Source organism: Desulfuromonadaceae bacterium, assembly GCA_019429445.1.
GTDB lineage: Bacteria > Desulfobacterota > Desulfuromonadia > Desulfuromonadales > JAHYIW01 > JAHYIW01.
This window is the reverse complement of sequence record JAHYIW010000019.1, coordinates 1-57671: the sequence shown is the minus strand read 5'-3', so window position 1 is coordinate 57671 and position 57671 is coordinate 1. Positions and strand designations below refer to the sequence as shown.

Sequence of the window (57671 nt, the reverse complement as noted above, 5' to 3'; positions counted from 1 at the left end):
TCGCCACCGCCACCGAACCGACTCCGCCAGTCGCCCCGGTAACCAGAATTTCGCCGTCCTCCGGCTTGACCAGATGGGTCAACCGCAGCACCGAGAGCCCGGCGGTAAACCCCGCCGTACCGATCATCATGCACTCACGGGCAGTCAATCCTTCAGGCACTTTCAGCGCCCAGGTCGAAGGGACACGCACATATTGGCCGTAACCGCCGGGCGTATTCATGCCGAGGTCAAAGCCGGTCAACACCACTTCGTCACCTGGGACAAAACTGTCATCGCTGCACTCAACCACATCACCGGCAGCGTCAATCCCTGGAGTATGCGGATAATTGCGCGTAACCCCTTTGTTGCCGATCGCCGAAAGTGCATCTTTATAATTCAACGACGAGTAGCGCACCCGCACCAGCAGCTTGCCCGGAGGCAGATCATCGGTCGTGCGCTCGACAATCGAACGGGTATAAACTTTTGGTGCGGATTCTTCGACCAGCATGGCCTTGAACGGAATCGCCATAGTATCCTCCTGCCTAAAGATGAATGTGCTTGACGCGTTAAACAGATTTACACCTAAACGCAACAACGGTATTGACTTGTGCCTCACCCTAGGAACATTATATCTATTAGTCAAGTACCTACTTTTTAGTTTGGTAGTATCTTTAAAGATACTATTGGAGACCAACGTGAAGCAAATTCTCTGTCAGCCGGTAGAACTGAACGACGGTCAAGCTGCCGGCGATTATCGCTGCACCGTCGCCGTTACCCTCGATGTTATCGGTGGCAAATGGAAAGCGGTGATCCTCTGGCAGCTGACTTTCAAGACCCTCCGCTTCAGTCAACTACGCCGCCGCCTCCCCGGCATCACCCAGAAAATGCTCACCCAGCAGCTGCGCGAGCTGGAACGCAATGGCGTCGTTCACCGCGAAGTCTTCGCCGAGGTTCCGCCGCGCGTCGAATATTCGCTGACCGACAGCGGCCGCAGTTTGCAGCCGATTCTGCACATGATGTGCGAATGGGGAAAGGGCTTCTCTACCCCCCAAGCAGACGCATAGCGGCTGGCGCAGTAGATCACCCTGTGGCATAATGGGCCGGGCTATTCGGGGGGCCATGAAATTTATGCTTTTCCTCTGCCAGCGAGGAAAGAAACGTTTAAAATCGTGGGTGCCCCAACATTTTATGGGCGAAGGCCATACAGAAATATTGGTCGAGACAGGTAAACTCCTTGACCTTGAAATTGCCATTGTAACGATTGACACATTGATGAAAAACGTGGAGCGGAAGATGCTCCATTACCTGGGAGAAAACGAGTTTGCCGGTGTACATAGCGGGCGCTGGAGAAGTGGTCCGCTATCGACTTTATAGATGACCATGACGGCTGCCTGTTTACGACAATCATCCATCGGCGCCCCGTGGAAGAACTGGACCTGATTGAAGGTTCAGTAAAAACGCCGGTAAAAACGTCCGACCTGATCATGGCAGTCCTCCGGGAAACGCCGAGTTCCACCCTGGCCGAGGTGGCGGCCACCATTGGTAAATCGGTTAGCGCCGTTGAACGATCCAGCGCCAAACTGGTTGATGCCGGAAAGCTGCGCTATGTCGGCCCCAAAAAAGGTGGTCACTGGGAGGTACTGGAATGAGAATCCAGACCGTTGAAATCACCAACCCCATCCTCTCGATTAGCATCAATCATTCCTTGGCTAACGAGATTTCCCATCTGGTCTTTGATACAGAATGCGATGATTTTCTTGTGAATATCCAGTCCGATGTAGTAAATAGATTGCATGGGAGCCTCCTGTTCTTTGGCAAAGATTCTGGGCGAGACCATCTCGGTCCAGCAGCTATATGATAGCTATCTTGCCACCAGGAGGCTTCCTCTTTCTGATACTTATGCATTCAAACAGTTTATTGAATTGAAATGCGAGGGTTGCGTATACTGTCCCCAGAACGCATTGTCAGGTCTGCACATTGACTGACGACCAAGCGGAATTTTTAACGAATGCAGGCGCTGTAAAAACCAGCGAGTTGGAATTTGGGGATGGATGAAATCCAGCAAGACGAATGCAGAACGCCAAACCCGAAAATCAACATTGAGAATAGAACCAACCGCTGCTTTCCTCCTAGCGAGGACCAGCGGTTTCGTATTTCCAACTCTAATGTGCCAATATCTGTTCGCAGCGAAGCTTACGGACTTGCTTCCTGAAACTTACTGACCCTCTTGTTTTTCAACCGGAAGCGCTTTACAATAACGTAAAGGGCTTTATGGGGAGGTGCGTTATGCCACTGGTAAAACTGAGCAGCAAAAACCAGATCGTCATCCCGAGCAGTGTACGCGAACAACTCGGTCTCCATGCCGGGGACGAACTGGAAGTGAGTGTGGTTGACGGCAAGGCGATCATTGACAAGGCTGTAAAATCGTATGCCAGCCAATTGCTTGAGCAGCCAGCGCATATCTTCAGCGGCTACGCTGACGAGCTGCGGCAGGAGCGTGATCAATGGGATCGGTGACCATCGGGCTGGACACCTGTGTCCTCGTCTACTATCTTGAGAGGCATCCGAACTACTTCAAGAGGGTCGCGGATCTGTTTGAGAAGATCGAGGCCGGTGAGTACCAGGCTGTCGTTTCCATGCTGGCACTCACTGAACTGCTCGTACCGCTGTACCGGGCGGGCCGGGGGCAGGACGCGATTAAATTGATTCGCACCCTGCAAAATTTCCCGAATCTTCATCTGGTCCCGATCGCTGAGTCCACCGCCGCCGGAGCTGCCCGCTATCGAGCCGACTACGGACTGAAGACCCCGGACGCATTACATCTGGCCAGCGCAACTCATGCCAACGCGACGATCTTCTACACCAACGACCATGGGTTCAAGAAGGTGGATGAGTCCCTGATTGAGATCCGTCTGTTTCTCGGACAAGACTAAGTGTCGGCAGGAAAACAAGCCGGTTATGAAAGTCCCTGAGGACTAAGAGCGGAACCGTTTGCACTGCTCCGTCTACAGGAAAGCCGCACAACAAGGATTGAAACCAATGAGGAATGGTATCTGATGGGCTATCGCAATCTGCAGGAAACTGTCGCCGACCTTGAGCGGCATGGCCAATTAATTCGCATCGACACCCCCGTTGATCCTCTTCTGGAGGCGGGGGCGATTCAGCGCCGCGTCTATCAGGCGCAGGGCCCGGCGCTTCTCTTCACCAATGTCATCGGCAGCGATTTCCCGCTCCTTGGCAACCTCTTTGGTACGCTGGAGCGCGCCCGTTTCCTGTTTCGCGACACCCTCGCCACCATTCGCACCCTGGTTGACCTGAAACTCAACCCCATGCACCTGCTCAAGCATCCCGAGGATCTGTTCAGGGCACCGCGCGGGGCCTGGCATCTGCTGCCGCACAAGGTCTCTGGCGGGCCGATTCTGGGTCACCAGACGACTATCGACCAACTGCCGCACGTCGTCTCGTGGCCCGACGACGGCGGTGCCTTTATCACCCTGCCACAGGTCTATTCGGAAGATCCGCGCCGTCCCGGTTTGCGTGCGTCCAACCTCGGCATGTACCGGGTGCAGCTTTCCGGCAACGACTACCGACCGAATCATGAAATCGGGCTCCACTATCAGATCCATCGCGGTATCGGCGTCCATCACGCCGCCGCGATTGAGCGCAACGAGCCACTCAAGGTCAATATCTTCGTCGGCGGCCCACCGGCCCTCTCCGTTGCTGCGGTGATGCCGCTCCCGGAGGGGATGCCCGAGCTGGCGTTTGCCGGACTCCTCGGCGGGCGGCGGCTGAGCACCATCAGCGGGGCGAACGGTCTGGCGATTCCGGCGGAAGCCGATTTCTGCATCTGCGGCACGATCGACCCGCTACGCACCAAACCGGAAGGCCCGTTCGGCGACCATCTCGGTTATTACAGTCTGACCCACGACTTTCCGGTGCTGACCGTCGACCACGTCTATCATCGTCCCGGCGCGATCTGGCCCTTCACCACCGTCGGGCGTCCGCCGCAGGAAGACACCACCTTCGGCGCCTTCATCCATGAGCTGACCGGCCCGCTGATCCCCGACGTGCTGCCGGGGGTCAAGGCGGTTCACGCTGTTGACGCCGCCGGGGTTCACCCGCTGCTCCTCGCTATCGGCAGCGAGCGCTACGCCCCCTACGAGGCAGAGCGCCGCCCCCGTGAGCTGCTGACCCAGGCCAACGCGATCCTCGGCCAGGGGCAACTCTCCCTCGCCAAATATTTGTTGATCGCCGCCGAACAGGACGCTCCCGCCCTCGATATCCATGACATCGGCGCTTTTTTGCGCCACATTCTGCAACGCGTCGACTGGCGCCGTGACCTGCATTTTCAGACCGAAACCACGATCGACACCCTCGATTATTCCGGCACCGCCCTCAACGCCGGGTCCAAAGTTGTGATTGCCGCCACCGGCCCGGCGCGACGTGAACTGCCGATCGAACTGCCGAGCGACCTCGGTCTGCCGGAAGGGTTCAGCGCCCCGCGCGTCGCCTTCCCCGGCATCCTCGCCATCGAAGGCCCCCCCTGCACCACCCGCCGCGGTCACGCCGATGCGCTCCTCGACATCTTTACCCGCTGTTACATCGCCGCCGATAGCATCAACCGGATGCCGCTGATTGTCATCGTCGACGACAGCGCATTCGTTGCCCGCACGCTGGGGAACCTGCTCTGGACCGTCTTCACCCGTTCCAACCCGGCGGTTGATCTCTACGGTATCGACGCTTTCACCCGCTGTAAACATTGGGGCTGCAAAGGGTCACTGGTGATCGATGCCCGCCTCAAGCCGCATCATGCACCGCCGTTGATCGATGACCCGGCGATTGAGAAAAAGGTCGATGCGTTGGGAGGATCGGGCGGGGTGTTGCACGGGGTGATTTGATTTCCAGTTGTCCGCTGCGGTACAGCTTCAGTATTTTCAGTTTGCGTTATTTTACAAACCTTTGTTAGACTGATTCGGTTATCTTTTGACCGGCCTTCGCCGAGTGAGGAAAGATCCATGGCGCGCAAAATCTTCATCGCCGCTACCGGCCAGAACAGCGGTAAAACCACCACTTCACTGTCGTTGATGCACATGGCGCGAAAAAAATACCGGCGCGTCGGGTTCATCAAACCGATCGGACCAAAACCGGCGGTGTTTGACGGCATCAGTGCCGATAAAGATGCCATTGTCATGGCCCGCGTTTTCGGTCTGGAAGCGGACCTGCCGCTGATGTCCCCGTTTGTCCTTCACCCAGGCGATACCCGGCGGTTTTTTGATGGTGCCCTGAACATGGAGATCATCCGCGCCGATATCCTCGCGGCCATTGCCGCCCTTGACGCCAAATGTGACTTTCTCATTATCGAGGGGGCGGGCCACTCAGGAGTCGGGTCGGTGCTTGGCTTCGGCAATGCCCGCATTGCCAGGGCCGCTGGTGCCAAGGTGTTGATGGTGGCCGGGGGGGGGCTGGGAAATGTCGTCGACGCGGTGCACATGAATCTGGCGCTCTTTGAAAAAGAACAGGTGCCGGTCGCCGCGGTGTTGATCAACAAGATCATCGCCGAAAAACGTGAACGCACCCTTGACTACCTCAACCGGGCGTTTGCTGACGAGTCGTTCAAAGTAATCGGCGGCTTCAACTTCCAGCCGACCCTCGCCGACCCGACGCTGCAACGCATCGCCAATGTCCTGGAGATCGAGCTGCGGGCTACGGCGGAGGAGGCCCAGCGGATTGTCCACAATGTCCAGATCGGCGCGGCCGCGACCCAGCGCGTCGCGGAATTGCTCAAGGATTCAACGCTGATTATTGTCAACAGCAGCCGCGATGAGCTGCTGGTAACGCTGGCCAACCTGTATCAGCTAGATGAATATCGCAAAAAAATCGTCGGCATCATTATTCCCGGTCGTGGCGATCCCAGCGATATTACCAACAAGATCGTGCTCCGCAGCGGCATCCCTTTCATGCGCGCCGGACGAACCTCGACCTCGGTCTTTGAAATTATCAAGGAAGATGTTTCCAAGCTGACCGTTGAGGATACCCACAAAATTTCACTGGTCAAGGAGTTGGCTGAAAAGCGTTTTGATTTTGATGCCATTGATGCCTTGCTCGATTGAGCGCTGCACAGACAATGATGTCGAATCTGCTTGAATTGGCTTGCAATCTGCATTAAGTTTCCATCGATAATATTTGGGCTGCTTCAACCTATGGGTTAATCAACAGCGAAGCATCCGCCTGAAGCAGCGATCCTGACAACCCTTGACATCCTTGAAACAATGGGAGTTTTCCTTGGCAAATCAAAAAGAAACCACATTTGCAAAAAAAGTTGCCGATTTTTTCTGTTCACTCAAGCTCACCATCTTCTGCCTTATTTCACTGGCAGTGACTTCGATCATCGGCACGGTGATTCAACAGAACAAACCTCGCGGGGAGTATATTCGGGTTTATGGTGAAAATCTGACAAATGTTTTTGAGAAGTTACAGATTATTGACATGTATCACGCCTGGTGGTTCCTTGGCCTGTTGTTCCTCTTCTGCATGAACCTGATCTCCTGTTCGATCAAACGTCTCCCGCAGATCATCACGTCAGTCAACAATCCGCCGCTTACCCCCGACGAAAGTTATTTTAAAAGCCTCACCGGGGCGGCAACGTTTGACAGCAAACTGAGTCCTGATCAGGCACGTGAACGGTTGAGCAACCTGCTGGGCGAGCGCTTTGCCAAGGCGAAAACAACCGAAGCGGACGGAACGATTCACCTGTTTGCGCAGAAGATGCCCTGGGCGCGGTTCAGTGTCTATGTCACCCACTTTTCGATCCTGCTGATCTTTATCGGGGCGATTATCGGTAATATCTGGGGATTCAAGGCTTACGTCAATATCGTCGAGGGCACTTCCGTTGACCAGGTCTGGAAACAAGGCGAAAAAAATCCGCTCAAACTCGGCTTCGAGGTACGCTGCGATGATTTCTCGGTGACTTTTTACGAGGGAGGACAACGCCCCAAGGAGTTTGCCAGCGTACTGGACGTTATCGACAACGGCCAGGAGGTGATCAGTAACCGCAAGATCGTCGTCAACGACCCGTTATCCTACAAAGGCATCACCTTCTATCAATCGAGTTACGGTTCGGCCGGAGCGGCAACGTTTAAAATGCGCGTTACTCCCAAGGGGGGCAGCGGACAGATTGTCACCGGACAGGAAGGTGATCATATCCCCTTGCCCAACGGAGGATCGTTCGCGGTCAATGGTTACGCTGCCGAGTATCAGGGGTTCGGCCCGGCGGTGCAGATGCATGTCAACACCCCGGACGGCAAGCATGGTAACCCCTTCGTTGTCTTCCAACGTCACCCGGAATTCGATGCCCGCCGCGGCGGCGACTACGCTTTCGCCCTGCTGGAGTATAACGAGTTACAATACACCGGTCTGCAAGTTAAAAAAGATCCGGGCGTCTGGGTTGTCTGGACAGGCTGCTTCCTGATGATTTTCGGCTCGATGGCCGCTTTCATGCTTGCCCACCGCCGCATCTGGATAGCCATTGTCGCGCGGGGTAACGGCTGCACCGTGCGCTTCGGTGGAACGACCCACCGCAACCGCGCCGCCTTTGACCTTTATCTGGACGAACTGACCACCGCAATCAATTCCACCTTGAACGCCCCTGTGGGCGAGAAATAGAAGGAGATTTTACCGATGACCAGTGTGCAACTCTTTAACCTCACCACAATCGGCTACTTCGTGGCGATGATCCTTTTTATCGCTTATCTGGTTACCCGCAGCCGCGTCATTGCGCTGACCGCGACAATCGTTGCGTGGGCCGGCTTTGCTGCCAATACTGCAGCGATTACCCTGCGCTGGTTCGAAGGGCGCGCCATGGGTTACAGCCAGGCTCCCCTGTCGAACCTGTATGAATCGATCGTGTTCTTCTCCTGGTCAATTCTGTTCATCTATCTGCTGATGGACCTGAAATATCGTCAGCGGGCCATCGGTGCTTTCGTTATGCCTTTTGCGTTTCTCGGCATGACCTGGGCGCAGCTGGGACTTAACGATGCGATTGAACCACTGGTTCCGGCACTGCAGAGCAACTGGCTGACCTATCACGTCATTACCTGCTTCCTCGGCTACGCAGCTTTCGCCGTGGCCTGCGGCGCGTCGATCATGTATTTGCTTATCGTCAACAAAAACCAGGAGAGTGGATTTTTCAGTATTTTCCCCTCCAGCAAGGTGCTTGACGACATCAACTACAAGTCGATCATGATCGGTTTCCCGCTGCTGACCCTCGGCATCGTTACCGGGGCAGCGTGGGCGAACTATGCCTGGGGAACCTACTGGAGCTGGGACCCCAAGGAAACCTGGAGTCTGATCGTCTGGTTTATTTACGCGGCATTCCTGCATGCGCGTTTTACCCGCGGCTGGGCGGGAAAACGGGCTGCGTGGTTATCGATCTTCGGTTTTGCGGCAACGATCTTCTGCTACCTCGGCGTTAACCTGGTGCTTTCCGGACTGCATTCTTACGGGAGCTGACTTTTACTGTTGTGCTTCACGTCGAACACCCCCGATGCATTGTCGGGGGTGTTCGACGTTGCGACGAGCACACCTCTGCACAACACCCCTTGCCGCTATTTTTTACTGGCCACCAGCCTCTCCTTCCGCCATCATTGCCTGATCATGCAAACCTGGAAACCAGCACAACAATCGATCCCGATCAGCACTTTGCTCAGAGTCTTTCTCCCCTTTGCGCTGGGCTATTTCGTCTCCTACCTGTTTCGCACCATCAATGCGGTCATTGCCCCTGAGCTAACGCATGAACTCGGCATCGCCCCGGCCGATCTCGGCTTGCTGACCGCGACCTATCTCCTCACTTTTGCTGCGTTTCAGCTGCCCCTCGGTGTCCTGCTTGATCGCTTCGGACCGCGCCGGGTTGAAGCAGCGCTGTTGCTCTTTGCCGCGCTCGGAGCATTTGTTTTCGCGCGAGCCGAAAGTCTGGGTGGTTTGGTGATCGGGCGCGCCTTGATCGGTCTGGGGGTTTCGGCTTGCCTGATGGCGGCATTTAAAGCGTTTACCCTTTGGTTTCCACCGCAACGCCTGCCATTCGTCAACGGCGTACAGATGATTTCCGGCGGGGCGGGGGCACTGGTCGCCACCGTCCCGGTCGCGAGTGCGCTGGCGTATACCGATTGGCGCGGCGTCTTCCTGACGATCAGTGTTTTAACCCTGATCGTCGCATTCATCGTTTGGCTGGTTGTGCCGGAAAAAAATTTTCCCGGTAGCGGGGAAACCTTGCGTGAACAGCTAACCGGGATCGGCGAGGTCTTTACTGATCGGACCTTCTGGCGTATTGCCCCCTGGGCAGTGACCGGACAAGCCGCCTACCTGTCGATCTACGGTCTCTGGTCGGGTCCATGGCTGCGGGATGTGGCCAGCTACGATGCGATGACAATCGCCAACACGTTGATGGGCGTGGCGCTGGCCATGATCTGCGGCTACTTTGTTTTCGGAACCCTGGCGACCAGACTGGGCCGCCAGGGCATTGCGTCAATGAATGTTGCTGCGGCAGGGATGGGCTTGTTCGCCATTATCCAGTTTTTTCTTGTTCTGCGCATCACGTCTTTGACGTCGCTCCTCTGGTGGGGGTTCGGATTCTTCGGGGCCTCCTGCATCCTCCCTTATGCAGCTCTTTCCCAGACCTTTCCGAGGCACCTCAGCGGACGGGCCAATACCGGGCTTAACCTGCTTGTTTTCAGTGCTGCATTTGTGGCGCAATGGGTGACCGGCATCATTATCAACCAGTGGCCAGTGATCGCCGGGAACTACTCTCCACACGGCTACAGTGCCGGGTTCGGGGTCATTCTGGGACTGCAACTCCTTGCCGCGTTGTGGTATTTTTTGGCTGGCCGACGCAGCAAACCATAACTATTCAGCCCTGCAAAAGAGCAACAATCAACTTGCATTTTGCCGTCGGGGTTCTTATGATTGGCGGGTAGAATTCATTCTTTTTACGTGTATCAGTAAAGGAGAAGTATCATGGCAAACGACAAAGTCGTGCAATTAACTGACGATTCTTTTGAAGCGGATGTGCTTAAGTCTACCGTGCCGGTATTGGTTGATTTCTGGGCCACGTGGTGCGCCCCCTGCAAAGCTATCGGCCCGATGATCGACGGTCTTGCGGAAGACTATGAAGGCAAGGTCAAGATTGGCAAATTGAATGTTGATGAAAATCCTGCCACTCCGGGGCAGTTCGGGGTGCGCGGCATTCCAACCCTGATTCTGTTCAAGGACGGCAAGGTGATTGATCAGGTTGTCGGAGCCGTTCCGAAGAGCCAGCTTGAAACTCTGTTGCAGAAGGTGCTGTAGGGATTTACTTACGAAAATTGATTCAGAAAAAGAGCCCGAACGAGTGATCGTCCGGGCTCTTTTAATCTTGTTGCACTCGCAAAAAAGAATTAAGTGGCTAAGCCATCAATCTTGCTGCCGGGCGACGTCAGGCGAAGGGATTGCTCAGCTGAACAGTCTGGTCACGACGCGGTCCGACTGAAGCCAGAACAACCGGACAGTCGGTCACTTCTTCAATTTTTTTCAGATAATCTTTCGTCTTCTGCGGCAGGTCAGCTTCGGTTGTTGCCGAGGAAATGTCACACTGCCAGCCTTCAACTTCCTCATAGACCGGTTTACACTCCTTAAGCACCTCAAAGTCCCGCGGGAAATCCTCCAGCAACTGTCCATTGTACGAATATGCGGTGCAGACCTTGATTGTCGCCAGTTCGTTCAGGACATCCAGCTTGGTGATCGCCAATCCGGTCAACCCGCTGGTACGCACCGCCTCGCGCAGGGCAACGGCGTCGAACCAGCCGCAACGGCGGGGTCTGCCTGTCGTTGAACCAAATTCCTGCCCGATATTCCGCAACTGATCCCCCATCTCATCTTCCAGCTCGGTGGGGAACGGACCGCCTCCGACCCGGGTCACGTAAGCCTTGGAAATACCGATAATCTGTTCAAGCTGACGGGGACCGATTCCTGCCCCGATGCAGGCGCCGCCGGCAATCGTCGAGGAGGAGGTGACAAAGGGGTAGGTGCCATGATCGATATCGAGCAGCGCGCCTTGCGCACCTTCAAAAAGGAGAGTCCGCCCCGCTTTGACACTCTTGTCAAGCAAGGTCGAAACACAGCCGAGATAACGCTCCAGCGTCCGCGCGTATTCAGTGTATTCCTCGATAATCGCCGCTTCGTCCAGCGGTGACTTGCCGAGAAACTTCTCCAGATAAAAGTTTTTCTCCGGTAATACTTCTTTGAGTTTTCGCGCAAACGTCTCCGGTCGCACCAGGTCGTAGAGGCGAATTCCCCGACGAGCAACCTTGTCCTCATAGGCGGGACCGATACCACGCCCCGTCGTGCCGATTTTTTTGTCGCCCTTTTTTTCCTCACGAGCGAGATCGGTAGCAATATGATAAGGCATGATGATATGGACATTGCCGTCAATCACCAACTGACTGTCATCCTTGAGATAACCGCGTTTTTTCAGGTTCTCAATTTCCTTGATGAAGACGCGCGGATCGACAACAACACCGTTGCCGATCAGACACCGCTTGTCGGGGTGCAGAATGCCGGACGGTATCAAATGCAGGATGGTCTTCTCATCGCCGACCACCAAGGTGTGTCCAGCGTTGTTCCCGCCCTGAAAGCGCACGACATCATCGGCATGCTCGGTGTAAATATCGACAACTTTCCCTTTGCCTTCATCGCCCCATTGGGCACCAACAATAACTACATTTGCCATTCGTTTGTTCTCCCGATCGGAGTTATAGCTCGACGGTCCCGTCGAGCAATGCCTCGCGTGTCAGCTGTCGTTCCGAATTGTCGGACAATGACAGCAATTGCATGTGAGGCGCAGTAGCATGCATAACCAGTACATAGCGATAATTCAATTTACGTGCATAGTCAAGAGATGTTGCATAATCACGGTCAAGAAGTTCACGGGCAACCGAGTACCCGCGTTTGCGCAGTTCATGCGCCAACGCCCGCGAGCTGTTTTTTGGCACCCCGCGCGACACGATCAACACATCGGTTTTTACCGTAGCCGGGCCATCCAGTTTCCGGTCCAGGGCAAAGAGCAGATTCAGCAGATTGAAGGTAAAGCCGGTTGCCGGTGTCGGGTGCCCATAACGTGCAGTCAGTCCATCGTAGCGCCCTCCCGAACAGACCGCCCGCCCCATCTTGCCGAGAAAACCCTGGAAGGTAATTCCAGTGTGATAGTCGAATCCGCGCAGTTCGCCCAGATCAAGGGTGATGTGGTCGTCAATGCCGTAACTGTCAAGGGCATCGAGAACCTGCGCCAGATTGTCAAGCGCTCGTCGAGAACGGTCATTCGTCACCGTCCGCTCCGCCCGTTCAAGCACTTCCCGCCCCCCGAAAAGACGCGGCAAGGCAGCAATCTCCTCACGTGCCTGATCGTTGAGCGTCGACTCCTCCAGCAACCTATGCAAACCGGACGTATCCTTTCGCGCAATCGCATCCTGAAGGGCAACGCTCTGTCCGGCATCCAGCTCAAGGTCAGCAACAACCCCCCGATAGAATTCGACCTGACCGATATCGATGGTGAAGTTGCGCCCCCCCACGGACTGAAGGGCACTGACGGCGATGGCAATCATCTCGGCATCGGCTTCGGGGCTGTCAAGACCAATCAGTTCGACCCCGGATTGAAAAATCTCCCGGTCTTTCCCCGACTGTTGCTCGGCGTGACGCAGAACCCTTCCGGAATAACGCAGCCGCAGCGGCAGCGGCAAATCACGCATGCGCGTCGCGACGATGCGCGCGACCTGCGGAGTCATATCGGGGGAGAAAGCGACCAGTTTACCACTCTGCCGATCATCAAAGCGGAAGGTCTTTTCACGCAGACCGATACCGAGACCACGCTCCAGCGCATGCAGATATTCCAGCGCGGCCGGCATCAGTGGCCGGAACCCCCATTGGTCAAAAACGCGGCGCAGAGATTGATCAAGATATTCAATCTTCGCCGCCTTGACAGGCAAAAAATCTTTCACTCCCCGAGGGAGCATTGTTTCCAGTGGGTCAATCAGCATAGAGATTTATTTTTCAGCAAATTATCTGGGTCGCGCTCCGAATATATTCATGGGCACGCAACTGTTCAAGCACCGTTTCAGGGATCGGACTGTCAACGTTGATCAACGAGACCGCCTTGCCCTGAATCTTGCGTCGGGAAAGGTTCATCATGGCAATATTGACCTGAGCTTCACTCAATAGACGGCTGACATAGGCAACCACCCCTGGACGATCATCGTTGCGCAACATCAAAATGTGCCCATCCGGTGCGGCTTCGACCGGATAACCGTCGACCTGGACGATCCGGTAATCGTTTTCACGAAAGAGTGCTCCCCACACCGCGGAACTTCCCTCCGTCCCGTAAACCGTCAAGCGGATCAGGCTGGCATAACCTTCGGACATATCGCTGCGTGTTTCAGCCACCCGAATGCCACGTTCCCGCGCCAGATGGTGGGCATTGACAAAGTTGACCGCCGAGCCGAGCATCGGCGTCAGCAGCCCTTTCAGTAACGCCATCGTCAGCGGTTCAAGGGGATGCTCTGTCACCTGTCCGGCAAACTCAATTTCAACCCGTTGTATCCCTTTGCCACAAGCCTGCGCCTCAAATGTGCCGAGACGTTCGCACAACTCGACGTAGGGACGCAGTTTTTCCAGCAGATCGGTCGGCACGGAAGGTACGTTTAACGCGTTAACAATCACCCCCCGGGTCAAAAACTCAACAACCTGTTCGGCCGCCTGTACGGTCACGTTAATCTGGGCATCGACAGTCGATGCCCGCAGATGCGGCGTGCAAATCACGTTCTCCAGCGCCAGTAGCGAATTGTCCGTTGCCGGAGGCTCCTGGGCAAAAACGTCAAGCGCCGCCCCGGCAATGTGTCCGCAACGAATTGCCGCGGCCAGGGCTTGCTCGTCGATCAACCCGCCGATCGCGCAATTGATGATCCGGCAGCCGGGTTTGACCTTGTTCAGGGTTTCGGCATCAAGCAGATTGGCCGTCTCGGCGTTAAGCGGAATATGCAGGCTGAGAAAATCGCTGCGCGCAAGGAGTTCATCGAACTCGACCTGCTCGGCCCCCATCTGTCGAACGACCTTTTCAAACAGGTGCGGATCATAGACCAGGACTTTCATCTTGAGGGCCAGCGCACGTTCCACGACCAGTCGCCCGATCTTTCCGGCACCGACGATCCCCAGGGTTTTCCCTGCCACCTCGACCCCGATGAAACGATTTTTTTCCCACCGGCCACTCTTGGTGGCGTTGCTCGCCGCAGGAATCTGCCGGGCCAGCGCCAGGAGCATGGCCAGGGTATGTTCCGCCGTCGTCGTCGTGCTGCCGAACGGAGTATTCATGACAACCGCCCCCCGCCGGTTGGCCGCGGCCATATCCACGTTATCAACGCCGATCCCCGCGCGGGCAATGACTTTCAGCTGTGATGCCGCCTCAATGACAGCAGCGTCAACCTGAGTTCCACCCCGGACGACCAGAGCCTCAGCGTCGGCAACAGCAACGCACAGCTCCTGCGCGGTAAGCTCCGGGCGATAATCGAGATCAATGCCCTCGGCCGCCTCGAAGACCCGCAGACCTTCCGGCGAAAACATGTCGGCAACAAGTACTTTTTTCGATTTCACAGCAGTCACAACGGTCCCCGTTGATTATCCGATTCAGCAATTCGACAAGTTAACAACCGGGAGGGGACCCTGTCAAGAACAAAGCCTGGAGGGAGCGACAAAGGCTGTGCCCGACGGGAAACGATCGAAGTTAATTTTCTTGCCGCTGGCGATACGCTGCATTGCCGCCAATCGGCAGCGTTACAGTAAAAATCGTCCCGGCACCGGGCTTCGATACAACATTAATGACCCCGTCATGCGCATCAACAACCCAGCGGACAATAGCCAGCCCCAGACCGGTGCCACCGTCTTCCCGATTACGGGCGGCGTCCACCCGGTAAAAACGATCATAAATGTGTGGCAGGTGGTTTTTGTCGATGCCGATCCCGTTATCCTTGATGCTGACAACAGCGTTGCTGTCGTCCAGCCCCAGACCAATATCGACCCGCCCTCCCTCGGGGGTATATTTGATTCCGTTAATAATAAGGTTCAAAAACATTTGCCGTAAACGCAATTCATCACCGATGATCCGCACTTCACCGTCAACAGCCAGATGCAGCAGCACTTTGATTCGCCGCGACTCCCCGAGCAAATTCGCCTGGAGGTAGAGTTCCTGCAACAGGTCGCTGAGACTGAGTTCGGCGTTCTGTAACGGCAATTCCCCGGCCTCACTCTTTGCCAGCAACAGGAGATCTTCGAGAATCCGCTCCATGCGGTTAATTTCCTCAATATTCGATTCAAGCACATTGCGATATTCGTCAGGGCTCTTCGCCCAGCGCAAGGCGACCTCGGTTTCCCCTTTTAAAATGGTCAGCGGCGTCCGCAACTCGTGCGAAGCATCGCCGGAAAATTGCTTGATTTTTTGAAAAGACTCTTCAAGACGTCCCAACATCAAATTGAAAGACCTCACCATCTGCCCCAACTCGTCGTTCGATTCCCCTTCAGGGAGACGTCTGGTTAGATTTTCGGCGTCGATATGTCCTGCCTCGCGGGCGATCCGCAGGATCGGCGACAAGGCGCGTCCGGCCAAAAACCACCCGCCGAAGCTCAACCCAAGCAACACCAGCGGGCTGAAGGTCAAGAGCACCAGCCGCAGGTGGTGAACGGCCCGGTTCACTTCTGAAAGGCTGATCGCGACCTGGATCAGGCTGACAATCTGTCCTTTCTCCAGCACCGGGTAGGTCAGCAAGCGCAACGGAATTTCGGATTCAGAGCTGGCCATTTCAAAATAAGGTTGCCCGTTTTTTGCCGCAAGCAGAGCCTGCTTGCTCAGCGGCAAGCGATATTTTCGCAAATTAATCGACGCACAGGTAACCGACCCGTCACGATTGAGGATCTGCACCAATTCCCCCCAATTATGCAGACGAACGTATTCTTCAAGACGGCTACAACGTTCGGGATCGGCATTATCGAGGGGCAATCGTGCGCCACGACCGTCTTCAAAGTAAAGATTTGCGATATCCTCGGCAACCAGATGAAGGCGGGTGTCATGATGCTCGCGCAATTCACGAGAGAAATAGATGTCCCAGAAAAGACCACTGGCCGCCAGAACGACGGCCAGGGTGAAGGCATACCAGAGGGTCAGCCGGAAACGGATAGAGCGACGAAACAAGCTATCCCTCCTTGAGGATATAACCCATGCCGCGAGCAGTATGGATCAGCTTGAGGCTGAAATCACGGTCAACTTTTTTCCGCAGATAGTTGACATAGACATCAATGATATTGGTAAAGGAGTCAAACGTATAATCCCAGACGTGCTCTGCGATCATCGTCCGCGTCAGAATCTGGTTGGGGTTGCGCATGAAATATTCCAGCAGACCGTACTCCTTGGCGGTCAGATCAATCTCCTTGTCTCCCCGCCAGACGCGGTGGGTCACCGGATCGAGGCGCAGATCAGCAAAGACGATTTCGGCCCCACGGTCCTGACTGCCACGACGCAACAACGCCCGCACCCGGGCCAGCAACTCGGCAAAAGCAAACGGCTTGGTGAGATAATCGTCGCTGCCCGAATCAAGCCCGGCAACAATATCGTCAACGGTGTCTTTAGCGGTCAAACACAAAACCGGAACATTGATCTCTTTTTTGCGTAACTGACGAATGACGTCGAGACCGCCCATTTTCGGCAACATCAGGTCCATGATGATCAGGTTGTAGGGATTCGCTTCAGCAAGGTCGAGACCCTCCTCGCCATCATAGGCCAGGTCAACGCTGAATTCCTCTTCTTCCATCCCCCGTTTGATAAAACTGGCGACCTTTTTTTCATCTTCGACAACAAGTATACGCATGGTGTTCTCCTTTTCGCAAAATTCAGCGATTCTTTAGTTTATCCCCGTATATCCGGCAAACATTGATAGCGTGGTCATCCATTTCTTATTATGTGCGTACCGCCTATTTGATGCTCTCGCAAAAACTCATGGGATGGCTGTAAAAATTTCGTCCTACAAGAGCGGTCCTGAAAAATCAACGTAACGCAGCAGGGCAGGCTTTGTGCGACGCCATCCTATTTAAGTTTAAGCTTTTCCAGCACTTCATTGGCAGTCTCCTCGACCGCCTTGCCCGTGACGTTAATTATCACCCATTTCTGACGCCGGAACAGCGCCCGCGCCTGACGCAATTCCTGTTCAATTTCCTCATAATCAGCGTAAGCCGAACGCGGATCCTGCCCAAGATTCCGCAGTCGTGCCGCGCGTAATTCAACCAGACGCTGCGCGTCGATCGTCAATGCCGCCACGCGCTGCGGATCGACCTCAAGTAATTCGGGCGGCGGGGCGATCCCCGTAACCAGCGGAACATTGGCAACGCGCCATCCCCGGTGTGCGAGATAGACCGATATCGGGGTTTTGCTGGTTCGGGAGATGCCGGTCAGGACGATGTCCGCCTTGTGTATGCCGCGGGTCTCCTGACCGTCGTCATGTTTGACGGTAAACTCAACAGCTTCTATGCGCCGGAAATAAGCCTCACCGACGCCGTGCAACAATCCCGGCGTTTCGCGCGGTGAATAACCAAAAAACTCTGTCAGCCTGATCAGTAAAGGGGTGAGCAGATCAAGGCTTGACAGGCTGAGAGCATCACATTCGTCATGCACCAACTTCGCGAGTTCGCGATTGACAATCGTGTATATGACCAGTCCGCGTTCCTGAAGCGCCTCATCAAGCGCCTCATAAACCTGGTTTTTGTCGCGCACATTGCTGATTCTGCGCAACCGAACCGCTTCGGCTGAAAACTGGGTCAGCGCAGCCATGGCGATCTTTTCAGCCGTTTCTCCGGTTGCATCTGATAATAAAAAAACCTGCCGCGCGCTCGCCATTAACAATCCTCATTAAAATTAGGCCCAGACTATACTAAATCCTAATGAGAAGGCAACTTTTTTTTTGCATTGCCGGTGTTGCTGCCCGATTCAGCGAACGATATGTTGCATTTAATCGCTCCAAAGCATCCTCCGACCGGAGAGAGCGGCATTCCCTGTGATTTTTTCACAACACGGTTTTTATTGCATTTACCTGGCTGGCTCTGCTAAATCTCTTCCATGAATAATGACTGGCTCGAAATCCATCTCCCTGTCCCCAATGACGCCATCGACCCGCTCTGTGCCGTGCTCAATGAGCTTGGCAGTACCGGTGTTACTGTTGAAGAACGCGAACTCGATACCTTCGTGCCACCGGACCCCGATGAACAGGTCACGACGACGCAACAGCTGAAGGCCTATTTCTCAGCGACAACCGACGTTGATGCGCTGCTTGACAGCATTAACCGGGCGTTACGTACTTTGTCCGGAGAATTTCCGGAACTGGCGATGACACCTCCCCGGGTCGAACGTCTTCAGCCGCTCGACTGGGCCGAAAACTGGAAACAGAATTTCTTCACTTTTCACATCGGTGACCGCCTGGTGGTCAAACCCTCCTGGGAAGATCACCACGCCACACGCGACGAAACGGTCATCAATATCGACCCCGGCATGGCTTTCGGCACCGGCACCCACGCCACCACCCGACTCTGCCTCGAAGCACTGGTCACGTTTATTGACACTCACCCCAGGCCCCGTGTCCTTGATGTTGGCACCGGCTCCGGAATCCTCGCCATCGCGGCTGCGGCGCTCGGTGCGCAACACGTTGTGGCCTGCGACATTGATCCCGGTGCGTGCCACGTCGCCAGTGAAAATGCTTGCCTTAACCAGGTTGCGGAGCGCATCGAAATTACCGCGACGCCGCTGGAAAATCTTCCCGGCGGATTCGATCTGATTCTGGCCAACATTCTCGCCGAGGAAAATATCCGCCTGCTCCCGGAATTTCTCGACCGCCTGAACCCGCAAGGGGTGCTGGTCCTCTCGGGGATTCTCATTGAGAAAGAACCACAGGTCTGTGCGGCGTTTCATGATCACGGATTGAGCGCCCCGATCATCCGTCATGAAGATGAATGGTCCTGCATTCAGTTCCGCCGGGAACGATGACGTGCGCCGCTTTTTCGTCCCCGCCGACCAGCTGACCCGCGACCGGGTTCACCTCCCTGCAGACATCGCTCATCACATCAGCCGCGTCCTGCGCCTCAAGGCGGGGACCGAAATTGCCCTGCTCGACGGTCGGGGCACACTGTGTCGTTGCCTGCTCGAAACCACCGCTGGGCAGCATGTCACTGCGACAATCCAGGAACGTCACACCAGCAGCGAAACGGCGCTGCCGATCGATCTCTATCAGGGGCTACCGAAAGCCGATAAAATGGAGCTGATCCTGCAAAAAGGTACCGAGCTGGGCATCCGGCAGTTTGTCCCGTTGATCAGTGAGCGGGTGATTGATCGCAAGGCCGCTGAGCGCGGTGAAAAACGGCTGGAGCGTTGGCGCTTGATTGTTCGCGAAGCGGCGCGTCAATCACACCGCCTGTTTCTCCCCGAAGTTGTCGCGCCGTTGCCCCTCTCCCGGGTCCTCGCCGACTGCACTGCCGAGCTGAAACTCTTGCTGTGGGAAGATGCCTCGCAACCACTCGCTACCGCACTCCCCTCCCCCCCCCCGCGCAGCGTCGCGCTTTTGATCGGGCCCGAAGGCGGTTTCAGTGCGGCAGAGGCCGGCGCTGCCCGGCAGGCGGGGTTTATCCCGGTCGGTTGCGGGCCACGCATCCTGCGCACCGAAACCGCCGGATTCACCGTCGCCACGATCCTCCAGTATCTCTACGGTGATTTGCAGCAACTCCCTAAAGTGGAAGGGGATTTATCGTCCTGAAAGAAGCTAAACGATGAACTGCCCGCAGTGCGGATTGCACCGTTGCGAGCCTCTGCTCTGCACCCACCCCTGAAACGCCTGAATCGCACCCCTCATGAGTGCTACCTCCAGCCCGTGAAAAAATCACCAATTTTCCATTGACAAACAACTTAAATATCACTAATATGCCGAAGATTTTTAGCTTTCACATAACGAGGCAGCCGCATGAGAGAAGAAAAAAACCTGATCGAAGTTATCATGGTCGATGGCACCAAGTGTCGCATGGCACCGAAAGCCCTGAATTTATTTCTGTCCGTCAATCGCATTCTTAAATTCAAACGCGCCGATGGCTGGGCGACTGTCGGCATCGACACCCTGCGTGAAAAGCTTCCGCAAGCAGAACCCCGCAAACCGGAACGCCGGGCCAGTTTCGCATCCTTTTTTACCGAAACCGCAATGCTCCCCTGCTGATCGTTCACCTTCAGCAGTCGCGATCCGCGCAACGTCGCTCCACCTCACGGTCAATCAGATAACGGGCGATACTCCGTTTCGGTGGCAGAGTAGGCAGTTTGTCGAGCGCAAACCAGCGCGCCTCCTCCAGTTCGTCATCCTGAGTACATACTTCTCCCCCCGCATAGTCGGCACGGAACCCGGTCATCAACTGACTTGGAAAAGGCCACGCCTGGCTGCCGACGTAGTGAATATTTTCGACCCGGATCCCCGTCTCCTCCGCCACCTCGCGAGCGACAGCCTCTTCGAGGCATTCACCTAAATCAAGGAACCCGGCGACCAGTCCGTAGCGCCCCGTCTGCCATTCTGCTTTGCGCACCAGCAGCAGTTCGTCAGCACGGCGAATAAGGACAATGACACACGGATGAAGGTCGGGAAAACGTTCAAAATTACAGACACTGCAATACACGCCCCAGTGACCGTCTATGCGGCGGGTGGCCTTGCCGCACTTGCCACAAAAGCGGCTGTGTCGTTCCCAAAGCAGAATCTGACGGCCAAGCGCACCAAGACTCAGCAGATCGATCGGCAACTGTGGTTCGGGGGAGAGCAATGCCGCGATGATCGCCCCGTGGGGAGGAGTTGCCTCCAACGAACGTGCAACGCGGCAGGGGCGACCGTCCCACTGGCCGATATAGAGCGGCGGGGAACCCAGGGTGTCAGTCACAACCGTGGAATCAAATAATTGCGCAGCAGGATTCAGCAACAGGGAGCTGCCTTGCAGCAGCAGCAGCGACCCGGCCCCGCCGGGATCGCGATCAGGCGTTTGAAAATCGAGGCGTTTATGCAACGCAGCGGCGTTGAACGGCAGATGCACCGCGCTGGTGTAATCGTGTGGCAGCATGATCTTGTCCTGTCTTTAATGATTTTCGCACACTATAACATGCCCCTTTACAAACGGTAAAGACGTCGTTCCAGACTGTTTTTGGGCACTCACTGAGCGCCAAAAATAATTGAAAAATGGGGTTGACTTGCCCGCACTAATCAAGTATAAGTCTGATTCTTGTGTGCCGCTAGCTCAGTAGGTAGAGCATCTGACTTTTAATCAGATGGTCGTAGGTTCGATCCCTACGCGGCACACCATTTTTACAGGCAGTAATTAGCGGGGACATTTCCTGCTAGGTACTTGATGTTTTAAGTCCCTATCGTCTAGCCTGGCCCAGGACACCGCCCTTTCACGGCGGCGACGGGGGTTCGAATCCCCCTGGGGACGCCAATTGGAACGGCCCCGTTGTCAATCAGCGGGGTTGTTTCTGTTCAGTTACACCGCGTTTCACGCTTTACAAAGTTGCTGTCCCTATCGTCTAGCCTGGCCCAGGACATCGCCCTTTCACGGCGACGACAGGGGTTCGAATCCCCTTGGGGACGCCAATTTAAAAAAAGACCATCTTCCTCAACGAAGATGGTCTTTTTTTGCCGCTGTGACAGAAAATGCTACGTTCACTCTTATCTGCGCATGGGTGAATGAGAGCGAAGAAAACGGCTATATTAAATCCAAAATAAGCCCCAAAAATACTTGCTTTTGCTTATGCTTCATGGTATTTCTTCCCTCCGCTGGCAGAATAAAAAAGAATGTCGGGGCGTAGCGCAGCCTGGTAGCGCACCTGCTTCGGGAGCAGGGGGCCGGAGGTTCAAATCCTCTCGCCCCGACCATTTTTCTTCATACGTTGCATGCGAAAAGGCCAACCTTCCCAAGGTTGGCCTTTTCATTGTTCTGTTCTTCCGTCAACAGCCTTTATGCCCGCAAGGCAATTATGGTTTCGACACCCGAGCATCGACTCTGCCAAAATGAAAAAATGACGGTTTGCGAAGCGTTGCTCCGGACCGGGTGCAGTTATCTTGAACAGATGAAGAATGTTGGCCTGTTTTCTCAGCGAACCACTATGGGCCGATCAGACGTGAAACCGGACACATTGATCGAGGAGCGGTAGCTTGCGCAGGCGAAATTCCCTGCCGTAGCGATCATTCGGATTTTTTCGATCTCGACCAGACCGAAGAACTCGGCAAAGTGCTTGAGACAGCGCAGGCTGTAGCAATGGCCGACATGCTGTTCCGGGGTCTCATAGCTCATTGACTCGGGGACTTCCCGTAGCACAATCGGGAAGGCACGCAGCAGGGCGTCGGTATAGAACGAATCCGACTGCCAATGTTGATTCCCAGATGTGACCGCCGAAAAAGGAGATTCTTAACCGGCTGGGCGTCAAATCGATCCCTGCCCAGTTCCCGACCAATAACGTTGTAGTGTAAAAAAAGTGGTTGTCGGTTGTACTAAGTTTCTGATAATACAGAATTCATGTCTTTGAAAGTGTCAAACTTCGGTGACCGGTGACGCACCTGTGCCGGTGGTCACCCATAGATTCTGCGGGTGAACCAAACTAATATATCTGTACCGAATGGTGTTATGCTGAAAAAAGAGCAACGCATAATTTCATGGACGTCCCCCATTCCTCCTGGTTACCGACAGTAACAGTTTAGTCCTTTTCAACTTTTTTCTGCTGGTATTCTGATTGTCTGCTCACATTTTCCTTGAATTGTGGGCGTTTTTTTGGTTTAATTACGTGAGTATAAATACTCATTTACGCTGGGAGGACACATGACCCGATTGGATATTTTAAAGGAACAACAGGCCAGGCTTTCGGAGGATATTGCGGCAATGCTCGACAGTTTTCTTATCGGCTCGGTGGCAAGGTCGCCTTCCATGTCAGGGCACAATCTGACGACCAAGGTGCAAGGAAAGACCGTTACTCTTTACGTGCGGAAGGATATCGTGCCGAAGGCTCTGGAGATGAGCGGTCGATACAAGGTTCTCTGGTCGCGTATGCAGGAGCTTTCTAAGGTGAATTTGGAGATTCTGCGGCTGGAGCATTCGTAAGCATGTCGCGCTATCCCTGGCCACCCCATGATTTTGTCTGTCTTTATGAGCATACCTGCCCCTACCTGAACGGCTTATCGACAACATGGGTTTTTGGGGAATATCGACGGGCCGACAATGTGTATCAGAAGCACCTGCGGATCATTGATAATTTTTCCGAGGCGTTAGGGGCAAGCGAGAAGCGGGTGCGGGCTTTGGAGCGGGAAAACGCCGAGCTTCGGGCCAAGTATCAGGCCTTGCACCAGAAACAGTTCAAAGCCAACTGTAAGAAAAAGGGCGATTCCGAGATTAACAACGGCCAGGCGAAAGCAGCGGTTGCGAACAAGAAGAAACGTGGTGCGCCGGTGGGCCATCCGGGGTGGTCGCGTCCGACGCCGACGCGGGTAGATCGGATTGTTTCGGTGCCGGCCCCGGCCGCATGCCCTCACTGCGGCTCGGAGGACGTAACGCCCAGGGGAACGCAGCACGAACATCTCCAGGAAGACATTGTGCTCATGCCTCAACCCGTGGTGACGAAATATGTTCACGAGGAGGCCTTCTGTCATCATTGTAACCGGGCGGTCGTGGGGGCGGGCGCCGACGAGATTCCCAACGCCCCGATCGGACCGCTCGCCAAGTCCACCGCCAGCTATCTCCGGTACGAGATCGGCATCTCCTACCGAAAGGTAACAGTTTAGTCCCAGCATTAATCTCTGTGAATCCAATAGCACGGCTCCCGATGAAGGTGCATAACGGCAAGGATTATCAACTCATCGTTTGCCTCGTTATGATGGTACACAATGCCATACGTGTGTCAACGCGTGGTCGCCAACCGGCGCTGGCCACTTGACGACACTATTGAGGCGCTGCGTCGCGAGGCACAACAATGGTTGCCCGCTGCCAGGCAACAGACGGAACGAACACCTGTATAATTGCACTGCACCCTCCCCACACTCACCGGAAACTCATGGAAAAAACCAATTTTAATCACATTTATCCCATCTATTGTGGTCGTTATTTTCCAGACATGGGATTAATTTCACCATTTGAGGGGCCGACTAATCTGGACCGTTTCCGTCCACCTTCAGAACCCCTTGATTTTACGGCATTTATATATAAGGTATTGATTTATATACGTTTTTTGTTGCATATAAATTAGGCAAAAGGCTATCAACCTACTGGTTGTAACGAGTTATCCGGGTCAAAAGAATGCTCTTCTGCCAGTTATCCACATCGCGTGTGGACAACTCCCCTGACAGCGGCTGAACAACCTGCTGTCTAATAAAAATCTTGTTGACGCGAGACAGGCTATTCGGGCAGCGAAGTCGACAACGACCTCTATGTCGGCTCGTCAGGTGTGAGTCTGGCGGCAAATCGGGGGGAAAGTATTTACAAGCCGAAAAAGAGGTGAGGACGCATTATTGATGCGATAGAAAGGGAACAAGCCAGCTTTCCTTGACGGCTCAAGGGTCTGAAAGTTACTCGCAGATTCTGCGGATGAACCAACTGATCATATCATCTCTGCGTCCCGTGGCGATGCCATCCGCGACAAAGGTCCGGTAACTCCGTAGTGAAGTTTTGATGGTTTTGCCGAAACAGGCCAGAACTTCGGATGTCACCTGCCCCGGCAGAGCGGCTTGCCCCAGCAATACCGCATGCCCACACCACGGATACCGATCCAGCGCTTCAAGGGTTGAAACGAGTCCAGCGCGCAGTGGATTCAAGTGGATATAGCGCACCAATTCAAGCAGATACTCATCTTCGTCACAGACAGTTAACTTGTAATGGTCCTGGAAGAGATAGCCAGAACGTTGATGACGAAGGTTGAAAGCTACGGCGTAACCGGTCAACAGTTGGCGCATAAATTTGGTCAAGGGAATCAGTCGCGGGCAGAGCAGGAGATGGGCATGGTTGTCAAGAAGCGCCCAGGCAAAGCAATTGGTTTCAGTTGTGATTAATTGGTCAGAGAGGAGTTGGACGAAATTGTAGCGATCATCATCGCCGGTAAAAATCGCACGCCGGTCTATACCGCGGATAATAACATGCTGTAATAGATTCGGGATATCTACACGAACAGAGCTTGTCATGAAAAGAAGACTAGCAGGAGAAGTTAGATAGTCAATGTTTTACCTGAAGAACCAACCTTCCGCAATGCTGAAAAGCAGCTTCGAACCAGCCCTTGTTCTTTGGGGAGGATGCCTCAGTTTGAAACCTCAGCCCCGTGCGGATTTTTATACATATACGACCAGATTCCTGCTTGCTCGACCGCATAAAGCAGGACGCCGATAATGATCACAACAACGAAATTTTCCGGCAAGGTCATTGATGCCAGGTAGAACAGGAAAAAAACTGATCGACAGAACAGATGGTACCAGCGTACCACCGGGCTCTCTCCAGTTGCCATGCGGATCAGAACCGGGACAACCACGGTGAAGCTGTAACCGGTGAGTGCCAGATGAACCAGGATCGCTGGCAGCGGACAACCAAGAATCTGAAGCACTGCTTCGGGGAAGCTTTTGTAAATGTTGAAGTCCTGGACTGTCAATGCTGCGACACTCGCCAGCAGGAACAGAAGCAAACCCCAGAGACCTTTACGTGACAGGGCATACAGTGCAGAGGAGCTCAGACGAGGCCCCGTGCTTTGTTGCTCAAGGATGTCATCATCAGCCCAATGGTTGTCCACAGGAACTGAATGTATCTTCTGTGACTTGTCAGCATGTTTGCGGTGGTTCTTATGAGTCATCGGATTGAGGTATTTCATGCTGTCCTCCTTGTCACTCTGTCACAATTGATCAACAACCTTCTGCCCTGCATTAAGAGCTGCCTCGTCAAGGTGCTTTGTGGGGATGCTCCTCGGCATCCTCTTCTTCCCAACCGGTCCACATGGGCTTGATATAGGCCATCGCCGTCTTGCCCAGGGTGGCAAGATAAACGTGCGTGAAAAGGAACGCGCAGAGGCTGCAAGCGAGCAGAAAATGGGTGGCAATCAAAATCTTCAAACCGCCAAACATCAGCACCAGATCGCGCATCGGGCTGACATTGGTCAGTAGCAGACCGGTCAGACTGACCAATGGCACGAGCAGAAACATGATGGCGAGGTAAGCCGATTTTTGCATCGGGTTGAACTTGTTTTCAGGGGTCGGGTGGTGCGGGTTTTCCCAGCCCAGGAAGTAGGTCAGTAAATAGAATTTGGCCTGACGCAACAGTCCGTCCTGCAAGTCGTCTTTGCTCGGCACATAGACCTTGAACATGTCACGGCTGATCAGGGCGTAGTAGATAAACCAGAGCGTGAACGAGAAGGTCACGACCAGCCCGGCTGCGTTGTGCAGTAAAATGGCTGTTTTGTAACTGGTAAACATGTGAACATGCTCAGGGAAGCGGATATGGATAGCGGTAACACACAGGGTGATGATCCCCAAGGCATTCAGCCAGTGCCAGATACGCACAGGAGTCGGTTGCAGGTATATCTTGATTTTTGGCGACATGGCTATTTCTCCTCATTCTTGCGGTTTTTACGGGTCAGGAAACGTAAGGTTCCGTGTCCGATCGGCACGACCATGCCCCCGGCAAGGACTACCAGCCCCACGTAATTGAGAGCCTTGCTGCGGGTTGCTCCAACCATGTAGAAATCAGGCGTGCCATACAGAGCGTCAAGGACGGCACCCTTCTCTACAGAGATCCTCTTGAAACCACCATCACGCTCTGCGAGTGACAAGTAACTCACCTGCATCGCTTCCGGACCGGAGGAGTGGCAAAAGGAGCAATCCCAGCGGTTATCCTGGGTCAAGAAGTTGTGGCTGAGTCGTTCCGGAGTCATCATGCCCTGCAAACGCAACGGCTTATTCTCCGGGTCGAGATTGAACAGCCGGAGCTCGGCTATCGAGATATAACCATCGGCGTTGGTATCGACCAGTTGCACAATCGGCTTGCCCCCGGAGAGGGCGTTCAACTCGGCGTACGTTGCGAGGTCGAACCTGCTGAACATCGATCCGCTCCGACGTTTAATAATATAGAGGCTGATGACATACTCGTTTGATGTCGAATGGCAGGTCACGCAGGGCAGATTGTTGATGTGCAAGTCAGCCTGTGGCAGCCACTCGGCATGTTTTTCCTGTATTTCGACACGCTCATGACACGAGGTGCATTGCAGGTTCATATCCTGTCCGGAAACTGCCGTTGGGCCATACACCTGATGAGGATTGTGGCAGTCACTGCAGACGGCATTCTGAGCGTGGTTACTGTTGCTGTAGCTTTTACTGACATCACCATGACACTCGGCGCAGCTGGCTTTAGAAGGGGGGAAACCGTCATCCGGATGTTGTTCTGTGATCGAGACATGACAGCCATGGCAACCAACTTCAGCATGAGCTGTATGGTCAAATGTGAGTGAATTAATCACCAAATCCTCGCCGACCACGTCTTTATCGCCGTGGCAATTCGTGCAATCGCTGCTGTCCATGGCGACACCCATGGCTGGCAACAGGGCCAGGAGGAAGATCAGTAATCCAACGTGGACAATTTTGTTAAGTATTCGCTTGACCATATCAATCCCCTTAATTGCTGCTCAGCAAATTTCAGCGAAGTAAAGCTCTGATGGATTCCGGTCGCTTTTCAGCAATGTCACGAAACAGCTGGTTGATAGCTGTGAGCGACGAAAAGACCTGAGACACGACGATGATTCCGCAGTAGCCGAGGAAGAAGCGGATCGCCAAGCCAGTGACACCATCCATCATCTCCATAGCCTGCCAGGTTGCGAGACCGGCACAGATGTACAGGGTCAGACTCGCAGCCCACAGAACAAGTAGTTTCACGCCGATTTTCATGATGACCTTCTTTTCTCACCCTTTTACTCGTGGACCAGTTGTTTATTCCTCGCTGATTGCATCCACTTTGGTCTGGCCCTTGTTGCCGGTATAAAATGACTTCAGCACGCCAAAAAGTAGAAACATGGCTGGCATGAGCTGCACGATCACGATCAAGGCGCACATGCCAAGGAATATCCAGACCAAGAACATGCTGCCATCCTCCCTGCCTCCGGTTGCGGCAATAAGATTCGAGGCCAGACCTAACTGGGTTGCCAGAACAATCAAAATCGTCATTGTGCTTTTCATCTTCGCTCTCCTTTTTCAGGTTGTTCAACCCCTTGACGGTTACAGTGTGGACGAAAGGCTCTGGTCGCGAGCATCACCTTATTACGGGCGCAGTCGATAGCCTGTTGCAGTTCGTCCCACCCCAAGGCACATACTGGTCGATTTGTGCGGTAAAAAATGCCCTGCTGACGCACCTTAAGTTCTTCTGATGCCGACACCTCGTCTGCGACAAGAATGATGGTTGAGTGTCGGCTACAGCTTTTCAGCAACGTGACAAGAGACGCCACCGACAAGCCTTCTTCGAGCCCGTCACCAAGGACAACAACTGACGACCCGTCATGCAGAAGACTCTCCATCAAGGATGCTGCGGACCCGGTGTATTCGACGGTGTAGATCTTTGCAGCTAACGCCCTGGCCATCCCGGCGCGGCTGATCAGGTTCTTGTCAGCGATTATGACTTTAGGCTCAAGCATTGCGGCCTCGTGCTGCTGATTGGATTGAACGTGCTCGAATATTCTTCACAACCTCAGTTTTCCTCTTTATTTTCATTGCCCAAGAAGGCAGATTTGATCACGCACCCCAGCAGCATGATGACTGGCACTAACTGGATTGCGATAATGGCGGAGACGAAGGCGAAAAAAATGCTCCGCAGCGGTTCCGTGCCGATCGAGGCGCCACCGGCAAAAGGAATGATGGCTGTTCCGGTGGCAACGACGATAATGATCAATGTGCTGACTAATTTTGGTTTCATAACAGCCTCCTCGGTTTGAGTTGTTTTGTTGTCCCTCAATAAGAGCAACCGCCATACCAATGACTGAATGCTTACAAAACTGTTATTTATCTTTTATTTCAGATAGTTACACTACTGTCGTCAAATCAGAGGGCGTAACAGGAATCTTGTCTCGCAGGAAAGTGTCCTGTCCGACAGGAAGATTACCGTCCGGCAGGAATAACCCGTTGTCTAGAGGAGGAGTGGTTAGTGAAGTGAAATCTGATGTTTTTTCAACAGGGAGTAAAGGCGTGATCGGGACAGGCCAGCAAGCCGACATGCCTGACTGACATTCTGCCCGGCGTAGCGCACAAGACTCGCCAGGTAGCGCTTCTCCGCCAGACTGAATATTCCTGAGCGGAAATCTTGCAGACACGGCAAAATGCGCGATGCGGACGCGGGGCGACTGTCTTTGTCGGGAAGATTTGATCTGATAATGGATTTGGCAACCTGAATACGAATGTACTGTGGCAAATGCTTTGGAAACAAGGTCGTTTCCTGTTGCGCCATAATGAGGGCTTGCTCCAGGGAATTAATCAATTCACGGACATTGCCTGGCCACGCATAAAGGGTAAGAGTTTTGATGAATTCAGGGGTGAGTTGCTTCGAGCAAAAACCATATTTCTGGCACAAGCGCTCTACATGGTAATTGGCCAGTGGTTGGATATCATCGATACGGCAACGTAATGGCGGCAATTCGATGAGACAGGACTGCAGGCGGTAAAGCAGATCCTGGCGAAACTGTCCGCGCGCAACATTCTGTTGCAAATCACGGTTAGTTGCCGCGACCAGGCGAAAATCGCTATCGACTTCAAAACTGTTGCCGATCGGCCGGAAACGCCGCTCTTCCAACACCCGCAGGAAAGGCTTCTGCAGGGTTGGTGATAACTCGCCTACTTCGTCAAGGAAGAGTGTTCCACGGTGCGCCTGGCGGATCAACCCTTCGCAGGTTTTGTCCGCGCCGGTAAATGAACCCTTTTCATAACCGAAAAGAAGACTGCTGACAATCGTTTCAGGCAATACCGTACAGTCAACAGCAACGAAACAGCCCTGTGCACGAGAACTGTTTTTATGGATGGCTTGTGCGAAAAGTTCTTTACCGGTGCCGGTTTCCCCGTACAACAACACGCTGGTATCAGTTGCCGCTACCTCTGCCAACGATTTCAGGCAGGTTGCGAGCTGTTTGCTGCCGCCGACAATGCCGGCGAAACGTTGCGCTGCGTTGTCGGACTCGTCGGAATCAACCCCGCCCGGATCAATGTTTGCGCGTTCAATAGAAGGATTGAACAAACCATCAGACATCCCGGTATCGATTTCACCGCCATTGGCATTGGCGTCGACAAAAGCCCCCTTGGCACAAGTCCGATTGCCCTTTTCCACGATGTTGGCCGATGATGAAAGTTTTACTCCTGAAATATTCGAAACAGGAGTTCGCCCTGGATGTTTCAGTTCCATGCTATCTCCCCCCTGGAGACTGTCCGAGAATAAGGAGTAAAGCAAGAACCCAGAAGTTTAAGATCAGATTTTGACTCGTTTGAAAGTTCATGGCCGTGGCAACAAGCTGAAAAGGAGCTGAAATATGGTCCACACAGCAGGATTTTCAGCCGGGCATTCATTCTCGGGCGGCCTCCTGGTTGCTTGCGCTCAGGTTCGGTGTTTGAACCATTTTCAAAGCAGGAGCTGTGCCAAAAGAGGACTTGCCTTTTAAATCGAGGGTTATCAGTGACTTAGCTTTTTATTAGGGTCACAGGTCGGCGTTGTGGGGCAGAATTTATTCCTGTCTGGCAGGAAATTTCCTGTTGGGGCGGAGGAATAGGCCATGGAGGCCAGGAGTTCAAAGGGTTACTTGTCACGCGTAACTTCGTGTTTTTTCATCAATGCGTAGAGGCGGGATGGGGACAAACCGGAAAGATGACACGCTTGAGAAATATTCCGATCTGAGAGGGTCAACAGATCCTGCAGGTAAACCTTCTCAGCTTCATTATAGATCGCATTGCGATAGACATGCAGTTTTGGCAAGTTGTGAATGGTGCCATTACCTGGCGCAATATCAAGAGGAGGCTCTTGTCCCACTGAAGCACGGGTCACTTCAACACGGATACCGGTCGGCAGATGCTTGGGAAAAAGGGTTGGTTCATAACGAGCCGAGGCCAGAGCTTGTTCCATGGTATGCACAAATTCACGCACATTCCCCGGCCACGGATAGGCGCGCAGAGTATTGATCAAATCTGGCGAGAAGCCTTTGGGCAAAAGTCCGTAACGATCACAGAAGCTGTCGGCATAGAATCTGGCCAGTTTTTGAAAATCCTCAAGCCGTTCCCGCAGTGGTGGCAGCTCAATCGCATAAGAGCGCAACCGGAACAGCAGGTCCTCACGAAACTGGCTGGTTTTAACCATCTGGTCGATATTTCGGTTGGTTGCCGCGACCAGACGAAAATCGCTCTCTATTTCGCGACTGCCCCCGAGAGGTCTGAACCGGCGTTCCTGCAATACACGCAGAAACGATTTTTGCGTAATGAGCGGCAGTTCACCGACTTCGTCAAGGAAGAGAGTGCCACAATGCGCCTGGCGCACCAAGCCGTCGCGGGCCTTCTCTGCCCCGGTGAAGGTCCCCTTTTCATGACCGAAGAGCAGACTCTCCACGAGAGTTTCCGGTAGCGCCGTGCAATCAACCACGACAAAATTTCCGCGCGCGCGCTGGCTGTTCTCATGGATGGCCCGGGCAAACAGCTCTTTACCGGTGCCGGTTTCACCTGTTATGAAGACATTGACATCACTGCTGGCGGCCTGGGCGACCATATCAAGGCAGGCCTGCAATCTGGGGCTGTCGCCAATGATATTTTCCCGTTTGAGAGCGACGATTGAACCCTTTTGCCGGACGGCATGCTTTTCATTTCGATATTGCAGGGCACGTTCCAGAGCAAGGCTGATTTCCTTGGCCGAAGAACTTTTTTCAATGTAGTCCCAGGCTCCGCTCTTGATTGCCAGTTCAGCGCCGTTGGGCTCGCCGAAACCGGTAATGATGATCACTTCCGGGGCCAAGGAGAGGGCTTCAAGCCTGGGCAAAAAATCGAGTCCATTACCATCAGGCAGGTGGACATCCAGAAAGATCACATCAAACTGCCGGGTTGCCACTTGTTTTTGCCCGTCGTGCATCGAAACCGCGCAGGCGACCTCATGACCACAGCGCTGTACCAGTCTCGACAGAGTGGCACACATCAAGTCGTCGTCGTCAATAATCAGGACATTTGCCATTGTGAATATTCCCGGGCCTGGTCAATCGAGCATTCGACGAATAAGCTGGCTCATCTCGCGGCGCTCATAAGGTTTGGTCATAAACCCTTTGATGCCGATCGCTTGCGACTTGGCTATCGATATCCCTGAACCGTTTGTCAGGGCCTTGCCGGAGCAGAGGATGATTGGCACTTCAGCACGCACTTTAAGGACTTCTCTGGCCAACATATCACCGGTCATGTACGGCATGGTCTGGTCGGTAATCACCATGTCAAAGCTGGCTGGCTGTGCCAGGAACAACTGCAGAGCCTTGCGACTGTCAGTGCTGGCGATAACATCATAACCCAGTTTTTCCAGCATCTTTTTGCCAGCAAAGGCCAACGCCGGCTCGTCATCGACAAGCAATATCTTTTCGTGACCATTTGCAGCCATCAGGTTATCGTTCACCTCGGGCAGCTCTTCGATGCAGTAACTTTGGGGTAGATAGATATGGAACGCGGTTCCCTGCCCCGGCGTGCTTTCTACATTAATGAGTCCGCCATGATTCCCAATGATACCGTGCGCAACAGAAAGCCCCAGGCCGGTCCCCTTACCAGGGCCCTTGGTGGTAAAAAACGGATCAAATATCCGCTCAAGAATTTCGCGTTTCATACCATGGCCGGTATCCCTGATCGAAAGTTTCAGAAAATTTCCCGGATGCAATCGGGCATGAACATTATCGGATCGCGAAGCGCTTGTGACCTCTTCCATACTTATTTCAAGGACACCACTATCCTGCTCAGCCATGGCGTCAGCTGCATTGGTGCAAATATTGAGGATGACCTGATGAATCTGGGTCGGATCAGCATCCACCCGAGCCAGATTCGGTTTGATGCGATTGCGGATCTCAATGGTTGAAGGGAGTGATGCTCGCAGCAGATTGAGGCATTCAGTTGTGATAACTTCGACGGATACTGGAACGCGCTCTTTAAGATTCTGACGGCTAATAGTCAGAATCTGCTTCACCAGGCTTTTCCCCCGATTGCCTGCCTGATAAACGATTTCAAGGTGTTCCCGCATACTGTCATTGTTGGGCAGATCGTCAAGAACCAGTTCTGTATTGGTGAGAATAGCCGCAAGAATGTTATTGAAATCATGGGCAATCCCCCCGGCAAGGGTGGCAATGGCCTCCATTTTTTGTGCCGTCCGCAACTGTTCCTCCAGCTCGGCTTCATGGGTCACGTCGCTGACAACGGCAACATAGCGAACGGCCTCTGAATCCTCGGCCATGACTGGCGATATATTGGCTTCAATCTCGTAATGGGAGCCATCTTCGCGCACATTCTGATACCGGCCTGTGCTGGCTTCTCCGGTCTTCAGGACACTTTTGATAGCCAGATAAAAGCTATCGTTGTGGTGGTCACAAAACAGTTCATGCAGAGTTCCGCCAACAACATCCTCAGCATTAACCCCGCAGATGTGCTCCCATGAAGGGTTGAGATATTGGACACGGGCGTCCTGATCAAAAGTCAGAATTCCTTCTGCCGCCTGATGAATCACCTTGGTCAGAAGTAGCTGCTCCTCCCTGGCTTTCTTTTGTGTGGTTTTACTATGAATCGCCATGATTCGATTAGCCAGGTCTTCGGTGAGTTCTTCCAGCTGGCTGGCCTCTTCCGGGTCAAAAGATTCGGCTTCAGAGGCGAGAATAACCAGGACACCATAAACCTTGCGTCCTTTGTGCAGGGGCAAGGAGATCGCCGAGCAAAAGCCATGCGCCAGAGCCATCTCGCGCCACGGCTTGAATTTCGGGTTGGACATAATGTTACGCACAATCACGGTCTGACCGGTTTTGATTGTCGTCCCGGCCGGGCCCTGCCCATAGACAGAATTATCCCATCGCACGTTTAGAGCATTCAGGTAGCCTTCCTCATAACCCCAGTGGGCAACCGGCTTGACACTCTTCTCTTCATCATCAGAGGCATAGCCCACCCAGGCCAGTCGATAACCGCCAAGAACGACCAGAATCCGGCATATTTTCCGCAGAAGATCATATTCATCCATGTCCCAGGTGGTTGCCTTTTTGCACTCACTAAAAACTCTCAAAGCTCGATTTGCCCGGAACAGCGTCTCCTCTGCATCGATAAACGCTAACTCACGATGGCGGATCAGCACAAACAACAATTGTGCCGAGATGACTATAAATAACCACTGACTGATAATTTTTGCGGTGCGAAAGGTCTCGGGATCAACTATCCATTTTGACAAAACAGGTTCGGAGAAAAACACCCACATTCCACCGACAATGGTATAGACAAGACAGATGAAAAAGGCCGTAAGCCAGGGTTTCAGGATTTTTTGCGAGAAGGTCAGTTTTTTCATTGCATCTTACCGTGCCGTTCAGGCTTATGGCACAGACGTCCTGTGGCTGAATTACGTGGGAGGGGGACGAATCAGAATCCTGCGCATAATTAACTTTTTTTAATATAACTGCTAAATAACGTTTCGTCAATCATTACCTGCGTTATGCGAGGTCGTTGAAGAATATTTGAAAAGGTGAGAGCAAAAAAACCGACAAAGCCTTGATTTATCGAATGGACATATAGACGACACGGAGATCATGCGGGCGGGACTGACGCCCGCATGATCTCCGTGTCGTCCCTCATGCGGGCGACCTAAACGTCACTCGATTTAGAAGCGAATGATTTCTGGATTCCCCTCTTTGAACTGTGGCATCATCATCCCGATATTCGCGTTGATGTAGGTCGGGTCACAAACGACAAAGCGTTTTCCATCGACAAGGATAGCATCCCCTTCGACCTTTTCGGTAAAGTTGACTGCGGTCGCAATATGTCCGGGGAAGTGGACGCCAACCACTTCCAGTCCAACAATCCTGGTCACCAGATAGCTGAACAGAATTGATCGATCCTCGCAATCGGAATAACGAAACGCAACCGTCTCTTCGGCAAACATGTATTTTTCACGACCGAATTGCTCATCGTCCGTTTGATATTCAAAGGCCGTCTGCGCAAAGCGCAATAGCATATTAACCGCTTCAGTTTCACTCTTGCCAGCGACCAGTTTGCCCAGGCCATCAATCAAGCTTTGTTCAGCCTCGGTGGCCAACGGAGCGGCGAAATAGATTGCCCATTCAGTCTGGGGATAACTATCGTAAAAAACGAGGGCGTTCCGGTTGTAGCTAACGGGAACGGTAAATTCCTTGTTTTGATAAAGGAAATGCAAGCTCCGCACTTCACGTCCCTCGCCAACCCGCGGCACGAGAGGCAACTTGAGTGACAGCAGGCGCTCGGCGCGGGGATAGTCTTTACTGTACGTGTAAACTTTGCCCGGCTTGCGCTGATCACGAAAATAACTGATGTTGTAATATCTGGTTCCATCGAGCGTGTAGTAGGGTGCCTGATAAACCAGACTGTCGATCGGAGCGAGCAGAAAAACGCGATTGTCGCTGTAGCCAACCCTGACTCGATAGCCTGACTTCGTCAGTGCGAACCAGGCAAAGAGCTGCGCATCATTCCCCGGACCGTGCAACGCTTCTCCCGCTTCCTGCACAAACTGGAAGTAGCCCCAGTCGTTCAACTGCAAGGCTTCCTTGACTGTCAACAGGCTGGACAGCATCGGCCCAAAGTCGGCCGTACCAATTTTTTCCCAGTAAGCGCTGATTTCACGATTGGTGATCTTTGTTCCAGTCGTAACCGCCAACGATGGATCGCACACCACACGCAGCATACGCCCCAGATATGCAACCTCAAGCGTTGCTGGCTGCGGAACGTCGGTCGGGGGTTCAGGCTGTGACGGGACAACAACAACCGGTAGTTCAGGTTCAGGCTGTGACGGGACAACAATAACCGGTAGTTCAGGTTCTGGCTGTGACGGGACAACAATAACCGGTGGTTCAGGTTCAGGCTGTGACGGGACAACAATAACCGGTGGTTCAGGTTCAGGCGGTGACGGGACAACAATAACTGGTGGTTCAGGTTCAGGCGGTGACGGGACAACAGCAACCGGTAGTTCAGGTCTAGCTTGTGGCAGGACAACAACCGGTGGTGGTGGAAGAACCGGGGCAGAAGGTGGCGGGACCGTCTGTCCCAGCGGCGCAATCTTGTCGTCAGGTTTTTTAGCCGCTTTGGGCAACTTGACCGGTTTGGGGGTTGGATCTTTGACCAACCCCTCGAACTCGTCAAACGCCTGCCATTTTTCTTTCAAAAATTCAGCAAAATCGCGGTCACGCTCATCCTTGAACGACTGGATTTCCTGGGCTGATTCAGCATAGAACGCATCCATCTCGCGCCGCATTTCATCCTCAATGCTGCCAAAATGCGCCGTTTCCTGATCAGTATCTGAAAAAAACCGGTCAACATCACTGCCCTGTGCGTACGCCAAACTGCTCATGCAGACAATCATCAGAATGCCATGCCACAATTTAAACCTCATTGCAAAGCTCCTCATTCAAATCATTTTCGCGCATCGTCGCGCGTCGGCAACCTGGACAGGGCGGACGCCCCCTCACCAGAAGGGGCAAGGGGGCGTCATCAACCATCAAACCTATTCGATCAGACCTTGTTCCTGCATATCCTTGAAGAAGGAAGCCTGCTTTTCAGCCTGTTTTTTGGCAAACTCATCATTCTCTTCTTTGGCTTTTTGCGCTGCCTTGTCTGCTTCACGAGCCATGTTCTTCACGGTGTCCTTGTAGGCCAGATCGATCTCTTCGGCCGGCACATAGCCAAGCGCAAAGTACTGAAAATACGACCCGGTGGGGTTGCGGTATTTTTCAAAGTAATATTCCTTGACCTTGACCCGTTTCGCCATATTGGTGGCAAGTTGCTTGGTAAACTCGCGGGCAGCAGCGGTCGGATCGATAGCGTCACTTTCCTGACCATAGGAAACTTTGGCCTCTTCAAACTTCTTTTTGACCAGCGTCCCCATATACTTGACAACTTCCTCGGTCACACCGCGCCCGGCACTTTCCCGCGCGGAAGCTTCGGTCTTGTACCGATCGGAGGTGCCGACAAAGAACATCTTGCCCCCCTCGGCATCAGGAATCGACATCGTCCAGACCGGACGCTGCGGCTGCGAGGTCTGAATCAGCTCCTCAGTATCCATCGCAGCTTTCATTTCATGCTGAACGGTACCGCCGCCGCAGCCAAAGAGCAGAAACATCGCCAGACCGGCAATTAAAAATCCACTAAGCTTCTTCATTTTTTCCTCCTGAGTAGTTTCGGCCAAAGCCGATGTGTTAATAAGATTAGTTGGCAACAGTCGTGATCATCGAATGCGCTTCGCCGTAAGCAGAACCATTAAGTTCTGCTGATTTTCTGAGTTTGTCCCGGATTGAGCTGAAAGAACCGTGCAACAGTTTCAGACCATTTTCCAGCTCGTCTCCAGCCAATTCCGGAAATTTTTGCGTCGCCGCAAAAGCCCAGACGTGTTCCAGCCCGAAAGGCTCGGCAATGGTGAATTCAAAGCGCTCACGATCTGCTTTGTCGGGCACTTCGAGATAGATCCCCTTTGGGTAGAACCCCGCGCCGGAATAATGGTTCGGCAGCAGCTGAATCAGATTTCCGGCAACATCCTCATAAATCAGCAGGAGATAAGCATCGGTGTCAGAGTTGACCAGATAGGAAATCGTCTCCCCGGAACGGTAAGTCTGACCGTCGCCAAGATGCGAGGTCACCTCAAGTTTGATCGCGTTGACTGTGGGGGGCGCAGCGGTGTCAAACGTCTGCCTTGCCTGCTGCGGGACAAGGTCGATTCCAGGGGGGAGCAGGGAGCTGTCAAAGCTGGTATTTGCTGCCCCCAGCAGCCGATCAGTCCCGGCCTCCTTCAACTCCATATTGAGAAAAACGTCGCGACCGTTCAGTGCATAAATTGCGTTGAGGGCCGCATCGGCACCATCAACCGCGGCATGGGTCGCGGCGGCACCCAGCCCACCTTTGGCAACGGCGCTAATCCCGCGCGTTTTAATTGCATGCTCAATCATTTCCTGACGATCATCGGTTTGCGGAACGATCACCTCCAGGCCGCTGATATTCGCCAACTGTTCGTTGATGCGCCGCTTGAGTTCCAGGGCAAAACCGCTGCCGCGATGGGTGTCACCATAGGTGATCGAACCTATTTCCAGTTTTTTCACGGCCAGTTTCTCGTAAGTGGAGCCAGCAAACAACTTTCTCACCATGATTTTGACTGCGAGATCGATCCCCGGTTGCCCCTGAATCACTAAAAATTCGGTGCCGACATTTCTCAGCGCGATACCAATCATCGGCTCGAGATTATCTTCTTTTTCAAAGTCAATGTTTACGTAATACTGGCCAGGTTCAATCGCCGGCAAATAAAACGTCGCTTCACCTGAACGACCGGTTCTGGTATCGGCGATCTCTGCCCCGCGTGCCGTATTGATGCTCAGCGGCAGTCCGGCAACCGGGAGCAACGCCCCGTCATCACTTTTGAACCATACCCAGGCTTTAAAAACAACATCCTGCGCAGCACCGATCTCGGTCGTCCCGAACCGCCCTGAATCCAATATCAACCGCGAACTTACGGCCCTCGCCCGGCCAGGCAGAAGCGCCTGAAGTTCGCGCGCTTTGGCGATCAGCGCATCTTCTGCACCGGAATCTATCAGCGACTGCAAACGACGGTGTTCAGCGCTAATCGCGGACAACGCCGCCAGCGCCTGCCCATTGGTAATATAATTATCCACTTGCGACAATCCTGTCGCATTGGCAGCGACGACTGCGGCAACTTTTTCACTGCGTGATTTATTCTGGGCCTCCGCCTGCTGCCGTGCCCACTCCCTGACCCGGTCATACTCAGTCAATGGCACGGAGGCCTTGACGTAATATTTGTAGACATTTTTTTCATGAATACCGTTGCGGGAGATATCATACTGTTCGAAATAGAAGTCCGTGGCCTTGATCCGGCTGACAAAGGCATCGGCCCCCATTTTGACCATTTTTTCACCAGATACAGACCCATCAAGCCCCTGACTGAGTTGCCCGGAAATCGACTTGCGGATCGTTTCCTTAACAGACACGTTCACCCCGGTGTAATTGACGAATTGTTCAACCGCATCACGCAACGCATCACTGCGCGCCTCTTTCTCGGAGACAACCCCTTCAGAAGAAACCCCGACGAAAAACTCGTAGTAATCATTTTTTTCGGGAGGAGAGAAAACCCACGCAGGTTTATCTGTCGGCACTGCACGGAGCAGTGTTTTTACCGGCGGATACTGCGTGGCAATCTGCAGTTCTTTTTTTGTGACCGGGTGAGGGGCCGATGCGCAGGACGCGAGTAATACCGAAACGGGCAGCAAACAGCACAGGCTCAATCTGAAAAATAACATCGAAAATCCCCCAACAAAAAAAGTTGAAACGACAACGCAAGCAACAGATCCATTCACAGGCAGGCAGAAAACTGCATCAAGGGTTGATCAACAAGCTGAATTCCGATTTTCGTAAAGGAATGACCCTGGCAAGAAACAAACACTGGCTTATTGCTCACCGACAAAGATGACTTTCTTCGCATCCCCGGTGACTTGTGGCGTCTGATCACGCCCGTAGAGTCGACGCGCTTTGTAGGTCACTTCCTCACTGAGAAATTTTTTCAACTCGGCGACCGTAACGCGACCATCCCCGTTGCCGTACCCGTCTTCATCTGCTGCCCCGGTTACTCCCTCAAGAAAATTCCTGGTCAGCAACCCCATTTCAGCCTCTTTGTCCCATGACGCAACTTCCGAAAGTCCGGCGGCAGTGATCACCGTCGCTCGCGGTACACTGGCCTCCGCCTTGACCACTTTAAGCGAAATCGACGATGCGTTGCTCACCACGGACCCGCTCGCTGAACCGCCGGAGAAACAGGCATCAATGACCATGGTCACATTCCTGGCGGGGAGTTGACCAATATTGGCGTAGAGCGTATCGAGAGGATAGCCGTTCAGTTCAACCTTCATCGGGTCGGCATCGACCGGCAACAGATAGCCGCGACCATCCCTGAGCCCAGGCGCACCATGCCCCGAATAAAAAACGAAAACGTCCGATTCATCAGGGCGCAGCCAATCGTAGAGCTTTCCTTTATAATTTCCCTTGGCCCCGAACGTACTGATCAAATCGGCCTGGGTGGCGTCCTTGAGCAGGATCACATTCCCCTCACGATAACCGAGCGTTTCGGTGACGTAACGGTACATGGCATCGGCGTCGTTAATCGCAAAATCGACATTGGGAACATCCTTGTTTACGGCGGCATAGTTGCGATTGCCAACAATAACCGCGATACCGTAACGATTCTGCTCCGCGGCCTTCGGCAAGTTGATAGTGAATTTTCCGGTGCCGCCGGGGGACGCCTGTGCTGAACGGGCGATCTGCCCCACCGGCACAACCTCCGCCTCAACCTTCCCCGCCAGCTTTGCGGCATAAGCGCGCAACTTGGGGTGGGCATCCTGCTGCCCGGATTTTTGTAACGCCGCGAAATAATCTGCACCGCGATAACCAATCTTGTAGATCGCAACCAGAGCCGCTTTGCGCGTATTGGCATCACGATCATCGGCCATCACCTGGAGCAGGCGCGGCACGGCGCTCTCGGCAGCCGGGCCAATCTTGCTCAAGACACCCACAGCGGATTTGCGCACGGCGGCGTTACGATCTGCCAGCGCTTCGATCATCTTCGGCACGGCGGAGGGAGCCGTCAGTTCATGCTTGTCATGAATACCGTAGGCCTCGTACCACTGCCGCCGTGCCTCACTTTGCGCAGGAAAAGTAATGACCAACAAGCACGCTACAATACACAAAACGGCATTTCTGACCATCATTCGAGCCTCTGTCCCTTGTGCCAACCATTTCATCACGTCCTCCAGTACACTCAACCGCGTCAAACTGAAAAAATCCTGTCAGCGATAAAGATGCATATTTCGTAGGGGAATTCTACAACAAATATAAATCCTCCGCAACATAAAGCCCTGCACCCACAGGGGGGGCCCACAACCCATCCCTCCTTCCTGATACGACGCCGCAAACGATAGCTGATGACAACATCCGGTACTGCGGATCGATTGCCACGCACGCATGAAAGAGATTTACAATTTATCACAAAATATGCGATTATGCGTGTTTTCAAACAATCCTAATGACAGTTAACGGATTTTATCTGATATGTTGCAGTGTAATCACAAAATGACACCGGAATCTGCCGCACTCCCGGTCATGCGCGTCCTTCTCATCAATCCTCCCAACAGTGGCCGCAGCATCCCCGAGGAAGAGTATGGAATCGATGCGATAAAAGCTATTTTTCGCGGCGAACCACTGGGGCTCGAAACCCTTGCCGGTGCTCTTCCCGAGCATGAGGTGCGCATCTTCGACATGAAATCGACGGCAGATCCTGTCGTCGATGAGGTTAACACCTTCGCTCCGGACATTGTCGGCATCACCGGCATGACCTGCGAAGCCAACACCATGCTTAAAATCGCCCGCGAAATTCGCGCAGTCAGCCAGGCCAGGATTGTCGTCGGGGGGATTCACGCCAGCAACGATCCCGAATTTTTTAATCGTGAAGAAATCGATTTTATTGTTATCGGCCTCGGCAAGCGCAGCTTTCGCGATCTGGTCAAGCTGCTGGGAAACGATTCGACCTCCCCCGTTCCTCACGGTATTGCCCGCACCGCACCCGGTCGCACGTTGTCGTTCACCCCGCGCCAGTACGGAAAAGCAGACCTGGATGAAGACTATCCGCCGCGTTACGACCTGGTCGAAAAATACCGTTCCAAATACCTCCTTTCCGCTGTCGGTGCCCAGTTCGGGATGGTTGCCTCCGCTTACGGCTGCCCCTATCGGTGCAATTTCTGTTGTATAGAACCGCTCACCGGGGGACGTTACCTGACCAATGAAATCGCATCCACCGTCAGAGACATAAAACTGCTCCCCGACGTTAATTTTATTCGCCTGGTCGATGCCAATTCGTTCGGCGATCCGGACCATGCAATGGCTCTGTGCGCGGCTCTGCGCGAAAGCGGCATCCGTAAGCAATTCATGGCCGATGCCCGCTCTGACACAATCGTCAAGCACCCGGAGATGATGCGCGCCTGGAAAGAGATTGGATTGCGTTCCGTCATCGTCGGTTTTGAGAATATTAACAATGAGGGGCTGGAGGCCCTGAACAAAAGCAATACCGCACACCACAACACCGAAGCAATTCGTATCCTTCACGAAATCGGCATTTCCATCGTCGGCGATTTTATCGTCTCCCCCGGCTACGATCACACCGACTTTGATTTACTCGAGCAGTACCTTGCCGACAATATAATCGACTTGCCGATTCTGACCGTGTTAACCCCGTTGCCCGGAACGCCGGTTTATTATAAAATGAGGGATCGAATCACCAACCATGATCTCGACTATTACACCCTGACGAACGCTGTCATGCCGACCAGGTTGTCCGAAAAAGAATTTTATCTGCGCTATGCAAACATTCTGCAGCGGACCCTCCACGGTGCCAAACTGTAGTAGTAAAAAGGGAATTTATTCTCATGGATGTCTTTATTTCCGATATCTCGGTATTCTTGCCCAACGCTCCGGTTGAAAACGATACTATCGAGAATATCCTCGGGATGGTGCATGACACACCCTCCCGCACCAAAAATATAATCCTCCGCAACAACCGGATTAAACGGCGCTACTATGCCATCGACCCCGCTACCGGCGCAACAACGCACTCCAATGCACAGCTGGCTGCGGAGGCGATTCGTGCGTTGCATCCATACCCAGGGTTCTCTCCTGATGACATTACCTGTCTGTGCTGCGCAACATCACAAGCAGATCAATTGATGCCGGGACATGCCTCCATGGTTCACGGCGAACTGGCCAGCCGCCCGTGTGAAATCGTCAGCACTGCCGGAGTCTGCGTCTCCGGAATGATGGCGCTCAAATATGCGTTCATGAATGTCGCCCAGGGGTTGCACGCCAGTGCGGTCGCCTGTGCCTCCGAGCTGGCTTCGCCGACCATGCGGGGACGCATGTCAGAATTCCCCGACCCCCCGCATGGTGATCTGGCAAAAAATCCTGAACTGGCGTTCAATGCCGACTTTCTCCGCTGGATGCTTTCCGACGGTGCCGGGGCAGCCTATCTCACCGCTGAACGCCCGCCCGATCGTCTGGCCCTGCGCATTGACTGGATTGAAATCATCTCCTATGCCAGTGAGATGGAAACCTGTATGTATATGGGGGCAAACAAAAACCCCGATGGTTCCCTGACCTTCTGGCGTGATTCCGCTTCTCCACAGGATATTATTCGCGACCGGATGCTTCTTTTGAAGCAGGATGTCAAGCTGCTGAATGAAAAGGTCATTCCGCTGACGGTGGGACGCCCACTCACCAGCCTGATACAAAAGTACGGTATCAGCGGAGAGGACTTTGACTGGTTTTTGCCCCACTTTTCATCGCACTATTTTCGTCAGCCGGTTTACGATCAGATGAAGGCTGTTGGCTGTGAAATTCCTGATCAGCGCTGGTTCACCAATTTGTACGAGAAGGGGAATACCGGTTCAGCCTCGATCTTTGTCATCATGGAGGAACTGCTCCACTCCGGGAGGCTTAAAGCAGGCGAACGGATCCTCTGCTATATTCCGGAAAGCGGGCGTTTCGCAACCTGTTTTGTCCAACTGACAGTGGTTTGACGACAACGATGATGCACTCGCAAAAAAGAACGAGATGGCTTCTGAGCAAAAATTTCGTCCTCCACGGCTTGGTGGTTTTTCAGGGGCGAAGGCCTGCATCAGGCAGGTCGAGATCAGCGCAACGCCGTAAGGCGGACTTTTTGCGACGCCATCAACGATAGCGTCTGAAATTTCAACTTGCAATCGGCCCGAACATTAACTACCATCAATCCTGGTGTTAATATTTCCCCGATATGGATCAAGTCAACGATGTCGATTGCACAAAACAAACCCCTTGACCTTGCCGCGTTGCTCGATCATCGCGATCCGCAATCCATTCTCAACGAAGTCCTGTTGATCTGGAAACAAATTTATCCCACTGAAAATACAGATAAAATTTCCTCGGCGTGGGCATGGACAGTGCGTCTCTACCGGGGTGAAGTTGCAGGATACGCCGCATGTCGCACCGAGTATCATGATCTGCAGCACGCCACGGACACGGCCCTGGCGCTGATGCGCATGATTCACGGTGCAGCCCGTTTCGGCATCGCAGTCCCTGCGGCAATTGCGCAAATCTCGATCGCGGCGGCATTACTGCACGATGCCGGATTCATCCAGAACGCAAAGGACGTGCAGGGAACCGGGGCAAAACACACCAAGGTTCACGTTCAGCGCAGTCAGATGTTTTTTCAGCTTTTCACCACCGCGCATCAACGGTCCCCCGAAGAACTGTCGCTGGGATGTCGTTTGATCGATTGTACCGACCTCGCAATCGAACCGGAAAAGGTCGATTTTCCCGAAGCAGCCAGCGCCCTGACGGCAAGGATGTTGGCCGCCGCCGACCTCTGGGCACAAATGGCCGATCGGGTCTATCTCGAAAAACTTCTTTTTCTCTATTTTGAACTGCGCGAGGGGGGAATCAACGTGTTTCTGGATGAGGAGGATCTACTGACAAAAACTCCGGACTTTTATGCTCTGGTCGAGCAACGGCTGAGAGTCCTTGCTCCGGTCATCGACGGGTTTCTGACGATCCATTTCCGCGAACGCTGGAATATTGAGGGCAACCTCTATCGACAGGGTATTGAGCGTCAACGCACCTACCTGGAGAAAATCATGAAAGTTGCGACGGATTTCCCGTCACGTCATCTGCGCCGTGACGGGATCGTCGATCGCGTCAAGGCACATTTTTCGACCGTGTTGTGAGGGGTGTGACCGGCAGCAACCGGAAACGGTCAAAGGTGCCGCTGGCGAAAAATTTCATAGAGCGCAACAGCCGCGGCCGAAGCCACATTGAGCGATTCAACCCCGCCGGCCATCGGAATTGCCAGCAAATGATCGCAATGCTCGCGAACCAGAGGACGTAATCCCTTCCCTTCACTGCCAACCACCAGCGCCATATCCCCGCGCAGATCAGTGGCATAGAGATCGGCGGCGGCCTCTCCGGCCAGGCCGTAAATCCACACACCAGCCTTTTTCAGTTCATCAAGGGTCCGCGCCAGATTCGTCACCTGACAGATCGGCAGATGATCGATCGCCCCGGAGGCGGTTTTATCCACCACCCCGGTCACCGGACAACCACGATCTCTGGTCACGATCACCCCGTGACAACCGGCACCGTCAGCGTTACGCAACAAGGCACCAAAATTATGCGGATCGGTGATGCCATCGAGGATCAGGAAGAATGCCGGGCGGGCCGAAGCATGCCAGCAATCGAGTAATTCGTCCAGCGCGGCATAATTGAACGGCGTAACTTTAAGAATCGCCCCCTGATGATGGGGGTTCCCGGCGAGGCGCTCCAGCTGAACTTTTTCACAGCTACGCACCGGGACACCGGCGGCGGCCGCAGCTTCTCGCAACGCATCGATTCGCCGGGAGCGGAGGTCGCGCTGCAACAATAGTTCAAGCGGCTTGCGCCGACGGTTCTTCAATCCTTCGTGGACCGGGTTGATCCCGTAAACATATTCACTCATCAGGATGCCCGCAGCCCCTGTGCCATTTCGACGCGAATCTTATCAGCAGCAGCCGCCGGATCAGCAGCAGCGGAAATCGGGCGACCGATCACCAGATAGTCGGCTCCGGCGGCGATTGCTTCAGCCGGAGTCATGACCCGGTTCTGATCGTCAAGGGCAGCACAGGCCGGACGCACACCGGGGGTGACGATGACAAAATCGGGGCCACAGGCGGCACGAATCAGCGCCGCTTCGCGCGGCGAGGCAACAACGCCGTCCATCCCGGCGGACTGCGCCAGCTTCGCCAACCGCACCACCATCTCGTCCACCGGACGGTCGATACCAACCTCGCGCAACGTCTCTTCATTAGAGGAGGTCAGAATCGTCACGGCCAGCAACAGAGGGCGGTCGGCACTGCCGCGCGGATAGTGCGCATCAATTTCAGCAACAGTTGTTTCCATCATCGCCCGCCCGCCGAGCGCATGGACGTTGCACATCCTGACCCCGAGCCGTGCCGCTTCGAGAGCCGCCTTGGCGACCGTGTTGGGGATATCATGATATTTGAGATCGAGAAAAATATCTCCGCCCACCGCACGTGCCATCTTGACCACTTCGGGACCGCAGCGGGTAAAGAGTTGCTTGCCGATTTTAAAAACTCCGACCTTGTCATGCAGCTGTCGCACCCACTTTTCCGCCGCCGCAAAACTATCGACATCGAGGGCAAAAATCAGCCGTTCCCGGACCTTTTCGTTCATTCATTTCTCCCGATCAAATGCTTGACCCGCGCCGTAATATCCTGGACCCGGCGAGTCAGCGCATCCGCCTCGACTCCGGCGAGTTCACGCCGGACCAACAGGCAGTACATAAATACCAGCTCGTTGAAAGCATCGACCAACAGCGTGCGGCGATCCCCTTCCGCCAGTCCGGACAAATGACCGAGCAGCCGGGCGGCATCAAACATCCCGTCACGCGCCGGTTCCAGGTCGCCAAAAACATGCGCATACGGCTGCGGCAGAGCCCGCAAAAACTGGTGAACCTCACGCCCCACATCCACATCGAGATCCAACAACCGCCGCGTCAACAATGCCAGCACACCATTATAGAGTTGCACAACCTCGCCGCATACGCCGCCGACATCAACCGACGGCGCGTCCTCAAGCGTAATGCAATTTTTCTCGATCAACTGATGCAGCATGCGCAGCGCTTCAAATTCGCCCATCCCGGCCCGGCGCAGGATATCGCGCACGGTCACTTTTCCCTCGGCCGCCAAGCGCGCAATCGTCGCCTCACCACCGCCCAGTTCATCGAGTCGATCGAGATCAACGATTGCCTGCATATCAAGGGAGGGAATGCGCCGCCGGAACAATTCAGATTCATCTGTCCGGCGCAACCCTTCCATGATCATATTCTGAGTTGACATCGACAACTTGGTCAACTCGGCACCGGGCAGCACTGCCGCAACAAAACTGAACCCCCCACCCGAGTGAGTAAAAAGATCATAAACGATCTTCTCGACCAGGTACCTGGCGGCCTGCCATAGATCTTTCGATGCGATCAGCCCGGCGGCAACGAGCTCTTTGCCAAGAGTCTGCTCCGAGCGATGCCCCTTACGCATGCGCAGCAGTGTTTCCCGTTCGACCTTCCCCAGTTCACACAGGCAGTCACCGAGATTTTCCGCCAACAATGTACTGCTGGCGGCGACGATTTCCCCCTGTTGCAGGTAAATGGCCTTTTCCCCGCCGGGCAACAGCACCCGCAGCACCCCGGTCTTGCGGAACATGTTCAAAAACGAGAGCATATCGACGGTCGAGACTTCACCGAATCTTCCCGCCAGACAGAGTTCCCTCGCAGAGTCACCCGGAGTCAACAACAGATGGCTAGAGGTCGCCGAGACCAACGCGGCCCCCCCGGTAAAGGCACGACATTCACCCGCAGGAAGGACAATACGCCCCTGATCATCCAGTTTGAAGCTTTTCATCGCTTCAGTTTCAGCGCCAGGCGGCAAGTTCGGCACGGACTCTCGCCACAATCCGATGCGCCGCTTCAGCGAGCGGCAACGCATCCTTGCTGCCATCGGCACGCACCTGCAATTCCAGCGCACCCTCCTTGATACCGCGTCCTCCGACCGTCACCCGCAACGGAATACCGAGCAGGTCGGCGTCCTTGAACTTGCTCCCCGGACGTTCATCGCGGTCGTCGAGCAGGACTTCGATCCCGGCTGAGCGGAGATCGGTGTAGAGCTGCTCCGAGGTTTGACGCACATCATCATCTTTCGGATTGAGCATGGTGATCATCACCTGGAACGGTGCAATTGGCAGCGGCCAGATAATGCCGTTTTCATCGTGGTTCTGCTCGATGGCAGCAGCCACCGAACGGCCGATACCGATCCCGTAACAGCCCATGAAGAGCGTTCGCTCTTTCCCGTCAGCGTCCAGGACCACGGCGTTGAGCGCCCTGGAATACTTGTGGCCGAGCTTGAAAACGTGGCCAACCTCAATGCCGCGCCAACTTTCAAACGTCCCCCCGTCACAGCGCGGACAGCGATCACCCGCCTCGGCCTGACGCAGGTCGGCAAAGGTCTCGACGGCAAAATCACGGCCGCTATTGACCCCGGTGTAGTGGGTATCGACAGCATTGGCACCGACCACAAAATCGGCCATGGCACTCACCGCATGATCGGCAATGACCCGCAGCTTAAGCCCCACCGGGCCGGCAAACCCGACCGGCGCACCGGTCACCTGGGTGACGGTCGCGTCATCGGCCATGAGTACCTCATTACAGCCGAGCATACGGCAGAGCTTGATCTCATTCAGTTCGTGGTCTCCGCGCAGGAGCACTGCCAGCGTTTCATCGCTATCGGTCTTGACAATCAACGTCTTGACCAGTTGCGATTGATCTAGCTTGAGGAACGATGCAACTTCGGCAATCGACCGCTGAGCCGGGGTCGAAACTTCGGTCAGCGGGTGCGTTGCCGGCGGGGTCGCTCCTGCGGTGAACAGAATCTCGGCCTTCTCGACGTTGGCCGCATATTCACAGCTGTCACACGAAACGATGGCGTCTTCCCCGGACTCCGCCAGAACCATGAATTCGTGCGATGCGCTGCCGCCGATATTGCCGGTATCGGCCTCGACGGCGCGGAACTTCAGCCCGCAACGCTCAAAAATCCGTCGGTAAGCCTGGTACATTTTATCATAGGCAATATCCGCTCCGGCTTCATCAACATCAAACGAATAGGCGTCTTTCATGATAAATTCACGCCCGCGCATCAGACCGAAACGGGGGCGAATCTCGTCGCGAAATTTGGTCTGAATCTGATAGAGGTTGAGCGGCACCTGGCGGTACGATTTAACCTCGCGACGGACGATATCGGTAATCACTTCCTCGTGAGTCGGTCCGAGGCAGAATTCCGTATCTTTACGATCCTTCAGCCGCAGCAGCTCCTTGCCGTACTGCTCCCAGCGCCCCGATTCGGACCACAGGTCCGCAGGGGTCACCATCGGCATCAGCAGCTCGATCGCTCCGGCACGATCCATCTCTTCACGCACAATCTGCTCAACCTTGCGCACCGCCCGCAGACCGAAGGGCAGATAACTGTAAATCCCGGCCGCCACCTTGCGGATCATTCCGGTGCGCAGCATCAGCTGATGGCTGATCACTTCGGCATCGGCCGGAGTCTCTTTGAGGGTGTTAAGCAAGTACTCGGTATAGCGCATAGTCGGACCTCGTCTCATGAATTAATTTAGCGGCATAAACTAGCGTATTTCCGCAGCAAATGCAAGGAGATCAGCGGCGCGCAATGGATCTAACCGCCGGAAACCGGTCGCCTCGCGATGGCTCCCGGCGGTTTTTTGAGCTGTGCAGGGGACAGCGACCGGTCACGGCCTCAGTCATAAATGTTGCACTCGCAAAAAAGAATTAAGTGGCTAAGCAAAAATTTCGTTCTACAAGGCTTGGTGGTTTTTCAGGGGCGAAGGCCTACATCAGGTAGGTCGAGGTCCTGAAAAACCAGTGTAACGCCGTAGGGCGGACTTTTTGCGACGCCATCATAAATGATCAGAGGAAAAAAGCTTGATATATTGCAGCCGCTCATGACCGGCGGGTTCAGCGCTGCGTTGCTGGCTGAGCCGACCGCGAAACTCATCGAGGGTGGCGAAATCGTGCGCGGCCATCCAGTCCTCCAGCTCGGCAAGCATGGCGGTGATCCGACCGAGACCGTGCTGATAGAGTGCCGAGCAAACCTGCACCACGGTCGCCCCGGCAAGGAGCTGCTTGGCGATGTCGGCACCGCTGTGGATGCCGGTGGTGGCGGCCAGGTCCCCCTCGATCCGCCCCGCCAGAAGGGAGATCAGGCGCAGGGCGGTATGGATTTCCGCCGACGAGCTGTAAGGGTTCCCGGCCACCAGCCGCAACCGGTCAAGATCGATATCCAGCTGATAGAAGCGATTAAACAGCACCAGCGCATCGGCCCCCGACCAGACAATCTTGGCCCTGGTCTCCCCCGGCCCGCACCAACCGACCATGAACGGCGGTGCCTCGGCCCGGTCGCGAGTCAGCTGTTCGGCGAAATGAACAAAGTTGGAGAAGAAGGGGCCGACCTTCATCGCCACCGGAATGCCGACCTGCTTCTTGACGTCATGCAGGATACGATAGAAGATCTCCTCGACGGCCGCCCCCTCCTGCCGCGCATCGGTCGGCATCAGCGCCACGTTCAGCTCCAGCGCGTCGGCGCCGGCGTCCTCCAGTTGACAGGCATAATCGGACCAGCGCCGGGAGGATACGCAGTTGAGGCTGGGAATAATCGGTACATCGACCGATGCTTTGGCCTCTTTGACCAATTTCAGATAATCGTGCGGACCGAGGGCCATCCCGTACTGCTCGATATATTCCGCCGCCTCGCCGTAGGGGTCAAGCTCGGCCGACGGGCTCAGCGCCTGGGCCGCCGCGGCGATCTGTTCCTCAAAGAGCGATTTCAGCACAATCGCTCCGGCGCCCGCGGCCGCACACTGACGAACGCAGCTCAGTGAACCACTCAGACCGCAGCTGGCGACAATCAACGGATTTTTCAGTTTCAGTCCCATGTAAGTAGTAGTGAGATCCGCCATAGAGACACCTCCCGTGTGACAATAAACAAGCGCGTTAATACATTACCAGGTTTATCTCATTTTTACTGCGTTACTGCATGAATGTATACTATTTTCTTATTTACCATTAAAATGTCCCACCACAAGAATTCTGCGCACTTGGGCTTATCAGGTTTGGAAATACGCACGTGACAACAGAACAGCGCTTACGAACATTTTTATATACGCTGTTGGCGTTACTCGCCTTCGCAGCAAATTCACTCCTCTGTCGTATGGCTCTGACCACAGAATCGCACACCCCTGCGACAATCGATGCGGCAAGCTTCACCAGTGTCCGGCTGATCTGCGGCGCATTGACCCTGTTACTGCTGGTGATCCTGCGCGAACGACGACTGCCGACCGGTGGTGGCTGGGGTTCAGCAGCACTGCTCTTTCTCTACGCCAGCACTTTTTCCTTCGCATACCTCAAACTGCCAACCGGAACCGGTGCATTGCTGCTCTTCGGGGCGGTTCAGCTGACGATGCTGTGCGCGGCCCTTCGGAGTGGTGAACGCCCGCGCCGTGCCGAATGGTCTGGTCTGTTCCTCTGCGCGGGCGGCCTGGTCTGGTTGGTGCTGCCGGGGATCAGTACCCCGCCACTCGGCAGCACGGTGCTGATGCTCATCGCCGGGATCGCCTGGGGCATCTATTCCCTCCGTGGACGCGTGGCAACACAACCGCTGCACGAGACCACCGGCAACTTTTTACGTTCGATTCCGCTAACACTGCTGTTCAGTCTGCTGTTCTTTTCGCAGGGGCACCTATCAGCAACCGGACTGCTGCTGGCCGCCCTCTCCGGGGCACTTGCCTCGGGGGTCGGGTATGCCGTCTGGTACGTCGCCCTGAGCGGGCTCACTGCCGCCCGTGCGGCACTGGTACAATTGGCGGTACCGGTGCTGGCCGCGTGTGGAGGCGTTCTGGTTCTGGCGGAGGACGTGACGCCGCGGCTGGTGGTGGCCTCGGCATTGATTCTGGGCGGAATCGGGTTGGCCGTGCAGAGGAAAAAACAGTGAGTTGCTACACGCTCGCTCCTGCTACGGTCGCTGGCAGGAACAGGTGCACGGTCGTCCCTTTAGCCGGGGTACTGTCGATCCATATCCTGCCGCCGTGTGCCGCGATGATATGCCTGGCGATAGTCATGCCAAGACCGGTGCCGCTCACGGCAGTGGCGGAACTGTCGGCCCGGTAGAATTTGTCAAAGACCCGGGATGTCTGCTCCGGCGTCATGCCGATTCCCTGATCTTCGATACGCAGATGAAAACCGGTGTTTTCCATGCAGCCGCAAACCGCTATGGTGCCGCCATCGGGGGAATATTTGATCGCATTACTAAGGATATTTTCCAGGACCTGCTCGATCTTCGTACGATCAATCGGTAAAATTACCGGCGCAGACAGGATATCGACCGTGATGTGATGCGCGCTCGTCATGTGCTGAACATGATAGAGCAGCTGACGAATAATTTCATTAATGTCCTGCGCAGCACAGTTGATCGGAATATCTTTCCCTGCCTCAATGCGGCTGACATCAAGCAGGTCGTCGACAATTTTTGCTAACGCCCAGGCCTTCTGGTGAATGTAGTTCAACGATTCGCGGCGTTCCTGAAGGCTTGCCGATGAATCGGCCAACAGCAGATCAGTGTAGCCGATAATCGCCGTGAGAGGGGTGTTGAGCTCGTGGGCCGCCGTCGAGAGCAGTTCTCTCTTCAAGCGTTCTAATTCACGCTCCCCGGTGACATCATGAATGGTCAGCAGCATGCCGACCGGACCACCCTTCCTGGTTTTTACAACCGATGTGCGTCCCTGCATCAAACGCGGTTGCCCTGGCTTTTCTCCGGGCCATTCAAAATGAAACAACACCCCGCTGTCGCGTTCGGCCAGTGCGGTCTCAATCGTTGCACAGATATCCTGGTCCGCGATCAGGCGCGAAAGGGGACGGGACTTGACCGTCTTCAGCTTTGCCCCGAACATTTGTTCCGCCGCCCGGCTGAGCAGGAATATATGGTCATGAATGTCGGTAACAATCAGAACGTCGTGGACTGAATTGAGGATACAGTCGATGCGGGAGCGGATCCCTTCGGCCACCAATCGCCCACCAGGAACCGCCAGTAAAACCATGATCAGTGCGACCACGGTAACCCAGATGGCCATTCGGTTTAGAACATTTGCGGCACGCTGATGCACATGATCAAAGTCGCTCTCGTTATAGGCGGCACCGATCACCCAGTCCCATGGAGCAAAATAGCTGATCGCCACCGATTTATATTGGGCGTGTGCTTCTCCCGGATTCTTCCACGGATAACGATCAAAAGTGACCGGGACGGCCCCCCGGTCGTCCGGGACCGGCAGGGCCAGGGCCTTGTCGATCATCCGTCGAACAAAGGGTTCCCCCTGGGAATCAACGATATCGAGCAGGAGCTCATTGTCCCGCGCGCCATCTTTTGAGATGATGTAGCGTCCGGCCTGATCCTCATTCCCCCCCACCACCCAGACGTAGCCGGTCGCACCGACCACGATATCCATGATTCCTTGGCGCAGACTCTGCAGATTCTCCTGCTTGACTCCAACATAAAGGGCGCCGACCACACGTTTCTGTGCTGCATCCCAGATCGGTTGATAGGCCGTGATGTACCAGGCATTAACAACATAGGCGCGTCCCCGGAAAGTTTCGCCGCGCAGTAACGCGGTAATGACCGGATTCGGTTTACCATCAGGGTTGATGGCCGGGATATAAGTGCCGATCGCCCGTGAGCCATCAAGTGTCTCGACATTTGTTGCCACCCGCAACAGGTCACCGGCGTCATTCATCCGCTGAAAAATGGTCGCGGTCCCACCGACCAGCTGCTTGGTCGCATCGGCGATCGGCGTCGGGCGGGAGATGTCGCGATTCATCCCGACCCAGCTATCACCGATCAGCATCTGCGGCAGAGTGACGCGTTGCGTACTCCGGGTAAACTGGTTGGTTGCCTCCCAGTCGACCGTTTCTGCACCGAACGTCACCGCGCCACTACGGGTCAGGATATCAGATGCAACGCGCAGACTGGCATCGACCGTCTGTTGCACCGATTCCTGGGCCGAACGGCACATCAGATAGACGCTCTGGGCGATCTTTTGCGCCTCACTGCGCGCCTGCAGATCAATCTCGGTAGAAAAATAATCGTTCAGCAGGGATTTCTGATAAAGACTGATACCAAGCACAACGAACGCCGTCAGTATGATCGGCAAAACTGCAATCAGAGTGATTTTGATGCGTATTTTCATAAATTTCCGCAGTTTTTTCGAGGGCGATATCGGATAAATGTATCATTATTAAATTTTACAAACAAGGTTTTAAAATGATTTTAGAACGGTCCCCACCAACCCTATCTGCGGGCGTCAAAAATGGCCTGAGCTCGGCATCAAAGCGCCCCGAACTGCCGCACATATTCATATATGGCCACCGAGGCGGCGACACTTACGTTCAAACTTTCAACGTTACCAAACTGAGGAATCGACACCGCGCGCACAGCGGGGTAATCCGCTGCATCGAAACTGAACCCGAACTCCTCGTGGCCAAACACAAATGCCGTCTTGCGCGGCAGCGCGATTTTTATAATCGATTCCCTGGCTTTTGCGTCAAGGAGAAAGAAGACATATCCCTGTGCTGTCAAATCGGCATAACAGTCCTCAAACGCCTCATGAAACCGGGTCGGGACCTTGCGAAAAGAACCTTTTGCGGGAGCGGGGTCGAAGGGGCCAATATTGATCAGATGCACGGCATGAAGTCCAAACGCCTCGGCACTGCGAAAGATCTTCGCCACATTATAACCCGGTTTGAGCGTGTCGAGCACCACCACGCATTCGTGCGGACCCGGCTGGGCCAGCAGGTTACGGTTGCGTTCTTTCTGATAGGCGGTGACGATCTGTTTATATCCGCGACGCATCGACCCTCCTGAGGTTGATTTGTTGAAGCGGCAGTATACTGAGCGGGGGATAAAAACCACAAGTCCTTTCACCACGAGAGCACAAAGGACACGGAGAAAGAGCAAAAGCATAAACGCAGACCCTTCGCGGCTGAAAGCCGCTCCCACAGGGACTGGGCTGCGATAATGGTATTGTTGCAGGAGCGACATCCCTGTCGCGAATGGGTCGTGCCTGAAGGCAAACTGCTAGAGGAAATTCCCATGGGAATAACCTGGCCCCCTGATGGTGGCCTATCGCTGGAGCGAAGTGCATAAGCAAATAAGTGGATGTCCCCTGGAGTGCCCAAAATGTCAAAATATCGGCTACGTCCCCTTGGTCTCGAGATTGTAGCAGGCGACATGTCGTTGAACTTCGCGTTGCCCTTCCTGGCGAACTGTTAAGAAATCCTGAATAGTTGCTTCCGGCCGCAATTCACCTTCAGCGTAGATGTTTTTGATGTGCATGTTGATGTTGGGGACTGACGTCTGAAAGAGCTCGGCCAGTTGTTTCTGGTTTAGCCAGACTGTTTCGTTCTGCATCCGGGTTTCGATGCGGATGCGGCCATCGGCAGTGGTGTAGAGGAGAAATTCGCCGGTGGTGGGGGTGGGCGGGACATTGGCGATTTTTTTGCTGGTCATAACGCCCCCCCCTTCGACAAGCGCAATCTCTTCCGCTGTCAGCCCGTAAAGTTCGTAGACCAGCTTGTCGATCTGTTTGTCGGTAGCGGCAATCTCGCGCTGGAGCATGGTCTTGTCCTGCTCGGTCTTGGCGGCGGCGAGACGTTGGTGCAGGGTGAGCATCTGGGTGGCAAGGGCCGGGATCGGGGAATCGGGGTTGGGGGCTGGAATCGGGAGTTGTGAAAGAAATTGCCGATTCGCTGAGAGCCACCCGCCTCGGAACGGAGTTCTTTCACCACGGAGAGCACGGAGGACACGGAGAAAGAGCAAAAGCATAACGACTTCTTCGTGATCTTCGTGTCCTGGGGTGAAAGAAAAAAGAGCTCGCCAGCGCGTTTGGATGGAAATCTTACCTCTCTACCCGTGACCCGCATTGATTGCCTGTTCCCTTCCCTCAGCTCCTGTGATATCTTGAATGCAGTGAATACCGATATTCAACAGGAGAATGCTATGGCTACATCCATTCGTCTGGACCCGGAAGTTGAAAAAAGACTGGACTTTCTTGCAGGGCAAACCGGTCGCACCAAGGCCTTCTACCTTCGCGAACTGATCACCCGGGGGATGGAGGATCTGGAAGATTACTACCTGGCTGCCGATGTCCTGGAAAGAGTTCGCAAGGGCGAGGAAGAGATCCTTTCGTCTGCCGAGGTGAGGAAGTCTCTTGAGCTGGACAATTGAGTACACCCGAACAGCGGAGACCCAGCTTCGCAAACTGGACAAGCAGGTCGCCAGGCGCATCCTTGATTATCTGGATGACAATATAGCGTCACTTGAGAATCCCCGTACCCGTGGAAAAGCCTTGTCTGGCCCTCTCGGAGAGCTGTGGCGGTACAGGATCGGGGATTATCGGGTTATTTGCGAAATTCAGGACAATGCCATGCGGATTCTGGTGGTTGAGGCAGGCCACCGGAAACAAATCTATAAGTAGCTGATGCGAATAAAATCTATGGTGTCAGGATTGCAACTTGGGAAGAATCTAAAATCTATGGTGTCAGAATCTATGGTGTCAGGATTGCAACTTGGGAAGTGCTCACTATTCGTGCGGGGTCGAACCAAATCAAGTATTTGAGGAGATAAGTAAACTCGCGGTGAGAAGAGATTTTTATGCAACGCGTTCCCCACTTTTCAAAATCTCGTCTGCAAATGGATGACTCTCGTTAAATTCGGTAATCCTGTAAGGATGCGGCTCGATATCGGCATCAATTGTCCGGGCCAGTTTGGTCAGCATAAATCGGAAATCAAAGGCATCGCCGACAAACTTGTCAGTAACAATGGCCAGATCGATATCACTCCACTCGTCGGCACGACCGGTGGCGTAAGAGCCAAAAAGATACGCTTGATGAACCGGAATGTTCCGGTCGCGCAACAGCGCCAGGTATTCCCTGATTTCTCTGTAAATCAGCTGTTTGTCTTTTTCAGCAGCCATGATCGCAGTTCCTCTATAGTGACGATGCTCTTTGCGGCAAAGCTTTTTGTACATTTTCGGTGGAAATCCCGTTTATATTCTTCATAACGGGCCTCGATGTTAAACAGGTTTACATACTGAAGGGCATCCTTCTGATCTTCGGTCATCTCCAGTCCACAGCGATCAGCTAATTTGTAAAGGTCATGAATCCGGGGGACGGTGGAATCGACCCTCTGGATATAGCAAGCTTTCAGCAACTTTTCGATGCAAAGATGTCCCACGAACAAAGACCAGACATATTCGCCACTGCTAAACATATTCTGCATGGAGCGGTAATTGTCTTCGGCTGATTCCTGCCAGTGAGTTACAAGTTGGTCTCGTGTCATGGGGGCCTCGGCTGTAGCCATTGTAGCTTAACATGCCTTTATTGCAAGCGAAATTCTCTCAGAGGTCTACCCTTGAAAACCGGCTATACCCCTTCGACAATCGCAATCTCTTCCGCCGTCAGCCCGTAAGGGAAAGACGGGGGGGGAAAACGCGGGTAAGACGGGTAAGACGGACGGGTAAGACGGGACGTTGTTTACTTGTTGATTCAACTCTCAAGAATAGTCTCAATCCTCCCAGTATCCTGCTGCACCAGAACACTTCCCCGCTTGACAGCACGACAAACCGCCGCGCGTTGCAGCC

General features: G+C 54.2%; 56 protein-coding genes, 4 tRNA genes and 1 pseudogene (1 of these 61 running past the window's edge). 25 read left to right on the top strand and 36 right to left on the bottom strand.

Features of this window, described 5'->3' with window-relative positions; translation table 11 throughout:
- On the bottom strand, positions 1 to 508 hold the 5' portion of the coding sequence (locus K0A93_09220; protein MBW6512270.1) for a YhdH/YhfP family quinone oxidoreductase. Its footprint begins 488 nt before the window's first position; only the first 508 of its 996 coding nucleotides appear in the window; the start codon lies at positions 506 to 508; the stop codon falls past the left edge of the window.
- A 19-nt stretch (positions 509 to 527) separates the two neighbouring features.
- Between K0A93_09220 and K0A93_09215 the strand changes: the two genes are divergently transcribed.
- On the top strand, positions 528 to 1043 hold the full coding sequence (locus K0A93_09215) for a winged helix-turn-helix transcriptional regulator (GenBank protein MBW6512269.1): 516 nt from the start codon (positions 528 to 530) through the stop codon (positions 1041 to 1043).
- Positions 1044 to 1170: 127 nt separating this feature from the next.
- Here K0A93_09215 and K0A93_09210 read toward each other — a convergent pair.
- Positions 1171 to 1314: pseudogene (locus tag K0A93_09210) on the bottom strand (DUF4372 domain-containing protein).
- Positions 1315 to 1400: 86 nt separating this feature from the next.
- On the opposite strand from K0A93_09210, the gene K0A93_09205 reads away from it, so the two are divergent.
- Positions 1401 to 1628, top strand: a complete 228-nt coding sequence (locus K0A93_09205) for a winged helix-turn-helix transcriptional regulator (GenBank protein ID MBW6512268.1) — start codon at positions 1401 to 1403, stop codon at positions 1626 to 1628.
- Here K0A93_09205 and K0A93_09200 read toward each other — a convergent pair.
- On the bottom strand, positions 1607 to 1774 hold the full coding sequence (locus tag K0A93_09200) for a hypothetical protein (protein MBW6512267.1): 168 nt from the start codon (positions 1772 to 1774) through the stop codon (positions 1607 to 1609). The two genes, K0A93_09205 and K0A93_09200, sit on opposite strands and share 22 nt — an antisense overlap.
- A 491-nt stretch (positions 1775 to 2265) precedes the next feature.
- Here K0A93_09200 and K0A93_09195 point away from each other — a divergent pair, with 491 nt between their 5' ends.
- From K0A93_09195 to trxA, 8 genes are all read left to right on the top strand, one after another.
- Entirely contained in the window at positions 2266 to 2496 is a 231-nt protein-coding gene (locus K0A93_09195; GenBank protein MBW6512266.1) for an AbrB/MazE/SpoVT family DNA-binding domain-containing protein, read from the top strand.
- Positions 2484 to 2912, top strand: coding sequence for a type II toxin-antitoxin system VapC family toxin (locus tag K0A93_09190; GenBank protein MBW6512265.1), 429 nt, complete (start codon positions 2484 to 2486; stop codon positions 2910 to 2912). The genes K0A93_09195 and K0A93_09190 overlap by 13 nt, the downstream gene beginning before the upstream one ends.
- 123 nt (positions 2913 to 3035) lie before the next feature.
- On the top strand, positions 3036 to 4877 hold the full coding sequence (locus K0A93_09185) for a UbiD family decarboxylase (GenBank protein ID MBW6512264.1): 1842 nt from the start codon (positions 3036 to 3038) through the stop codon (positions 4875 to 4877).
- A 117-nt stretch (positions 4878 to 4994) separates the two neighbouring features.
- Positions 4995 to 6089, top strand: coding sequence for an AAA family ATPase (locus K0A93_09180; protein MBW6512263.1), 1095 nt, complete (start codon positions 4995 to 4997; stop codon positions 6087 to 6089).
- Positions 6090 to 6261: 172 nt separating this feature from the next.
- A complete protein-coding gene (locus K0A93_09175) occupies positions 6262 to 7641 on the top strand; it encodes a cytochrome c biogenesis protein ResB (GenBank protein ID MBW6512262.1) in 1380 nt (459 codons plus the stop codon).
- Positions 7642 to 7656: 15 nt separating this feature from the next.
- Positions 7657 to 8487: a c-type cytochrome biogenesis protein CcsB gene (gene ccsB, locus K0A93_09170; GenBank protein ID MBW6512261.1), complete on the top strand. Its 831-nt coding sequence runs from the start codon at positions 7657 to 7659 to the stop codon at positions 8485 to 8487.
- A gap of 9 nt (positions 8488 to 8496) precedes the next feature.
- Positions 8497 to 9876: an MFS transporter gene (locus K0A93_09165; GenBank protein MBW6512260.1), complete on the top strand. Its 1380-nt coding sequence runs from the start codon at positions 8497 to 8499 to the stop codon at positions 9874 to 9876.
- A 111-nt stretch (positions 9877 to 9987) separates the two neighbouring features.
- Positions 9988 to 10317, top strand: a complete 330-nt coding sequence (gene trxA, locus K0A93_09160; GenBank protein ID MBW6512259.1) for a thioredoxin — start codon at positions 9988 to 9990, stop codon at positions 10315 to 10317.
- A gap of 127 nt (positions 10318 to 10444) precedes the next feature.
- On the opposite strand, the gene K0A93_09155 is transcribed toward trxA, so the two are convergent.
- The 6 genes from K0A93_09155 to K0A93_09130 all read right to left on the bottom strand — a co-directional run bounded on the left by K0A93_09155 (position 10445) and on the right by K0A93_09130 (position 17932).
- Entirely contained in the window at positions 10445 to 11737 is a 1293-nt protein-coding gene (locus K0A93_09155) for an adenylosuccinate synthase (GenBank protein MBW6512258.1), read from the bottom strand.
- Positions 11738 to 11759: 22 nt separating this feature from the next.
- Complete coding sequence (gene hisZ / locus K0A93_09150; GenBank protein ID MBW6512257.1) at positions 11760 to 13040, bottom strand: ATP phosphoribosyltransferase regulatory subunit; 1281 nt, start codon at positions 13038 to 13040, stop codon at positions 11760 to 11762.
- A gap of 13 nt (positions 13041 to 13053) precedes the next feature.
- Positions 13054 to 14616, bottom strand: a complete 1563-nt coding sequence (gene serA, locus K0A93_09145; protein ID MBW6512256.1) for a phosphoglycerate dehydrogenase — start codon at positions 14614 to 14616, stop codon at positions 13054 to 13056.
- 160 nt (positions 14617 to 14776) lie between these two features.
- A complete protein-coding gene (locus tag K0A93_09140) occupies positions 14777 to 16237 on the bottom strand; it encodes a heavy metal sensor histidine kinase (protein ID MBW6512255.1) in 1461 nt (486 codons plus the stop codon).
- 1 nt (position 16238) lies between these two features.
- Positions 16239 to 16910, bottom strand: a complete 672-nt coding sequence (locus K0A93_09135) for a response regulator transcription factor (GenBank protein MBW6512254.1) — start codon at positions 16908 to 16910, stop codon at positions 16239 to 16241.
- A gap of 215 nt (positions 16911 to 17125) precedes the next feature.
- On the bottom strand, positions 17126 to 17932 hold the full coding sequence (locus tag K0A93_09130; GenBank protein MBW6512253.1) for a kinase/pyrophosphorylase: 807 nt from the start codon (positions 17930 to 17932) through the stop codon (positions 17126 to 17128).
- Positions 17933 to 18151: 219 nt separating this feature from the next.
- Here K0A93_09130 and prmA point away from each other — a divergent pair, with 219 nt between their 5' ends.
- From prmA to K0A93_09115, 3 genes are all read left to right on the top strand, one after another.
- Positions 18152 to 19072 carry a 50S ribosomal protein L11 methyltransferase gene (gene prmA / locus K0A93_09125; GenBank protein ID MBW6512252.1) on the top strand — a complete coding sequence of 307 codons (921 nt, stop codon included), beginning with the start codon at positions 18152 to 18154 and terminating at the stop codon, positions 19070 to 19072.
- A 1-nt stretch (position 19073) separates the two neighbouring features.
- A complete protein-coding gene (locus K0A93_09120; protein ID MBW6512251.1) occupies positions 19074 to 19835 on the top strand; it encodes a 16S rRNA (uracil(1498)-N(3))-methyltransferase in 762 nt (253 codons plus the stop codon).
- A gap of 204 nt (positions 19836 to 20039) precedes the next feature.
- Positions 20040 to 20285: a hypothetical protein gene (locus tag K0A93_09115; protein MBW6512250.1), complete on the top strand. Its 246-nt coding sequence runs from the start codon at positions 20040 to 20042 to the stop codon at positions 20283 to 20285.
- A gap of 10 nt (positions 20286 to 20295) precedes the next feature.
- On the opposite strand, the gene nudC is transcribed toward K0A93_09115, so the two are convergent.
- On the bottom strand, positions 20296 to 21165 hold the full coding sequence (gene nudC, locus K0A93_09110; GenBank protein MBW6512249.1) for an NAD(+) diphosphatase: 870 nt from the start codon (positions 21163 to 21165) through the stop codon (positions 20296 to 20298).
- 163 nt (positions 21166 to 21328) lie between these two features.
- Between nudC and K0A93_09105 the strand changes: the two genes are divergently transcribed.
- The 4 genes from K0A93_09105 (at position 21329) to K0A93_09090 (ending at position 21974) form a co-directional block, all read left to right on the top strand.
- Positions 21329 to 21404 (top strand) — tRNA-Lys (locus tag K0A93_09105).
- A gap of 55 nt (positions 21405 to 21459) precedes the next feature.
- Positions 21460 to 21537: transfer RNA gene (locus tag K0A93_09100), tRNA-Glu, on the top strand.
- A gap of 77 nt (positions 21538 to 21614) precedes the next feature.
- A tRNA-Glu gene (locus tag K0A93_09095) sits at positions 21615 to 21692 on the top strand.
- Between the two features lie 205 nt (positions 21693 to 21897).
- A tRNA-Pro gene (locus tag K0A93_09090) sits at positions 21898 to 21974 on the top strand.
- Positions 21975 to 22191: 217 nt separating this feature from the next.
- Here the strand turns inward: K0A93_09090 and K0A93_09085 are convergent.
- Positions 22192 to 22392: a hypothetical protein gene (locus tag K0A93_09085; protein MBW6512248.1), complete on the bottom strand. Its 201-nt coding sequence runs from the start codon at positions 22390 to 22392 to the stop codon at positions 22192 to 22194.
- Positions 22393 to 22914: 522 nt separating this feature from the next.
- Here K0A93_09085 and K0A93_09080 point away from each other — a divergent pair.
- On the top strand, positions 22915 to 23193 hold the full coding sequence (locus tag K0A93_09080) for a hypothetical protein (protein ID MBW6512247.1): 279 nt from the start codon (positions 22915 to 22917) through the stop codon (positions 23191 to 23193).
- Between the two features lie 2 nt (positions 23194 to 23195).
- Entirely contained in the window at positions 23196 to 23870 is a 675-nt protein-coding gene (locus K0A93_09075) for a hypothetical protein (protein MBW6512246.1), read from the top strand.
- Between the two features lie 780 nt (positions 23871 to 24650).
- Here the strand turns inward: K0A93_09075 and K0A93_09070 are convergent.
- The 15 genes from K0A93_09070 to K0A93_09000 all read right to left on the bottom strand — a co-directional run bounded on the left by K0A93_09070 (position 24651) and on the right by K0A93_09000 (position 41092).
- Complete coding sequence (locus K0A93_09070; GenBank protein MBW6512245.1) at positions 24651 to 25259, bottom strand: transposase; 609 nt, start codon at positions 25257 to 25259, stop codon at positions 24651 to 24653.
- A gap of 113 nt (positions 25260 to 25372) precedes the next feature.
- A complete protein-coding gene (locus K0A93_09065; GenBank protein MBW6512244.1) occupies positions 25373 to 25933 on the bottom strand; it encodes a hypothetical protein in 561 nt (186 codons plus the stop codon).
- A gap of 67 nt (positions 25934 to 26000) precedes the next feature.
- Complete coding sequence (locus K0A93_09060; GenBank protein MBW6512243.1) at positions 26001 to 26657, bottom strand: cytochrome b/b6 domain-containing protein; 657 nt, start codon at positions 26655 to 26657, stop codon at positions 26001 to 26003.
- Positions 26658 to 26659: 2 nt separating this feature from the next.
- The gene (locus K0A93_09055; protein MBW6512242.1) at positions 26660 to 27715 is read right to left on the bottom strand and encodes a cytochrome c family protein; all 1056 of its coding nucleotides are present in this window, start codon (positions 27713 to 27715) and stop codon (positions 26660 to 26662) included.
- A 31-nt stretch (positions 27716 to 27746) separates the two neighbouring features.
- Complete coding sequence (locus K0A93_09050; protein MBW6512241.1) at positions 27747 to 27995, bottom strand: hypothetical protein; 249 nt, start codon at positions 27993 to 27995, stop codon at positions 27747 to 27749.
- 42 nt (positions 27996 to 28037) lie between these two features.
- Positions 28038 to 28271, bottom strand: coding sequence for a hypothetical protein (locus K0A93_09045; GenBank protein ID MBW6512240.1), 234 nt, complete (start codon positions 28269 to 28271; stop codon positions 28038 to 28040).
- An 8-nt stretch (positions 28272 to 28279) separates the two neighbouring features.
- On the bottom strand, positions 28280 to 28735 hold the full coding sequence (locus K0A93_09040) for a response regulator (GenBank protein ID MBW6512239.1): 456 nt from the start codon (positions 28733 to 28735) through the stop codon (positions 28280 to 28282).
- 53 nt (positions 28736 to 28788) lie between these two features.
- Positions 28789 to 29013 carry a hypothetical protein gene (locus K0A93_09035; protein MBW6512238.1) on the bottom strand — a complete coding sequence of 75 codons (225 nt, stop codon included), beginning with the start codon at positions 29011 to 29013 and terminating at the stop codon, positions 28789 to 28791.
- A 225-nt stretch (positions 29014 to 29238) separates the two neighbouring features.
- A complete protein-coding gene (locus tag K0A93_09030; GenBank protein MBW6512237.1) occupies positions 29239 to 30486 on the bottom strand; it encodes a sigma 54-interacting transcriptional regulator in 1248 nt (415 codons plus the stop codon).
- Between the two features lie 387 nt (positions 30487 to 30873).
- Entirely contained in the window at positions 30874 to 32286 is a 1413-nt protein-coding gene (locus tag K0A93_09025; protein ID MBW6512236.1) for a sigma-54 dependent transcriptional regulator, read from the bottom strand.
- A gap of 21 nt (positions 32287 to 32307) precedes the next feature.
- A complete protein-coding gene (locus tag K0A93_09020) occupies positions 32308 to 34623 on the bottom strand; it encodes a GAF domain-containing protein (GenBank protein MBW6512235.1) in 2316 nt (771 codons plus the stop codon).
- 309 nt (positions 34624 to 34932) lie between these two features.
- On the bottom strand, positions 34933 to 36693 hold the full coding sequence (locus K0A93_09015) for a hypothetical protein (protein ID MBW6512234.1): 1761 nt from the start codon (positions 36691 to 36693) through the stop codon (positions 34933 to 34935).
- A 111-nt stretch (positions 36694 to 36804) separates the two neighbouring features.
- Positions 36805 to 37458 carry a hypothetical protein gene (locus K0A93_09010; GenBank protein ID MBW6512233.1) on the bottom strand — a complete coding sequence of 218 codons (654 nt, stop codon included), beginning with the start codon at positions 37456 to 37458 and terminating at the stop codon, positions 36805 to 36807.
- Positions 37459 to 37504: 46 nt separating this feature from the next.
- Positions 37505 to 39598 (bottom strand): DUF4384 domain-containing protein, encoded by a 2094-nt coding sequence (locus K0A93_09005; protein MBW6512232.1) that lies wholly within the window; start codon positions 39596 to 39598, stop codon positions 37505 to 37507.
- A 147-nt stretch (positions 39599 to 39745) separates the two neighbouring features.
- Positions 39746 to 41092 (bottom strand): caspase family protein, encoded by a 1347-nt coding sequence (locus tag K0A93_09000; protein ID MBW6512231.1) that lies wholly within the window; start codon positions 41090 to 41092, stop codon positions 39746 to 39748.
- Between the two features lie 358 nt (positions 41093 to 41450).
- On the opposite strand from K0A93_09000, the gene K0A93_08995 reads away from it, so the two are divergent.
- The 3 genes from K0A93_08995 (at position 41451) to K0A93_08985 (ending at position 45097) form a co-directional block, all read left to right on the top strand.
- Positions 41451 to 42746, top strand: a complete 1296-nt coding sequence (locus tag K0A93_08995; GenBank protein MBW6512230.1) for a B12-binding domain-containing radical SAM protein — start codon at positions 41451 to 41453, stop codon at positions 42744 to 42746.
- Positions 42747 to 42769: 23 nt separating this feature from the next.
- A complete protein-coding gene (locus tag K0A93_08990) occupies positions 42770 to 43915 on the top strand; it encodes a beta-ketoacyl-ACP synthase III (GenBank protein MBW6512229.1) in 1146 nt (381 codons plus the stop codon).
- Between the two features lie 249 nt (positions 43916 to 44164).
- Positions 44165 to 45097 (top strand): hypothetical protein, encoded by a 933-nt coding sequence (locus K0A93_08985; protein ID MBW6512228.1) that lies wholly within the window; start codon positions 44165 to 44167, stop codon positions 45095 to 45097.
- Between the two features lie 29 nt (positions 45098 to 45126).
- On the opposite strand, the gene rlmB is transcribed toward K0A93_08985, so the two are convergent.
- From rlmB to K0A93_08960, 5 genes are all read right to left on the bottom strand, one after another.
- A complete protein-coding gene (gene rlmB / locus K0A93_08980) occupies positions 45127 to 45864 on the bottom strand; it encodes a 23S rRNA (guanosine(2251)-2'-O)-methyltransferase RlmB (GenBank protein MBW6512227.1) in 738 nt (245 codons plus the stop codon).
- Positions 45864 to 46598: an orotidine-5'-phosphate decarboxylase gene (gene pyrF / locus K0A93_08975; GenBank protein MBW6512226.1), complete on the bottom strand. Its 735-nt coding sequence runs from the start codon at positions 46596 to 46598 to the stop codon at positions 45864 to 45866. Before pyrF ends, rlmB begins: the two co-directional genes overlap by 1 nt.
- A complete protein-coding gene (locus K0A93_08970) occupies positions 46595 to 47821 on the bottom strand; it encodes a DUF4388 domain-containing protein (GenBank protein ID MBW6512225.1) in 1227 nt (408 codons plus the stop codon). Before K0A93_08970 ends, pyrF begins: the two co-directional genes overlap by 4 nt.
- A 10-nt stretch (positions 47822 to 47831) precedes the next feature.
- Positions 47832 to 49556 carry a proline--tRNA ligase gene (locus tag K0A93_08965; GenBank protein ID MBW6512224.1) on the bottom strand — a complete coding sequence of 575 codons (1725 nt, stop codon included), beginning with the start codon at positions 49554 to 49556 and terminating at the stop codon, positions 47832 to 47834.
- 330 nt (positions 49557 to 49886) lie between these two features.
- Complete coding sequence (locus K0A93_08960) at positions 49887 to 50945, bottom strand: dihydroorotate dehydrogenase-like protein (protein ID MBW6512223.1); 1059 nt, start codon at positions 50943 to 50945, stop codon at positions 49887 to 49889.
- A 251-nt stretch (positions 50946 to 51196) separates the two neighbouring features.
- Between K0A93_08960 and K0A93_08955 the strand changes: the two genes are divergently transcribed.
- The gene (locus K0A93_08955; GenBank protein ID MBW6512222.1) at positions 51197 to 51976 is read left to right on the top strand and encodes a DMT family transporter; all 780 of its coding nucleotides are present in this window, start codon (positions 51197 to 51199) and stop codon (positions 51974 to 51976) included.
- A 4-nt stretch (positions 51977 to 51980) separates the two neighbouring features.
- Here the strand turns inward: K0A93_08955 and K0A93_08950 are convergent, their stop codons facing one another.
- The 3 genes from K0A93_08950 to K0A93_08940 all read right to left on the bottom strand — a co-directional run bounded on the left by K0A93_08950 (position 51981) and on the right by K0A93_08940 (position 55855).
- The gene (locus K0A93_08950; GenBank protein MBW6512221.1) at positions 51981 to 54221 is read right to left on the bottom strand and encodes a Cache 3/Cache 2 fusion domain-containing protein; all 2241 of its coding nucleotides are present in this window, start codon (positions 54219 to 54221) and stop codon (positions 51981 to 51983) included.
- Positions 54222 to 54358: 137 nt separating this feature from the next.
- Positions 54359 to 54883: a hypothetical protein gene (locus K0A93_08945; protein MBW6512220.1), complete on the bottom strand. Its 525-nt coding sequence runs from the start codon at positions 54881 to 54883 to the stop codon at positions 54359 to 54361.
- Positions 54884 to 55225: 342 nt separating this feature from the next.
- Entirely contained in the window at positions 55226 to 55855 is a 630-nt protein-coding gene (locus tag K0A93_08940) for a hypothetical protein (GenBank protein ID MBW6512219.1), read from the bottom strand.
- A 174-nt stretch (positions 55856 to 56029) separates the two neighbouring features.
- Here K0A93_08940 and K0A93_08935 point away from each other — a divergent pair, with 174 nt between their 5' ends.
- The gene (locus K0A93_08935) at positions 56030 to 56257 is read left to right on the top strand and encodes a CopG family transcriptional regulator (GenBank protein ID MBW6512218.1); all 228 of its coding nucleotides are present in this window, start codon (positions 56030 to 56032) and stop codon (positions 56255 to 56257) included.
- Complete coding sequence (locus tag K0A93_08930; GenBank protein ID MBW6512217.1) at positions 56241 to 56507, top strand: type II toxin-antitoxin system RelE/ParE family toxin; 267 nt, start codon at positions 56241 to 56243, stop codon at positions 56505 to 56507. Before K0A93_08935 ends, K0A93_08930 begins: the two co-directional genes overlap by 17 nt.
- A 174-nt stretch (positions 56508 to 56681) precedes the next feature.
- Here the strand turns inward: K0A93_08930 and K0A93_08925 are convergent, their stop codons facing one another.
- Positions 56682 to 57005, bottom strand: a complete 324-nt coding sequence (locus K0A93_08925; GenBank protein ID MBW6512216.1) for a nucleotidyltransferase domain-containing protein — start codon at positions 57003 to 57005, stop codon at positions 56682 to 56684.
- The gene (locus K0A93_08920) at positions 56978 to 57391 is read right to left on the bottom strand and encodes a HEPN domain-containing protein (protein ID MBW6512215.1); all 414 of its coding nucleotides are present in this window, start codon (positions 57389 to 57391) and stop codon (positions 56978 to 56980) included. Before K0A93_08920 ends, K0A93_08925 begins: the two co-directional genes overlap by 28 nt.
- Between the last annotated feature and the right edge of the window lie 280 nt (positions 57392 to 57671).

Coding starts and splice junctions, on each gene's coding strand:
- K0A93_09010 (MBW6512233.1), bottom strand. CDS start 37,458: ATGAAGAAGCTTAGTGGATTTTTAATTGCCGGTCTGGCGATGTTTCTG.
- K0A93_08945 (MBW6512220.1), bottom strand. CDS start 54,883: ATGCGTCGCGGATATAAACAGATCGTCACCGCCTATCAGAAAGAACGC.
- K0A93_09135 (MBW6512254.1), bottom strand. CDS start 16,910: ATGCGTATACTTGTTGTCGAAGATGAAAAAAAGGTCGCCAGTTTTATC.
- K0A93_09115 (MBW6512250.1), top strand. CDS start 20,040: ATGAGAGAAGAAAAAAACCTGATCGAAGTTATCATGGTCGATGGCACC.
- K0A93_09190 (MBW6512265.1), top strand. CDS start 2,484: ATGGGATCGGTGACCATCGGGCTGGACACCTGTGTCCTCGTCTACTAT.
- K0A93_09040 (MBW6512239.1), bottom strand. CDS start 28,735: ATGCTTGAGCCTAAAGTCATAATCGCTGACAAGAACCTGATCAGCCGC.
- K0A93_09215 (MBW6512269.1), top strand. CDS start 528: ATGAATGTGCTTGACGCGTTAAACAGATTTACACCTAAACGCAACAAC.
- K0A93_09025 (MBW6512236.1), bottom strand. CDS start 32,286: ATGGCAAATGTCCTGATTATTGACGACGACGACTTGATGTGTGCCACT.
- K0A93_09060 (MBW6512243.1), bottom strand. CDS start 26,657: ATGTCGCCAAAAATCAAGATATACCTGCAACCGACTCCTGTGCGTATC.
- K0A93_09030 (MBW6512237.1), bottom strand. CDS start 30,486: ATGGAACTGAAACATCCAGGGCGAACTCCTGTTTCGAATATTTCAGGA.
- K0A93_09080 (MBW6512247.1), top strand. CDS start 22,915: ATGACCCGATTGGATATTTTAAAGGAACAACAGGCCAGGCTTTCGGAG.
- pyrF (MBW6512226.1), bottom strand. CDS start 46,598: ATGAACGAAAAGGTCCGGGAACGGCTGATTTTTGCCCTCGATGTCGAT.
- K0A93_08940 (MBW6512219.1), bottom strand. CDS start 55,855: ATGCTTTTGCTCTTTCTCCGTGTCCTCCGTGCTCTCCGTGGTGAAAGA.
- K0A93_09005 (MBW6512232.1), bottom strand. CDS start 39,598: ATGTTATTTTTCAGATTGAGCCTGTGCTGTTTGCTGCCCGTTTCGGTA.
- K0A93_09155 (MBW6512258.1), bottom strand. CDS start 11,737: ATGGCAAATGTAGTTATTGTTGGTGCCCAATGGGGCGATGAAGGCAAA.
- K0A93_08995 (MBW6512230.1), top strand. CDS start 41,451: ATGCGCGTCCTTCTCATCAATCCTCCCAACAGTGGCCGCAGCATCCCC.
- K0A93_09185 (MBW6512264.1), top strand. CDS start 3,036: ATGGGCTATCGCAATCTGCAGGAAACTGTCGCCGACCTTGAGCGGCAT.
- K0A93_09075 (MBW6512246.1), top strand. CDS start 23,196: ATGTCGCGCTATCCCTGGCCACCCCATGATTTTGTCTGTCTTTATGAG.
- K0A93_09050 (MBW6512241.1), bottom strand. CDS start 27,995: ATGAAAATCGGCGTGAAACTACTTGTTCTGTGGGCTGCGAGTCTGACC.
- K0A93_08990 (MBW6512229.1), top strand. CDS start 42,770: ATGGATGTCTTTATTTCCGATATCTCGGTATTCTTGCCCAACGCTCCG.
- nudC (MBW6512249.1), bottom strand. CDS start 21,165: ATGCTGCCACACGATTACACCAGCGCGGTGCATCTGCCGTTCAACGCC.
- K0A93_09035 (MBW6512238.1), bottom strand. CDS start 29,013: ATGAAACCAAAATTAGTCAGCACATTGATCATTATCGTCGTTGCCACC.
- K0A93_09200 (MBW6512267.1), bottom strand. CDS start 1,774: ATGCAATCTATTTACTACATCGGACTGGATATTCACAAGAAAATCATC.
- K0A93_09180 (MBW6512263.1), top strand. CDS start 4,995: ATGGCGCGCAAAATCTTCATCGCCGCTACCGGCCAGAACAGCGGTAAA.
- K0A93_09045 (MBW6512240.1), bottom strand. CDS start 28,271: ATGACGATTTTGATTGTTCTGGCAACCCAGTTAGGTCTGGCCTCGAAT.
- rlmB (MBW6512227.1), bottom strand. CDS start 45,864: ATGAGTGAATATGTTTACGGGATCAACCCGGTCCACGAAGGATTGAAG.
- K0A93_09070 (MBW6512245.1), bottom strand. CDS start 25,259: ATGACAAGCTCTGTTCGTGTAGATATCCCGAATCTATTACAGCATGTT.
- ccsB (MBW6512261.1), top strand. CDS start 7,657: ATGACCAGTGTGCAACTCTTTAACCTCACCACAATCGGCTACTTCGTG.
- K0A93_08935 (MBW6512218.1), top strand. CDS start 56,030: ATGGCTACATCCATTCGTCTGGACCCGGAAGTTGAAAAAAGACTGGAC.
- K0A93_08920 (MBW6512215.1), bottom strand. CDS start 57,391: ATGGCTACAGCCGAGGCCCCCATGACACGAGACCAACTTGTAACTCAC.
- K0A93_09130 (MBW6512253.1), bottom strand. CDS start 17,932: ATGGCGAGCGCGCGGCAGGTTTTTTTATTATCAGATGCAACCGGAGAA.
- prmA (MBW6512252.1), top strand. CDS start 18,152: ATGAATAATGACTGGCTCGAAATCCATCTCCCTGTCCCCAATGACGCC.
- K0A93_08965 (MBW6512224.1), bottom strand. CDS start 49,556: ATGCGCTATACCGAGTACTTGCTTAACACCCTCAAAGAGACTCCGGCC.
- K0A93_09195 (MBW6512266.1), top strand. CDS start 2,266: ATGCCACTGGTAAAACTGAGCAGCAAAAACCAGATCGTCATCCCGAGC.
- K0A93_09055 (MBW6512242.1), bottom strand. CDS start 27,715: ATGGTCAAGCGAATACTTAACAAAATTGTCCACGTTGGATTACTGATC.
- K0A93_09020 (MBW6512235.1), bottom strand. CDS start 34,623: ATGAAAAAACTGACCTTCTCGCAAAAAATCCTGAAACCCTGGCTTACG.
- trxA (MBW6512259.1), top strand. CDS start 9,988: ATGGCAAACGACAAAGTCGTGCAATTAACTGACGATTCTTTTGAAGCG.
- K0A93_08950 (MBW6512221.1), bottom strand. CDS start 54,221: ATGAAAATACGCATCAAAATCACTCTGATTGCAGTTTTGCCGATCATA.
- K0A93_08925 (MBW6512216.1), bottom strand. CDS start 57,005: ATGGCTGCTGAAAAAGACAAACAGCTGATTTACAGAGAAATCAGGGAA.
- serA (MBW6512256.1), bottom strand. CDS start 14,616: ATGTTTTCGCCGGAAGGTCTGCGGGTCTTCGAGGCGGCCGAGGGCATT.
- K0A93_08970 (MBW6512225.1), bottom strand. CDS start 47,821: ATGAAAAGCTTCAAACTGGATGATCAGGGGCGTATTGTCCTTCCTGCG.
- K0A93_08955 (MBW6512222.1), top strand. CDS start 51,197: ATGGCTCTGACCACAGAATCGCACACCCCTGCGACAATCGATGCGGCA.
- K0A93_09015 (MBW6512234.1), bottom strand. CDS start 36,693: ATGAGGTTTAAATTGTGGCATGGCATTCTGATGATTGTCTGCATGAGC.
- K0A93_08985 (MBW6512228.1), top strand. CDS start 44,165: ATGTCGATTGCACAAAACAAACCCCTTGACCTTGCCGCGTTGCTCGAT.
- K0A93_09085 (MBW6512248.1), bottom strand. CDS start 22,392: ATGAGCTATGAGACCCCGGAACAGCATGTCGGCCATTGCTACAGCCTG.
- K0A93_09065 (MBW6512244.1), bottom strand. CDS start 25,933: ATGAAATACCTCAATCCGATGACTCATAAGAACCACCGCAAACATGCT.
- hisZ (MBW6512257.1), bottom strand. CDS start 13,040: ATGCTGATTGACCCACTGGAAACAATGCTCCCTCGGGGAGTGAAAGAT.
- K0A93_09000 (MBW6512231.1), bottom strand. CDS start 41,092: ATGAAATGGTTGGCACAAGGGACAGAGGCTCGAATGATGGTCAGAAAT.
- K0A93_08960 (MBW6512223.1), bottom strand. CDS start 50,945: ATGGCGGATCTCACTACTACTTACATGGGACTGAAACTGAAAAATCCG.